At 69.1% G+C, this 43293-nt stretch carries 34 protein-coding genes and 1 tRNA gene (1 of these 35 running past the window's edge); 20 read left to right on the plus strand and 15 right to left on the minus strand.

The window, feature by feature from the left end; translation table 11 throughout:
• Nucleotides 1–474, plus strand: the 3' portion of a protein-coding gene (gene rlmN / locus MYF83_RS13280; protein WP_248960585.1) for a dual-specificity RNA methyltransferase RlmN. 630 nt of this gene lie to the left of the window's left edge; 474 of the gene's 1104 nt are visible here — the last part of the coding sequence; its start codon lies beyond the left edge, outside the window; its stop codon occupies nt 472–474.
• A gap of 4 nt (nt 475–478) precedes the next feature.
• Here the strand turns inward: rlmN and MYF83_RS13285 are convergent, their stop codons facing one another.
• On the minus strand, nt 479–733 hold the full coding sequence (locus MYF83_RS13285) for a hypothetical protein (protein WP_248960586.1): 255 nt from the start codon (nt 731–733) through the stop codon (nt 479–481).
• Between the two features lie 295 nt (nt 734–1028).
• Here MYF83_RS13285 and rnhA point away from each other — a divergent pair, with 295 nt between their 5' ends.
• Nucleotides 1029–1505, plus strand: coding sequence for a ribonuclease HI (gene rnhA / locus MYF83_RS13290; RefSeq protein ID WP_248960624.1), 477 nt, complete (start codon nt 1029–1031; stop codon nt 1503–1505).
• Nucleotides 1506–2136: 631 nt separating this feature from the next.
• On the plus strand, nt 2137–2523 hold the full coding sequence (locus MYF83_RS13295) for a hypothetical protein (protein ID WP_248960587.1): 387 nt from the start codon (nt 2137–2139) through the stop codon (nt 2521–2523).
• Between the two features lie 3 nt (nt 2524–2526).
• Here the strand turns inward: MYF83_RS13295 and MYF83_RS13300 are convergent, their stop codons facing one another.
• The 5 genes from MYF83_RS13300 to MYF83_RS13320 form a co-directional block, all read right to left on the minus strand.
• Complete coding sequence (locus MYF83_RS13300) at nt 2527–2820, minus strand: hypothetical protein (RefSeq protein WP_248960588.1); 294 nt, start codon at nt 2818–2820, stop codon at nt 2527–2529.
• Nucleotides 2821–2822: 2 nt separating this feature from the next.
• On the minus strand, nt 2823–4559 hold the full coding sequence (locus MYF83_RS13305; protein WP_248960589.1) for a hypothetical protein: 1737 nt from the start codon (nt 4557–4559) through the stop codon (nt 2823–2825).
• Between the two features lie 356 nt (nt 4560–4915).
• Nucleotides 4916–5725: a methyltransferase domain-containing protein gene (locus MYF83_RS13310; protein ID WP_248960590.1), complete on the minus strand. Its 810-nt coding sequence runs from the start codon at nt 5723–5725 to the stop codon at nt 4916–4918.
• A gap of 184 nt (nt 5726–5909) precedes the next feature.
• Nucleotides 5910–6593: a hypothetical protein gene (locus MYF83_RS13315; RefSeq protein WP_248960591.1), complete on the minus strand. Its 684-nt coding sequence runs from the start codon at nt 6591–6593 to the stop codon at nt 5910–5912.
• 22 nt (nt 6594–6615) lie between these two features.
• On the minus strand, nt 6616–7482 hold the full coding sequence (locus tag MYF83_RS13320) for an ABC transporter ATP-binding protein (protein WP_248960592.1): 867 nt from the start codon (nt 7480–7482) through the stop codon (nt 6616–6618).
• A 112-nt stretch (nt 7483–7594) separates the two neighbouring features.
• Here MYF83_RS13320 and MYF83_RS13325 point away from each other — a divergent pair, with 112 nt between their 5' ends.
• Nucleotides 7595–8818: a DivIVA domain-containing protein gene (locus tag MYF83_RS13325; RefSeq protein ID WP_248960593.1), complete on the plus strand. Its 1224-nt coding sequence runs from the start codon at nt 7595–7597 to the stop codon at nt 8816–8818.
• A gap of 629 nt (nt 8819–9447) precedes the next feature.
• Here MYF83_RS13325 and MYF83_RS13330 read toward each other — a convergent pair.
• Nucleotides 9448–9957: an Lrp/AsnC family transcriptional regulator gene (locus MYF83_RS13330; RefSeq protein ID WP_308201439.1), complete on the minus strand. Its 510-nt coding sequence runs from the start codon at nt 9955–9957 to the stop codon at nt 9448–9450.
• A gap of 214 nt (nt 9958–10171) precedes the next feature.
• Here MYF83_RS13330 and MYF83_RS13335 point away from each other — a divergent pair, with 214 nt between their 5' ends.
• The 6 genes from MYF83_RS13335 (at nt 10172) to MYF83_RS13360 (ending at nt 17287) form a co-directional block, all read left to right on the plus strand.
• Nucleotides 10172–11605, plus strand: a complete 1434-nt coding sequence (locus MYF83_RS13335; protein ID WP_248960594.1) for a gamma-aminobutyraldehyde dehydrogenase — start codon at nt 10172–10174, stop codon at nt 11603–11605.
• Nucleotides 11606–11665: 60 nt separating this feature from the next.
• Nucleotides 11666–12814 carry an ABC transporter ATP-binding protein gene (locus MYF83_RS13340; protein WP_248960595.1) on the plus strand — a complete coding sequence of 383 codons (1149 nt, stop codon included), beginning with the start codon at nt 11666–11668 and terminating at the stop codon, nt 12812–12814.
• A gap of 8 nt (nt 12815–12822) precedes the next feature.
• The gene (locus MYF83_RS13345; protein ID WP_248960596.1) at nt 12823–14085 is read left to right on the plus strand and encodes an ABC transporter substrate-binding protein; all 1263 of its coding nucleotides are present in this window, start codon (nt 12823–12825) and stop codon (nt 14083–14085) included.
• A gap of 4 nt (nt 14086–14089) precedes the next feature.
• Nucleotides 14090–14944, plus strand: a complete 855-nt coding sequence (locus tag MYF83_RS13350; protein WP_248960597.1) for an ABC transporter permease — start codon at nt 14090–14092, stop codon at nt 14942–14944.
• The gene (locus tag MYF83_RS13355) at nt 14941–15807 is read left to right on the plus strand and encodes an ABC transporter permease (RefSeq protein WP_248960598.1); all 867 of its coding nucleotides are present in this window, start codon (nt 14941–14943) and stop codon (nt 15805–15807) included. The genes MYF83_RS13350 and MYF83_RS13355 overlap by 4 nt, the downstream gene beginning before the upstream one ends.
• Nucleotides 15808–15892: 85 nt before the next feature.
• Nucleotides 15893–17287: an NAD(P)/FAD-dependent oxidoreductase gene (locus MYF83_RS13360; protein WP_248960599.1), complete on the plus strand. Its 1395-nt coding sequence runs from the start codon at nt 15893–15895 to the stop codon at nt 17285–17287.
• A gap of 177 nt (nt 17288–17464) precedes the next feature.
• Here the strand turns inward: MYF83_RS13360 and MYF83_RS13365 are convergent, their stop codons facing one another.
• Complete coding sequence (locus MYF83_RS13365) at nt 17465–19948, minus strand: N-acetylmuramoyl-L-alanine amidase (protein WP_248960600.1); 2484 nt, start codon at nt 19946–19948, stop codon at nt 17465–17467.
• Nucleotides 19949–20200: 252 nt separating this feature from the next.
• Here MYF83_RS13365 and MYF83_RS13370 point away from each other — a divergent pair, with 252 nt between their 5' ends.
• From MYF83_RS13370 to MYF83_RS13385, 4 genes are all read left to right on the plus strand, one after another.
• Nucleotides 20201–22759, plus strand: a complete 2559-nt coding sequence (locus tag MYF83_RS13370; RefSeq protein ID WP_248960601.1) for a carboxylate--amine ligase/circularly permuted type 2 ATP-grasp protein — start codon at nt 20201–20203, stop codon at nt 22757–22759.
• Complete coding sequence (locus MYF83_RS13375) at nt 22759–24591, plus strand: N-acetylglutaminylglutamine amidotransferase (protein WP_248960602.1); 1833 nt, start codon at nt 22759–22761, stop codon at nt 24589–24591. Before MYF83_RS13370 ends, MYF83_RS13375 begins: the two co-directional genes overlap by 1 nt.
• A 134-nt stretch (nt 24592–24725) precedes the next feature.
• Entirely contained in the window at nt 24726–26336 is a 1611-nt protein-coding gene (locus MYF83_RS13380; protein WP_248960603.1) for a S9 family peptidase, read from the plus strand.
• A 153-nt stretch (nt 26337–26489) separates the two neighbouring features.
• Nucleotides 26490–27437: a ribonuclease Z gene (locus MYF83_RS13385; protein WP_248960604.1), complete on the plus strand. Its 948-nt coding sequence runs from the start codon at nt 26490–26492 to the stop codon at nt 27435–27437.
• A 352-nt stretch (nt 27438–27789) separates the two neighbouring features.
• On the opposite strand, the gene MYF83_RS13390 is transcribed toward MYF83_RS13385, so the two are convergent.
• Together MYF83_RS13390 and MYF83_RS13400 are read right to left on the minus strand one after the other, a co-directional pair.
• Nucleotides 27790–27866, minus strand: a tRNA-Met gene (locus MYF83_RS13390).
• 291 nt (nt 27867–28157) lie between these two features.
• Nucleotides 28158–28595, minus strand: a complete 438-nt coding sequence (locus MYF83_RS13400; protein WP_248960605.1) for a hypothetical protein — start codon at nt 28593–28595, stop codon at nt 28158–28160.
• A gap of 105 nt (nt 28596–28700) precedes the next feature.
• Between MYF83_RS13400 and MYF83_RS13405 the strand changes: the two genes are divergently transcribed.
• Both MYF83_RS13405 and MYF83_RS13410 read left to right on the plus strand, forming a co-directional pair.
• Nucleotides 28701–29762 (plus strand): hypothetical protein, encoded by a 1062-nt coding sequence (locus tag MYF83_RS13405; protein ID WP_248960606.1) that lies wholly within the window; start codon nt 28701–28703, stop codon nt 29760–29762.
• A gap of 64 nt (nt 29763–29826) precedes the next feature.
• Nucleotides 29827–30735, plus strand: a complete 909-nt coding sequence (locus MYF83_RS13410) for a TIGR03564 family F420-dependent LLM class oxidoreductase (RefSeq protein ID WP_248960607.1) — start codon at nt 29827–29829, stop codon at nt 30733–30735.
• Here the strand turns inward: MYF83_RS13410 and MYF83_RS13415 are convergent.
• The 3 genes from MYF83_RS13415 to MYF83_RS13425 all read right to left on the minus strand — a co-directional run bounded on the left by MYF83_RS13415 (nt 30732) and on the right by MYF83_RS13425 (nt 35063).
• Nucleotides 30732–33401, minus strand: coding sequence for a PEP/pyruvate-binding domain-containing protein (locus tag MYF83_RS13415; RefSeq protein WP_248960608.1), 2670 nt, complete (start codon nt 33399–33401; stop codon nt 30732–30734). The two genes, MYF83_RS13410 and MYF83_RS13415, sit on opposite strands and share 4 nt — an antisense overlap.
• Before the next feature lie 118 nt (nt 33402–33519).
• Nucleotides 33520–34239 carry an SDR family oxidoreductase gene (locus MYF83_RS13420; RefSeq protein ID WP_248960609.1) on the minus strand — a complete coding sequence of 240 codons (720 nt, stop codon included), beginning with the start codon at nt 34237–34239 and terminating at the stop codon, nt 33520–33522.
• A 173-nt stretch (nt 34240–34412) separates the two neighbouring features.
• Nucleotides 34413–35063: a VC0807 family protein gene (locus tag MYF83_RS13425; protein ID WP_248960610.1), complete on the minus strand. Its 651-nt coding sequence runs from the start codon at nt 35061–35063 to the stop codon at nt 34413–34415.
• A gap of 277 nt (nt 35064–35340) precedes the next feature.
• Between MYF83_RS13425 and MYF83_RS13430 the strand changes: the two genes are divergently transcribed.
• Entirely contained in the window at nt 35341–35682 is a 342-nt protein-coding gene (locus MYF83_RS13430) for a luciferase domain-containing protein (protein WP_248960611.1), read from the plus strand.
• Nucleotides 35683–35702: 20 nt separating this feature from the next.
• Here the strand turns inward: MYF83_RS13430 and leuE are convergent, their stop codons facing one another.
• Nucleotides 35703–36365 carry a leucine efflux protein LeuE gene (gene leuE, locus MYF83_RS13435; RefSeq protein WP_248960612.1) on the minus strand — a complete coding sequence of 221 codons (663 nt, stop codon included), beginning with the start codon at nt 36363–36365 and terminating at the stop codon, nt 35703–35705.
• Nucleotides 36366–37021: 656 nt separating this feature from the next.
• On the opposite strand from leuE, the gene MYF83_RS13440 reads away from it, so the two are divergent.
• From MYF83_RS13440 to MYF83_RS13450, 3 genes are all read left to right on the plus strand, one after another.
• Complete coding sequence (locus MYF83_RS13440; protein ID WP_248960613.1) at nt 37022–38377, plus strand: cellulose binding domain-containing protein; 1356 nt, start codon at nt 37022–37024, stop codon at nt 38375–38377.
• Between the two features lie 75 nt (nt 38378–38452).
• Entirely contained in the window at nt 38453–40006 is a 1554-nt protein-coding gene (locus tag MYF83_RS13445) for a cellulose binding domain-containing protein (RefSeq protein ID WP_248960614.1), read from the plus strand.
• Between the two features lie 302 nt (nt 40007–40308).
• Nucleotides 40309–41556 (plus strand): glycosyltransferase family protein, encoded by a 1248-nt coding sequence (locus tag MYF83_RS13450; protein WP_248960615.1) that lies wholly within the window; start codon nt 40309–40311, stop codon nt 41554–41556.
• A 58-nt stretch (nt 41557–41614) separates the two neighbouring features.
• Here MYF83_RS13450 and MYF83_RS13455 read toward each other — a convergent pair whose 3' ends face one another.
• Entirely contained in the window at nt 41615–42652 is a 1038-nt protein-coding gene (locus tag MYF83_RS13455) for an AI-2E family transporter (RefSeq protein ID WP_248960616.1), read from the minus strand.
• Nucleotides 42653–43293 lie beyond the last annotated feature (641 nt).

A 43293-nucleotide genomic window follows, 5' to 3' on the forward strand; every position in this document is an offset into this window, starting at 1 on the left:
GGCGTCACGGTCTCCACCGTCGGCCTGGTCCCGTCGATCAACAAACTCGCGGCGGAAGGGCTGCCGGTGACGCTGGCCGTCTCCCTGCACGCCCCCGACGACGAACTGCGCGACACCCTCGTCCCGATCAACACCCGTTGGAAGGTCGGCGAGGTCCTGGACGCCGCCTGGAACTACGCGGCCGTCACCAAGCGCCGCGTGTCGATCGAGTACGCCCTGATCAAGGACATCAACGACCATGAGTGGCGGGCCGACCTGCTGGGCCGCCTGCTCAAGGGCAAACTGGTCCATGTCAACCTGATCCCGCTCAACCCGACCCCTGGCTCCAAATGGACGGCCTCCCGTCCCGAGGACGAACGAGCCTTCGTCCGCCGCCTGGAGTCGCACGGGGTGGCCGTCACGGTCCGCGACACCCGCGGCCGCGAAATCGACGGCGCCTGCGGCCAACTGGCCGCCGCCACCCCAGAGGCATAGAGGGTTACATATAACGGATCGCGTTCGCCATCAACGCGAGCAGCAGCAGCGTTCCCGCACCGATCATGATCATGCGCCAGAACGCCGCCCACGCCGCTGATTTGGCGCCGGGAATCTTTCCGGTGGCCTCCGCGGCGGCCTTCACCGCCTTGCCCCAACCCGACCACGTGTCGACCGAACGCTGGAAATTCCGTCCAACGATGAACAGGATCGTCGCGATCAGAATGACGATCAGGATGCGACCGTCCGAACTGTCCATGTAGCCCTCCTGCCGAGGGAAAGCGGGGTCAGGTTCCCCGAACTTATTCCAACCTTCGGGAACGCGCGAGGGGAAAGGCGTTCATGGGTGCCGGCTTGCCTGCGAAGGAAATGTGGATATTTGCCGATATATTCCGCAATATCAGAATAAAAAGCATCCGGCTTGCGGGCGGGGAGCCGCCGACAATCCGGCTTCCACGCCGGCGGTCGCGCGCGCATGGGCACGCGTCATGAGTGCGGCGGGCGGCGGGAGTGGTATGACTGATGCCGACCGCGAGACCGATGGGCAGGAGCGCATGCCGGCTGTGCAGGACCAGGAGAAGGCGGCCGGGCAGGCCGTGGACATCTACACCGACGGTGCGTGCAGCGGCAATCCGGGGCCCGGCGGCTGGGGCGCCGTGCTGCGGTACGGCCGGACGGAGAAGGAGATCTACGGCGGCGAGGCCGGGACGACCAACAACCGGATGGAGCTGATGGCCGCCATCATGGCGCTGGAGAGCCTCACCCGTCCGGTGACCGTACGCCTGCACACCGACAGCCAGTACGTCCGCAACGGCATCACCCAGTGGCTGCGCGGCTGGAAGCGTAACGGCTGGAAGACCGCAGGCAAGCAGCCGGTCAAGAACATGGACCTCTGGCAACGGCTGGACGCGGCGACCGCCAGACACACCGTGGAATGGCTCTGGGTCAAGGGCCACTCCGGACATCCCGAGAACGAACGCGCCGACGCCCTGGCCAGACGCGGCGTGGACAAGGTGCGCAGCGGCGAGTAGCTAGTACTCCCACGGCCATCGCGGCATCCCTCCGAAACGTGACCGCGGGCGTCCAAGAGAACAGGTCAACACATGCTCTGCGAGAGTAATTGAAGCGATACCCTCTGCAGTCAACGGCACCCGATCACGCCCGGCGGAGTGAGGGCCGGTGAACGGAGGAGCGCACGTCATGAGCGATGAGGGGCACCGCGTTCTGCTCGGGGCGCGACGGCGTGGTGATGTCCCACAGGCGAAGGGGCTGGCTCTCCTACGACCAGATCGCCGAGGTGCTGGCCAGGCCTAAGCCTGCTTCGTGAAGTCTGCTGTGGCGGCAGCGCGATCGGACCCGCCTCGTCAGGTCCCTTCTTTCAGATCGCAATATCACACAAGGACAGTGGGCAATGTTGCAATGCCGGCTAATGGCTCTTCGCTGCACGCGCTTATCCGAAACAGTACCGACGACGATCTCCGGGCTGGCTTCGCTCAGGTGAAGGCTTCGCCGCGACACTGGTCACTTTTTGGTCGCATGCCTCCCCCGCAGGGCCAACTGATCAGTAGAGTCGGGAGAGTGCGACGTGTCGCGAGGTGCGCTCTCCTCTTCTTGCTGGCCGCTGGGTGCAGCAAAGGCCCCACTCTCGACGACGCCACCAGAATGATGGTCGAGGATGGCGCTACGCTCGCGGCGTCTCAATATATGGAAAATAAAAGAGTCATTGATGAAGGCGGCAAGGGGGGCGATGATCCCGTCGGCTGCCCAGACCACACCTCCCGGCGCACGTATCAGGTAACTGGTGACTTCGGCAAAGTCGATGGGGTTACATCGACTGAACAGGCCGATCTCGCAGGTCCCCCATTGAGGGTCACACTCCGTGGGATGGGTTATGAGCCTGATGACAGCGCCAGTTCGGTGAACCAATCTGGCCGTAGTATCGGTGTGCTCCGAAAGAAGGTACCTGGTATCACCTTCACGGTGATCGTGCAATCCTCCTTGCCGAACATCGAGATCATCGGTAAGACCGACTGTCTTCCCGCGAACTGATGCCTAGATCGTCGTGGTCGCCTGTTCAGCCTGTTGCCGCAGTTGTAGGGCCATACGTCGTAAGTTTCTAGACGCCAGATAGCACTGCTCGATGAGCCGGTCCACATCTGACCGATGCCGACCGGTATCCTGCTCGAAGCGCTGTGCTGCTGGACCAGTCCAGACCGGACCACTCTCCACGGAACCAGTTTTGATGTGGTCGAAGTACGTGATCAGGTCCTTGGCGTAGTTGTCGAATCGTGCTGCGAGCAGTTCCTTCTCTTGGGCCTGACGCTGCAGTTCACCCCCATTCGCCATGGTCAGCCTCCCCGTTTCTTGAAAGCGTCGAGCACCACCGGCAGCAGCAATCCTCTGAATGTGTTCTCTAGATAAAGCATGTCTCCGTCGCTCAATGGAGGCAGACCGTGCTGTCGCCGAGAGGCTGTAAGAGCGTCTATCTGGGAGCCAAGCAGGGTGTTCGTCAGATCGGAGGCCTCCTCCGGTGGCGCTCCGTCCCAGAGTTGGCTGAAGATGTCCTGTCCGGGGTTCTTCACTATGAAGTCGGCTGCCTTGCCGATCGCGGTCTCTGCGATGAGACCGCCGCCCACTCCACCGCTGAACGCCCCGACGGCCATGTCCACAGGGAAGAACATGAGCTGGATCTGCACGTCACGGGCCTCCTCCGCGCTGAGGTCGGCTTCGTGTAGCCCGCCGATAAGGAGCGATGCCATTCCTGCAGCCTGAGACGATTTAGCGTAGAACGCGTTGCGTTGCAACTGTCTTGCAGCCTCGGTCGTAGCGTTGCCGAAGGGATGATCCTTGCCCAGGTCCAAGTTGTCGATGAAGGTTCGGTAATCCTCTTTGAGGACCGATAGTGCCGCTGGATCACGAAGGATGCTGCCGAAGAAGGCCACGATCTCGTTTGACTTGATAGCTCTCCATGTGTCGTTAGGAGTGGCCAGTCTTTCGTCGAGGTTCGCTGTGGTCCAGATGCCGGCGAGTTCGGGGAAGTACTGGTGGATGTGTCTGGCCAGGACTTGGCCGACGGGGGAAGGGACGGGGAGTCCGGTTGTCTCGGAGATGGAAGGGGCGAGGGAGGGCCAGGCGGAGTGGTTGCTGAAGAGTTTAATGGTGTTGATCCAGGCGGCTCGGCGGAGGTTGTCGTCGCCGGCGTTGGGGGCGAGGGCTTTGTCCAGGACGTCGGCCAGTAGCTTCTCGAAGCCGGGGGTGCCGGTGCTCTTGACGACCTCGGGACGTAGGAGAAGCTGCACGTTGTCACCGGTGGCGAGGAACTCCTGGGCGGCTCCGAGGTCCTGGGACAGCGCCTTGGCCAGCCAGTGCGTGTTCCAGTCGGGGTCGGGCGTTTTGTGGCCGCTCGACTCGGCGAGTTTGGTGCCGGCGTCCACGACGAAGCGGCGCGACTGGGGAGTGAGGGCGAGCAAGGCGGCGAGGTCGTCCATCGGGCTATGGTCGAGCAGTCGCGCGCGCAGATCGGCGGGAAGCTTGCCGGTCGAGTCGGCGGAGGCGAAGGCGTCCGCGAGGGGGCCCAGGTCGTTTCTCACCCTGGCGAGGTCGGCGGGGCTGTAGCCGGAGCGGCTGTTCTGGTACTTCTGGCGCTCTACGCGGAGGATCTCAGCGAATGTGGCGGCACCCATCTGGGTGAGCAGCCCCGCCGCGTACGCGACGTCAGATGTCTTTCCCTGCCGCTCACCCAACACCGACTGGAGCCTGCGCCAGTTCATCGAGCTGGGGTCGGACTGGTAGGCGGTCCAGGCCGCTTTGACTGCGTCGCCCGCGACGGCTCCGGCGGCGTGTGCTGACTCGGCGCTGGGGAATGCGAACTCGGCGCCTTTGACCCCGCGTCGAGCGGTGGCGTTCTCTGTTCGTTCGATGGTCTGTACGCGCCAGGTGAGATCGTGCTGGGCGGTCAGGAGGAACTGCCGGCATCGGTCCAGCACTTCGGCGCCCGGACCGGCCGGCCAGTCGGTTCCGGCTTCGGTAATGGACGCCGACAGATATGGCCTCAATGTCGCGGCCCGCTGAGCGGTTTCCCGCATAGCGGCAATCAGAATCCGCGCACCATGCGGATTTATGCCGACAAATTCCCCCATTTTGTCTGGTCCCCTCGCGGGTAGAGATTCCAGAGCAGAAGCCATTGCATCGTAACGGGCGAGGTAGGGCGAGAGACACCTTCGCAAAAGGCCGTACAGCACGGCAAAGCCGTACCAGGCAGGGGCCTCTGCTCGCGTTCCCGCGAAAGTTCGCAGAGCAGAGGCGCCGAGAGAACAATGGCGGAGAAGCGCGGACTCCTCAATCCCTCTTGCCGGCGGATGGATCACCTATGGTGCGCCGGCTCTGAGCTGGGATGTCGCATATCATGACTGCCCTTGTTCCCCGCCGATGCGGACCTCGTTCAGGCGCGGCAGATGATCTCGCCGTGCAGGACGCTGAACCAGCCGTCGTCGGCCGTGCCCCATTCGCGCCAGCCGTCGGCGATGCGCTCGAGATCGGCCCGCGTGGCGAAGCCGTAGGCGATCGCCTGGTCGGCGATGGTGGAGCCGGTGACGCGGTCGGCCCAAAGGCCGCTCCACCAGGCGCGGTCGTCGGGCGTGGCGAAGCACCACACCGAGGCGGTGGCGGTGACGTCGGTGAACCCGGCGCTGCGTGCCCAGGACAGCAGGCGGCGCCCTGCGTCCGGCTCCCCGCCGTTGGCGCGCGCCAGCCGGTGGTACAGCTCCAGCCACTCGGCGAGCGCGGGCACTTCGGGGTACCAGGTGAACGTGGCGTAGTCGGTGTCGCGGGCGGCGACCACCCCGCCGGGCTTGCAGGCCGCACGCATCGCGGCGAGCGCGCCCACCGGGTCGGCGACGTGCTGCAGCATCTGGTGGGCGTGCACTACGTCGAAGGATCGCTCGGGATAGGCCAGGTCGTAGACGTCGCCGACCTCGCAGGTGACGTTCGCCAGGCTCTGCGCCGCCACCGTCTCCTTGGCCTGCGCCACGATGCCCTCGGCGGTGTCGATGGCGGTGACCGGTCCCGGGGCGACCAGCGCGGCCAGGTCGGCGGTGATCGTGCCCGGGCCGCAGCCCACGTCGAGCAGCGACATCCCGGAGCGGAGGTGGGGCAGGAGGTAGGCGGCTGAGTTGGCCGCCGTCCGCCAGGCGTGCGAACGGATGACCGACTCGTGGTGACCGTGGGTGTAGACGGCGCGTGATACCGGCATGTCGTTTCAGGCTCCTCGCTCGGGTCGATGTGCCGACCTTAATGGATAGTCCATATCCCGAGAAGATTGGTCTTACATTATGAGACGGCCTTCAGGTGTGGTGATCGCGACATCCGGTGACGACGGATCTTCCTGCGGTGAAGCCCGGGGGGAGACCGCCCGGTGAAGCCGAGCCGTCAGAGCACTACGCGCGGGTGCGGCGGAGGCGGACGTAGGCGAACAGGCCCAGAGCGCACCAGAACAGGGTGATGGCGGCCAGGCTCGGTAGTGATCTGCTCAGGAAGGACGCCTGGCCCGCGGCGCGCATCCAACTGATGATGGGGACGGTCAGCAAGGTGAGCGGGACGAGGCTGACCAGCAGCATGGCCACATAGCCGCCCAGCAGGACCAGGGCCGAGGTCGCCGGATCGGGCAGGATCGGACGGCTGGTCAGGGCGCCGAGGGCGGTGCCGGTGAGCAGCGAGAGCACGTGCAGCGCGAGGCCTCCGACCACGACGCCCGGGCCGGGCGTCGCCCTGAAGCCGATGGCAAGGGGCACGGCGAGGGCGAGCACGGCCAGTCCTGCGTTGACGGCGATCGAGGCGAGAATGCCGCCCGCGACCTCGCGGCCAGGTCGCCCGGCCGCGGTGACGGACAGAAGCCGCTGCACGTCCGGCTCGGTGTCGAGCAGGCCCCGGGCCGCCCAGCCGAAGACGGGGACCAGCAGCGCCGCGGAGTCGGCGTACGAGGACAGCTCCTGTCCCGCGGCCACCCGGACCGAGTATAGAACGATCATGATGGCCAGGAGTCCGACGAACGGATGGATCACGCGGTGAGACCGTATGTACGCGGCGATCTTGAACCTGGTGAGGAACATCGTCGGCTTCATCGCGTCGCTCCCGCCCCGGAGGTCATGAGGTCTCTCCTTGAGCCACGGGTTGATAGTCCGCGGTGGCGGCCCGTCGTTCGGCGTGGACCGCGGCCTCGTAGCCCTCTGCCCGCGGTTCGATGCTGAGCGGGGCCTCGTGGGCGGCGGCCCGCTGTTCGGCGCGGATGGTGGCCTCGTAGCCCTCTGCCTGCAGCTTTCGCGCGATCGCCTCGGCATCGCTCGCGTCCACCACGATCTCGATGACCGCCGTGGAGGGGGCGTCGATGGGCGTGGACCCGCCCGCGAGCGGGTCGAAGTGGCGGACCGTGCCGTTCTCGACCTTCAGGGGGAGGACGCCCGGATGCCCGGCGAGGCCGTTCTGGTGGTCGCTCACGACCACGATGCCACCCGACGCGGAGACCTCCTCGATGACGCGGGGAAGCTCGGCGCGGGCCTGCGCGTCCAGGCCGGAGAACGGCTCGTCGAGGATCAGCAGGCCGGGCGGGATGAGCAGCGCCTGCGCGAGACCGACCTTGTGCGCGCTCCCCTTGGACAGGTCGCCGAGCGGCACGTCCAGGAGCGCGGTCATGCCGAGGCGCTCCACCCAGGGATCGATCGCGGCGGACCCGACCCCGCGAACGGCCGCCATGTGAGAGAGGTACGCGGTCACCGTGAACGGCTGCTCGACCGGGAAGATCTCGGGCGCGTACCCGACGATCGGGGGACGGCCGGAGATCCGCCCCCTGCTCGGGGGCGTGGTGCCCGCGAGCAGCCTCAGCAGCGTGGACTTGCCCGCGCCGTTGCGTCCCGTGACCTCGGCGACCGTGCCCGCCGGCAGGTCGAGGTCCACGTCATGCAGGACCCAGGGGGCGCGGCGGGTGTAACGGAAGGAGAGGTTCGCGAGCCGCATAGGTTCGGAAGCTTACCGGCCGGTCGCTAACTTCCTGGATTTCCCCATGTCATCCCCTCAGAATGGTAAAGAAGGGAAGCAAATGCGGGGGTGTGAACCGGGAGGCTACGGCGTGAACCGCTTTCCACGCGTGCTGGGCGTGCGGACCGGCTACGAGCCTGACCAGGTCGACGCGCTGATCCAGCGGATCGAGGCGACCCTTGGCCGGGGAGTGCTCGAAGGCGATCCTGTGACCGCCGACGAGATCCGCACGTCCCGGTTCAACACGAAGCTCGGCGGCTACAACGAACTGGCCGTCGACTACGCGCTCGATGCTTTCGTGATCGCCGTCGAGATCCACGCCCAGCAGACCTCGGAGCCGCCGAGACGCGACCACCAGGTCTTCGAGCCGCCGAGGCGTGATCAGCAGGCTTTCGAGCCGCCGAAAGCCGATCACCAGGTCTTCGAGCCACCCAGAGCCGATCAGCAGGTCTTCGAGCCGCCGAGAGCGTCGTCTGTCGTGGAGCCTCCCGGTATGCCACCGGTTCCGGAATCCCGTGGGACGGCGTCCGTCATGGAGGCCCCGGGAGCATCGGTCTTCCAGCCTTCCGAAACGCCAGCCGCGTCGGAGTTCGCCAGAGGACCGTCCGTCTTCGAGCCTTCCGGCACGCCGTCGGTAGCGGAGCCGCCCAAGAGGGCGTCCGGTTTCGAGCCGTCAGTGGAGGGGGCCGTTCCGGCCTCTCCGGAGGCGGCACCTGCCGTCGAGTCTCTGGAGGCGGCACCTGCCGTCGAGCCTCCGAAGGAGGTGTCGCTGTTCGAGCCGGTGCAGCCGGCGTCTGCCTTCTTCACTCCGCAGGCCGCGCCGGTCGCGGAGGCACCTCAGGACACGGCGGAACCGCCGGAGGAAGAGGAAGAGGAGGAGGACGACGCGCCGACGCTGCCAGGGATGGTCAAGGTGACGCAGGCCGCCGCCCCGGCATCGCGAGAGCCCGAGCACGAGGGGGATCCGCAGGAGGACGCGGGTGATCAGCAGCCCGTGACCGTGACCAGGGCCCTGACGACGGCCTGGCTGGAGGAGCAGGCGGCGCGGGTCGAGCGGGTGCTGTTCCGTCCGGGCCGGCTCGGAGCGGGGTACAACGAGGACGAAGTCGATATCTTCCTCGACCGGGTCGTGGCGACGCTGCGCGGTACCACCGACCATCCGCTGACCGCCGATCAGGTGAGAACGGCGCAGTTCTCGACCGTGGTCTTCAAGTCGGGCTACGCCGTCACCCAGGTCGACGCCTTCCTCGCGGAGATCGCCGAGGTCCTCGAACGTCGAGACGCCCTCATCGGCGAACAGGAACAGCCCGTCTAGCAGCGTTCTCTCCGACGCTGACCGGTTGCCCGCCGTCGGGGGCGCCGGTTTCTCCGTACCGCGTCTCGCCGTTGCGGCGCCGAGTGTGTGCAACGACACCGGGGCGAGGTGGGGGTGGGGAAGCGGTCGGAGGTGAGGAGGGTCGTGGTCGCGCCCGGGCGGGGTAGGTGGGGTTCGCCGGCCGGTTGGGGGTTCGCCGGCCGGTTGTTCGTCGTAGGGGGCGCCGGTTTCGCTGTGCTGCGTCTCGCCGTTGCGGCGCCGAGTGTGTGCAACGACACCGGGGCGAGGTGGGGGTGGGGAAGCGGTCGGAGGTGAGGAGGGTCGTGGTCGCGCCCGGGCGGGGTAGGTGGGGTTTGCCGGCCGGTTGGGGGTTGCCCGGCCGGTTGTTCGTCGTAGGGGGCGCCGGTTTCGCTGTGCTGCGTCTCGCCGTGGCGGCGCCCAGTCTGCGAAACGACGGGAGGCGGAGAGGTGGGGAAGCGGGCGGAGGCGAGGAAGGCAAGGGGAGACGGAGGAGGGGGCAGGAGCGGTGCCGAGCGGGGCGGTGCCGAGCGGGGCGGTGCCGAGCGGGGCGGTGCCGAGCGGGGCGGGGCGGGGGAGGAGAGAGGTTAGAGGAGGGTGCTGGGTGGGGGTTAGCGGGTGCCCCAGGAGTAGGTTTGTTTGCGGAGTTTGAGGTAGACGAAGGTCTCGGTGGCGCGGACGGTGGGGATGGCGCGGATCTTGCCGAGGATCTCCAGCAGGTGGGTGTCGCCCTCGCAGACGACCTCGACCATGATGTCGAGTGACCCCGCGGTGAGGACGACGTAGTCGATCTCGTCGATGGAGGCCAGCTTGTCGGCGACCGTCTCCAGGTCGCCTTCGCATTTGATGCCGATCATCGCCTGGCGGGGGAAGCCGAGAGTGAGCGGGTCGGTGACGGCGACGATCTGCATGACGCCGCCGTCGAGCAGGCGCTGGACGCGCTGGCGTACCGCGGCCTCCGACAGTCCGACGGCCTTTCCGATGGCGGCGTAGGGTTTGCGCCCGTCCGCCTGCAGTTCCTCGATGATCCGCTTGGAGATCTCGTCCAGCATCACGGCACCCGGTTTGGCGTCGTGGTTGTTGTGGTTGTTGTCCCGTCGCGCCTTGGGCGGCGTCGTCATCTCCGCGTCCTCTCTGGTACCCCGTTGGCTACCGCGAGGTGGTTACGGGGCCGTGCCCGCGATGTTGCGGTCCTGGTGCGACATGTTGTCAGTTCGTCGTGCTCTGTCAAGCGAATTCGTAGCAATTTGATATATTCGCGACGAAATCCCTTGTCGTAGCCCCTGGCCTCTGTCAGAGTCGCGACAACTCAGCCACCTCACGAGGAGGTCAACGTTGACCACCCGTCTGCAGAACTTCATCAATGGTGAGCTCGCGGACGCCAAGAGCGGCCAGTTCTCCGACGTGATCGATCCGAGCACCGGGCAGGTCTACCTCCAGGCGCCGATCTCCGGCCAGGAGGACGTCGACGCAGCCTACGCCGCGGCCCTGGCCGCGTTCGAGTCGTGGGGGCAGATGACGCCGGGTGACCGCGCCGGCCATCTGCTGAAGATCGCTGACGCCATCGAGGCGCGGGCAGAGGAGCTCGTCGAGGCGGAGTGCCTCAACACGGGCAAGCCCCGCGCGCGCATGGCCGAGGACGAGATCCCGCCCTCGGCCGACCACTTCCGCTTCTTCGCGGGCGCGGCGCGCACCCTGGAGGGACCGACCTCAGGGGAGTTCCTCGCCGACCACACCTCGGTGATCCGGCACGAGCCGATCGGCGTCGTTGGCCAGGTCACTCCGTGGAACTACCCGCTGATGATGGCCATCTGGAAGATCGCCCCGGCGCTGGCCGCCGGGAACACGGTGGTGCTCAAGCCGTCCGACACGACCCCGGTCTCCACGGTGAAGCTGGCCGAGATCATCGGCGAGATCCTTCCGGCGGGCGTCTTCAACGTCGTCGTCGGCGATCGGGAGACCGGTGCCAAGGTCGTGAGCCACCCGTCGGCGTCCATGGTCGCGATCACCGGCTCGGTCGGCGCGGGCATGCAGGTCGCGAAGTCCGCGGCCGACGACGTCAAGCGGGTCCACCTGGAGCTGGGCGGCAAGGCTCCGGTCGTCGTGTTCGAGGACGTCAAGGACATCGGCGCGGTGGCCGAGGCGATCGCCGGGGCCGGGCTGTACAACGCCGGGCAGGACTGCACCGCGGCCTGCCGGGTGCTGGTCCACGAGAGCATCCACGAGCCGTTCCTGGCGGCGCTCACCGAGGCGGCCGCTGCGACCAAGACCGGCGGTCTGGACGTCGAGGACGCCTACTACGGCCCGCTCAACAACGCGAACCAGCTCGCCAAGGTCGAGGGCTTCCTCTCGCGGGTGCCCGGCCACGCGAAGGTCGTCATCGGCGGCAGGCGCGTCGGCGAGCAGGGTTACCTCTTCGAGCCGACGGTCGTCGACGGTCTCCGGCAGGACGACGAGATGATCCAGGACGAGGTGTTCGGGCCGGTCATGACGGTCCAGACCTTCTCCGACGAGGCGGACGCGCTCACCAAGGCCAACGATGTGAGGTACGGCCTGTCGGCGTCGGTGTGGACCTCCGACCACGGCCGGGCGATGCGCATGTCGCGGCGGCTCGACTTCGGCGTGGTGTGGGTGAACACCCACATCCCGTTCGTCTCGGAGATGCCGCATGGCGGGTTCAAGCACTCGGGTTACGGCAAGGACCTGTCGGTCTTCGGCCTGCACGACTACACCCGGGTGAAGCACGTCATGCACTACATCGGTGAGTGATACCGCGACATATGCACGACATCGGCACCCAGCTGATGACATAGATGAGGATAGCCTGGAATGACCGAAACCCAGGCGGGCAAGGAGGCGGCCCCGGCCGCCTCCGACATCTCCCCGGTGCCCGCCATCGAGCTCGACGGGGTCGTCAAGGAATACCAAGCGCACGGTGAGGTCGTACAGGCGGTCAAGGGGGTCAGCCTGTCGATCGCCGAAGGAGAGTTCTTCTCCATGCTGGGGCCCTCCGGCTGCGGCAAGACCACCACGATGCGCATGATCGCCGGCTTCGAGGACCCCACGCGGGGCACCGTACGGCTGCAAGGTCAGGACGTCACCGATGTCGCGCCGAACAAGCGCGACGTGAACATGGTCTTCCAGTCCTACGCCCTTTTCCCGCACATGAACGTGTGGGAGAACGTCGCGTTCGGCCTGCGGCGCAAGCGCGTACCCGAGCAGGAGATCAAGCGGCGGGTCGGCGAGATGCTGGAGATCGTCGACCTCACCGGCCGCGAGAAGCGGCGCCCGCGCGAGATGTCGGGTGGCCAGCAGCAGCGGGTCGCCCTGGCGCGGGCCCTGGTGAACAACCCGAGGGCGTTGCTGCTGGACGAGCCTCTCGGCGCGCTTGACCTCAAGCTCCGCCAGGCGATGCAGATCGAGCTGAAGCGGATCCAGCGCGAGGTCGGCATCACGTTCGTCTACGTGACCCACGACCAGAACGAGGCGCTCACCATGAGCGACCGCATCGCCGTCATGAACGACGGACTGGTCGAGCAGCTCGCCGGGCCGAGGGAGATCTACGAGCGTCCGGCGACGAAGTTCGTCGCAGGGTTCATCGGCACCTCCAACCTGCTGAGCGGGACGGCGGAGGAGGTCGGCGGCGGCACGGCCGTGATCCGGATGGGCGACGGCGACCGGGTGCTGGTGCCGGTCGGGGACGCCACCGTCCAAGGCGGCGCGGTCGAGGTGACCGTTCGGCCCGAGAAGATCAGGATCTCGCGCGAGGAGCCGGCCGTCGGGGTCAGCGCCGTACGCGGCACGGTGTCCGAGGTGGTCTACCTCGGTACCTACAACAGCTATGCCGTGAACCTCGCCGGGGGGACCGAGTTCACGGTCTTCGAGCAGAACGCCCACGACAGCAGCATCACGGCGGAGCGCGGTGACTCCGTCTGGCTGTCCTGGCAGCCGCACCACTCGTACGCGATAGGAAGTTGAACCACCTCATGACGACCCCTCCTCGTGATCTCGCGTTCCTGCGCGGCCTGACCCAGAGCCGCAGCCGCGGTGGCGCCCCCATCACCCGCCGCGACGCCCTGCGGGTGGGCGGCCTGTCCGCCGCCGCCCTCGCCCTCGCCGCCTGCGGCGTCCAGGGCAAGAAGGTCGCGCCCCCGGCGCCGAGCGCGGCCGCCGGCTACTGGGCCGACAAGACCAAGCACGGCACGCTGCGGTTCGCCAACTGGCCGCTCTACATCGACAAGGACGGCAAGCGGTACCCGACCCTGGAGAAGTTCACCAAGGACACCGGGATCCAGGTGACCTACCAGGAGCCCATCCAGGAGATGAGCACCTGGTTCGGCAAGATCCAGCCGCAGCTCGCCGCGGGGCAGGACATCGGTTACGACCTGATGGTCATGACCAACGGGTTCCAGCTCGGGAAGGCCATCGCGCTCGACTACCTGGCCCCGCTCGATCTCGCCAAGTTGCCGAACTTCACCGCCAACGCGGGTGACAAGTACAAGAACCCGTCGTACGACCCCGGCAACGTCTACACGGTTCCCTGGCAGTCGGGCCTGACGGGCATCGCCTACAACCCGAAGTACATCGACGGGGAGATCACCAGCATTCAGGATCTCTGGAACCCGAAGTACAAGGGCAAGGTGGGCATGCTGGCCGACACCCAGGAGGTCGCGAACTTCGGGCTGTTCCTGCTGGGCATCGACCCCGACAAGTCGGTCCAGGCCGACTGGGAGAAGGCCGCGCAGAAGCTCCAGGAGCAGCGCGACGCCGGAATTGTCCGGAAATACTACGAGAACGATTATGTGGATGCCCTGGTCCGCGGGGATATCTGGATCTGCATGGCCTGGTCCGGCGACATCTACCAGCAACTCGCCGAGGGGAAGAACCTCAAGTTCGTCGTCCCCCAGGAGGGCGCCACCATCTGGACCGACAACCTCTGCATCCCGAAGACCTCGCAGAACCCGGTCGACGCGCTGGCACTGATGGACTACATCTACCAGCCGGAGATCGCGGCCAAGATCGCGGAGTACGTCACCTACATCACCCCCGTGCCCGCCGTCCAGGACGTGATCAAGGCCGACGCGGCCAAGGCCACCGGCGAGGACAAGAAGGCGCTGGAGCTGGCGGCGAACAGCCCGCTGATCTTCCCCAGTGACTCCGACCTGGCGAAGCTGCGCACCTACAAGGTCCTGACGCCCGCCGAGGAGAAGGTCTTCGAGGGCATCTTCCAGCCGATCACCCAGGGCTAGGACCATGAGACGCAAGATCGCGCCCTACCTCCTCATCCTGCCCGGCGGATTGTGGTTGGTGATCTTCCTGGTGGTGCCGCTGGTCTTCATGGCGTCGGTCTCCACGCAGGAGGGCGACATCGTGAACGGCTTCGTCCAGACCTTCCGCCTCGCCAACTACACCGACGCGCTGGTCGAGTTCAAGACGCAGTTCCTGCGGTCGGTCGGCTACGGTCTGGCAGGCACGGTCCTGACGATCGCGCTGGCTTATCCGGTGGCCTACTGGATCGCGTTCAAGGCCGGCGCGCGCAAGTCGACGTACCTGCTGCTGGTCCTGCTCCCGTTCTTCGTGTCGTTCGTGCTCCGTACCGTGTCGTGGAAGTTCCTGCTGGCGGACGACGGCATCCTGCTGCAGCCGCTGAAGGGCCTGGGCCTGCTCCCGGCCGATTTCCACGTACTGCAGACCACGGCCGCGGTCATCGGCGGGCTGGCCTACAACTACCTGCCGTTCATGATCCTGCCGATCTACGTCGCGCTGGAGCGGGTCGACCCCCGGGTGGTGGAGGCGTCGTACGACCTGTACGCCAGCCGCCGCGACTCGTTCACCAAGATCGTGCTTCCGCTCTCGCTCCCCGGCGTGTTCGCGGGGGTCCTGATGACCTTCGTGCCGATGACCTCGGACTACGTCAACGCGTCGATCCTCGGTGGTCCGGCCAACACGATGATCGGCAACATCATCCAGACGGAGTACCTGGTGAACAACGACTATCCGGTGGGCGGGGCGCTGTCGTTCACGTTGATGGCGGCGATGCTCATCGGCATCTTCGTCTACGCCAAGGCGCTCGGCACCGAGAACGTTCTGGAGGCGGCGGCGCGATGAGCGGACCGATCAGCCCAGCGCTTCCCGCCCGGTCCGAGGGGGCCGCCGGCCTGGCGCCTTCCGCCGGCCCGCCGCGCCGTAGGCGCGTCCGGTGGGGCGACCGGCTGCTGTTCGGCTACACCTGGCTCGTACTGGTGTGGCTGTTCGCCCCGATCGCCGTCATGATCGCGTTCGGCTTCAACGACACCAAGAGCAAGTCCAACGTCAACTGGCAGGGCTTCACCCTCAAGTGGTGGGGACGGCTCGGGGACTACCCGGAACTCACCAACGCCGTGGTCAACTCGATCACCATCGCCCTGCTCGCCACCGTGATCACCACGGTGCTCGGCACGCTGATGGGCATCGCCCTCGGCCGGTACCGCTTCCGCGGCCAGGCCGTCACCAACCTGGTCATGTTCGCGGCGATCTCCTCACCGGAGCTCGTCATGGGCGCCTCGCTGCTGTCGCTGTTCGTCAGCCTCGGCGTGCAGACCGGGTACGTGACCATCATGCTCGCGCACGTGCTGTTCTCGGTGTCGTTCGTCGCGGTCACCGTACGGGCGCGCGTGGTCGGCCTGGACGGCTCGATCGAGGAGGCGGCCCGCGACCTCGGCGCCTCGACGTGGATCACGTTCTGGCGGGTCACCTTCCCGATGATCCTGCCGGGCGTCGTGTCCGGCGCCCTGCTCGCCTTCGCGCTGTCGATCGACGACTTCGTCATCACGCAGTTCACCAGCGGCGCGACCGTCACCTTCCCCCTGTGGATCTACGGCGCCGTCCGCATCGGAGTGCCTCCGCAGGTCAACATCCTGGGCACGTTGATCTTCGCGGTCGGTGTGGTGATCGCCGTGGTCAACACCTTCACCTCCCGGCGCCGTACCTGACCCGCGAGATGCCTCCCCGGTACGGGGGAGGGGGCTCTCCGGCCCAGAGACAGACAACGACGCAGTTCGTTAGGACGTGAAATTCGTGGATCCGCTGAAAGCACTGGCTGACGCGGAGCGTAGGCCGTACTGGTTGGACAGTCCGGACAAACCCGAGCCGCTGCGGCGGCTCTTCGAGGAGACGGCCGCCGGCCTGGCCGTGGTCGGCGGCGGGTTCTCCGGCCTGTGGACCGCCCTCATGGCCAAGGAGCGCGACCCCTCGCTCGACGTCGTCCTGCTCGAGGGCAGGCGCATCGGCTGGGCCGCCTCCGGCCGCAACGGCGGCTTCTGCGTCGCGAGCCTCACCCACGGGCTCGGCAACGGCCTCGCGCGCTGGCCGCAGGAGATCTCCACGCTCGTGCGCCTGGGCAAGGAGAACCTCGACGAGATCGAGCGGACGGTCGGCAGGTACGGCATCCGCTGCTCGTTCGAGCGCACCGGGGAGCTGAACGTGGCCACCGAGCCATGGCAGCTCGACGGCATGGCCGAGGAGGCCGGCATCGCCCGGGAACTCGGCATTGAGCACCGGCTCCTGGACCAGGAGCAGGTGCGCGCCGAGGTGAACTCGCCCACCTACGTCGGCGGGCAGTGGGACCGCGACGGCTGCGCGATGATCGACCCGGCGCGGCTGGCGTGGGGCCTGCGCGAGGCCTGCCTGTCGCTCGGGGTGCGGATCTACGAGCACAGCCCGGTCCGCTCGCTCAAGGACGACGGGTCGGCCATCGAGCTGATGACCCCGCACGGCAAGGTGCGCGCGGACAAGGTCGCCCTCGGGACGGGGGTGTTCCCGCCGCTGCTCGGACGGCTGAAGAACTTCCTGGTGCCGGTGTACGACTACGCGCTGATGACCGAGCCGCTCTCCCCGGCCCAGCTCGCGTCCGTCGGCTGGCGCAACCGGCAGGGCATCGGGGACGGGGCCAACCAGTTCCACTACTACCGGCTCACCGAGGACGGCCGCATCCTGTGGGGCGGGTACGACGCCGTGTACTACAACGGCGGCCGGGTCAAGCAGGAGTACGAGCAGCGCGACGCGACGTTCGCCAAGCTCGCCGCGCACTTCTACACGACGTTCCCGCAGCTCGCCGGCGTGCGCTTCACCCACCGCTGGGGCGGGGTGATCGACACCTGCAGCCGGTTCAGCGCGTTCTTCGGCAGGGCCCACCGGGGACGGCTGGCGTACGCCGTCGGGTACACCGGGCTCGGCGTCGGGGCGACGCGGTTCGGCGCGAACGTGATGCTCGACCTGCTCTCCGGGGAGCCGACCGAGCGCACGGAGCTGAGGATGGTCCGCGAGAAGCCCGTTCCCTTCCCGCCGGAGCCGATCAGGTCGGGCGTGATCCAGCTCACCCGCTGGTCGATCGCCCAGGCCGACGCCCACCAGGGCCGCCGCAACCTCTGGCTGCGCACCCTCGACCGGTTCGGGCTGGGCTTCGACTCCTGAGGTGAGGCCCGAGGCTCCCGGGCCCGTACGCGGGCCGGCGCCGGGGATCGCTCGGACGCACCTCGGGCGCCGCGACGCGATCGGACACACCTCGGGGGACGTTTCGGACCGTGGTCCGGCGCGTCCCCCGAGGATGCTCATGCGGTCATCCCGCGCTGGTCGTCACCGTGTCCTGCGTCACTCGGCGTCGTCCGCCGACGGCGGGGCGGGGGCCACCTCGGCGGTGGGCTGCGACGTCCCGCTCGCGTCGTCGTACGCCGTGGCCGACACCGTCACACGGACCGAGATCCGTGCCCCGAGGTCGTGCCCCTTGAGGTGGTAGGTCGTGCCGGTGGCACCGGGAACCGGGACACCGTCGCGCAGCCACTGGTAGGAAACCGACTCCGGCTCCGGCGCCCAGGTGCCGGGCGACGCCTTCAACCACCAGCCGACCTTCGCGATGCCGGTCACCGCCGGTGCCTCGACGGATGCGATCGTCCCCGGGGCGACCGGCGCGGTGGGCTCCGACGTCGCCGACGCGTCGGCGAAGTAGGGGTCGTCCACGGTGACCTTGACGGTCACGCTCTTGCCGAGGTCGGCGCGAACCGGCCGGTACGTCGTCCCGGTCGCGCCATCGACCGCCGCGCCGTCGACGTACCACTGGTAGTCGAAGCCGGCCGGCTGCCGCGACCACGTGCCGGGCGAGGCCGTGAGCTCCTCGCCGACCTTGGCCACGCTGCTGATGGCCGGGACCGCGGTGTTGGCGATCGCCAGCTTCTGTGAGGCGTGCATGTCCACTTCGGCCGCGCGGACGAACACCTGACGGTGGGCGTACCACAGTTGGTAGTACTTGTCCTGGCCGACGACGTCGGTGCGGTCACCGGGCGCGGACCCGTCGAAGCTGACGGCCCGGTAGTAGTCGGTGACCGGGGCGTCGTCGCTGACGGCGTAGGTCTGCCCGACCGGGATCTTGTACTCCAGCGCCGAGAGCGCCTGCACGGGGATGCCGGTGCCCGCGTACGCGGAGGCCTCGGGGTAGGCGCGGCCGTAGATGTTCGCCGGTGTCGTCGTGGACTTGACCGTGACCGTCTTGGCCGTGGTGCGCACGACCACCGGCGCGGTGGCCGGGTTGTGCAGCCAGGCCAGGGAGCCGGCCCACCACACGCCGAGCCAGTCGCCCTGCACCTGGGCGACGACGAGCTTCTGGCCGGAGGTGACACGCGCGCTGATGTCGCTGGCGTATGTCGTGCCGTTCACGCCGGTCGGCTTCCATCCCGGGTCCTTGGCCAGCGGCGCGCCGGCGGACGGCGACTGGTGGAGCGGGACGAAGTTGGTGCCGGCGCCCGGGACGCAGTCCGGCGAGTTCGGGGACGCGGCCGCGCACCCGGTGACGGTCTGCGGGTTGTCGCCGTAGCCGGTGCGCACCTCGACGACGTCACCCGCCGCCACGTCGGCCGTGGTCTGCTGCGTGCCGCCGATGGGGGCGCCGAGGAGCTCGAAGTAGTGCTCCCAGTCCCAGTACGGTCCCGGGTCCCAGTGCACGCTCTTGGTGTTGCCGAGGACGGTTCCGGGCACCTGGTCGTGGCCGATGATGTGGGCGCGGTCCAGCGGGATGCCGTACTTGGCGGAGAGGTGCTTCACGAGCTTGGCGGAGGTCTGGTACATCGACTCGGTGAACCAGGTGGCGGTGCCGGCGAAGCCCTCGTGCTCGATGCCGATCGAGTGCATGTTCACGTACCAGTTGCCGGCGTGCCAGCCCAGGTCCTTGGCCTCGAGGTGCTGGGCGATGTGCCCGTCGGAGGAGCGGATCGTGTAGTTCCACGCGAGGTAGGTGGGGTCCTGCGCGAGCCGCACCGACGGCCCGTAGTAGCCCTCGGTGTCGTGGATGACGATGTACTGGAGCTTCGGACCACCCGGCCCGGTCCGGTCGGCGATGTCGTGGTTGCCATAGTTGACGGTGTTGTTCGGCTCGGTGGGCTTGTCCTTGGCGTACGGCGCCGGGAGCGACTCGCAGCCGAGGTCCGCCGGGCAGTCGAGGCCCGGGGTGGCGGCGGTACTGTCGCTCGGCACCGCGACCGACGCGTCGGCGTCGAGCGTCACCCGCTCGCCTTCCTCGGTGACGCTGGTCTCGCCCTTCTTGAGCGTCTGGTACACCTGCTCGACGAAGTCCTTCTCGCCGCCGAAGCGGGCGACCGCGCCGCGCCAGCCGGCCAGGCCGGCGCCGCCGTCGTGGTAGGAGGCCAGCAGCGCGGCGCCGCCGCAGATGTTGGCGTTCGGGTCCTGCTTGAGGGTGTCCACCGAGAGGCCGGCCAGGGCGGCGGCCGTCTCGATCTGGCTCCTGGCCTCGGCCGTGCGGCCCTTGCCCGACCCGTCCCACGCCTCGGGTGTCTCGGCGCTCAGGCCGAACACGCCGTAGCCGCCGTCACCGCTGGGCCGGCCCTGGTGGTCGTCCCAGCGGGACTCCATGTAGGAGACGGCCTTCAGCAGGGATTCGGGGACGCCGGCGGCTTTTGCCGCCTCGGAGAACGCCGCGTCGCGGGTGGGCGCGGACAGCGTCGCCGCGCAGGACACGAGAGGACCGGATGCGCCGGCGGCGCCCGTCGCGAGGGCGGCGGGCGCGGCCGGCAGCAGGAACGCCACGGCCACGCCCACTGTGGCCGCGCTCCGTAGTGGAGATATCACCTGTGTGACTCCTTCTCGACTGCCTGAGGGGGGCTTCAGGCCGAGCAATCACATCGCCGGGAGGACACCTCATGACACGGCATGCAGTAAAGAAATGGTTAAGATCCGAAGTTAAGCATCAAAAGGGTCGCTCGGCGTGATCAGCGGCGAAATCACCATGCGAAGAGTTCTGTTGTGACGTGCATTTGGCGGCGTTATGGGCAGGAGCTTCCCCAACGAACCCCGGCTAGTGGGCACATTGAGGATGGTGGAATGTCGGGTCTCGCGGAGTCCGCCGCCGTAGGCGTCGAAGAGGAGTTCCACGTAGTCGACCTGGAGACGCGCCACCTGGTCCCACGCGCCGCCCCCCTGCTCGAGCGGTTGCCACAGGACCGGTTCACCCACGAACTGCAACGCTCCGTGGTCGAGTCCAACAGCCGGCCCTACGTACGGCTGGAGGACCTCGGGCAGGACCTGACGGCGCTGCGCCGCACGGTCGTCGAGGCGGCGGACGACCTCGGTCTCGGCATCGTCGCCGCCGGATCGGTGCCACTGGTCGACCCCGCCGCGCTGAAGATCTCGCCGGACGCCAGGTACGAGCAGATGCTGGAGGACTATCAGCTCCTCACGCGTGAACAGCTGATCTGCGGCGCGCAGGTGCACGTGGACGTCGCCAACCGCGACCTCGCCGTCGAGGTCGCGCACCGCGTCGCCCGATGGCTGCCGCCACTGCTGGCGCTCAGCGCGAGCTCGCCGTACTGGTTAGGCGCCGACAGCGGATACGCGAGCTCCCGCACCCTGGTCTGGCAGCGCTGGCCTACCACGGGGCCGGTGCGCCGGTTCTCCTCGGCCGCCGAGTACGACCAGATGGTCGCCGACCTCGTACGGTCCGGGGTGATCAGCGACCCGGGGATGATCTACTTCGACGTCCGCCCCTCGGCGCACCTGCCCACGGTCGAGATGCGCATGTGCGACGCCTGCCCCCGGGTGGAGGACGTCGTGCTGCTGGCCGGCGTCTTCCGCGCCGTGGTCATGCGCGAGCTGCACGCCATCGAGAACGACGGGCCCGTCCAGCAGGAGATGCCCATGGAGCTGGTGCGGGCGGCGACCTGGCGGTCCGCGCGCTCGGGCCTGGAAGGGACGCTCGTCGACCCGGCGGACGGCACGCCGAGGCCCGCCGCCCAGGTGATCCGGCGGATGCTCGCCGGCCTGCGTCCCCAGCTGGAGGCGACCGGCGACTGGGAGGCCGTCGCCACCTTGGCCGAGTACGCGCTCGGCCGGGGAAGCTCGGCTGACCGCCAGCGGCAGATCATCGAGCGCGGCGGGACCTTCGCCGACGTGGTCGACCGGCTGGTGGCCGCGACCCGGTCCGACGGCTGGCAGGTGGAGTTCGGCGGCCCCCTCCCGCGCCTGACCACCGACCTGCTCGAGGACTACCAGGCGGTGCAGGACGAGGCCGTGATCGAGGGCATCGTGCGCGAGCCGTACCAGCCGGTCTTCAAGGTGCTCGACCGGCTCGGCTCCGCCGAGCTGCGGAAGCGGGAGGCCGTGCGCGAGGCCTACATGAAGGAGTCGGGCATGACCTTCACACTCGACGGCGCGGAAGCGGAAGTCCGGGAGAGTGACCTGGACCAGACCGGCGGCGACCGGAAGATGCCCGTGGACCTCGTGCCGAGGCTGATCGCGGCCGACGACTGGGCGAAGATCCAGGAAGGGATGCCGCAGCGGGTGCGGGCCCTTGAGGCCTTCCTGCGCGACGTGTACGGCCGGCGCGAGGTGATCAAGGACCGGGTGCTTCCCTCCTGGATCGTCGACGAGTCCCCCGGCTACCGGGCCGCAGGCTGGCGGGTGCACAGCGGCGCGATCAGATGCTCGGTCGCCGGGCTGGACGTCGCCCGCGACGGCGCCGGGCGCTGGGTCGTCCTGGAGGACAACCTCAGGGTGCCCTCCGGCATCGGCTACGCGGTCGGCAACCGCCGGATGGCCGCCCACGTGATCCCCGAACTCGACCGCTCGGCGATCCAGGACCCCGAGGGCGCCGCCGGCCTGCTCCGGGAGGCGCTGCTCGCGGCCTCCCCGGCGAGCGACCCCGTCATCGGCGTGGTGACCTCCGGCCCGACGGACGCGGCCTACTACGAGCACCGCGCCCTCGCCGAGGAGATGGGCGCCGTCCTCGCCCAGCCCGCCGACCTCTCGGTGCGCGACGGCGCCGTGTACGCCGCGGGCCGGCGGGTGGACGTGCTGTACCGCAGGATCGACGAGGACGAGCTGCTCGGCGGCCCGGCCGGCACGGCCCTCCTCGACTCGGTCGAGCGCGGCACGCTCACGCTGGCCAACGCGCCCGGCAACGGCGTCGCCGATGACAAGAGCCTGTACCGCTACGTGCCCCGCCTCATCGACTACTACCTAGGAGAACGTCCCCTGCTCGCCAACGTCACCACCTACCTGTGCCGCGATGCCGACGACCGGGAGCAGGTGCTCGACCGCCTCGCCGAGCTGGTGGTCAAACCGGTGGACGGCTACGGCGGCCAGGGGGTCAGCATCGGCAGGGACGCCTCGGCGGCCGAGCTCGAGACGGTGCGCGCGGAGATCACCGCCGCGCCCGAGCGGTGGGTCGCCCAGGAGACGATCTCCCTGTCCACCCACCCGACCTTCGACGGGGAGCGGATGCGCCCGCACGCGGTCGACCTGCGCGGATTCGTGTTCATGGGCAAGCAGCCGGTCGTCCCGCAGGCGGCGCTCACCCGCGTCGCCCCGCCCGGCACCATGATCGTGAACTCCTCCCAGGGCGGCGGAGCCAAGGACACCTGGCTGATGAGGGAGGCCGGCTGATGTGCGGCCTCAGCGGTGAGATCCGGTTCGGCGGCCGCCCTGCCGACGTCGCCTCCGTCGAGCGCATGACGGCGGCCATGGCGGCCAGGGGGCCCGACGGCGTGGGCCTGTGGTCGCTCGGTCCCGTGGCCCTCGGGCACCGGCGGCTGAGGATCATCGACCTGTCCGACCGGGGAGCCCAGCCCATGGTCGACGCCGAGGCCGGACTGGCCGGGGTGTTCAACGGCTGCCTCTACAACTACCGCGAGCTGCGCGAGGTGCTGCTGGCCGAGGGCTACCGGTTCTTCTCCACCTCGGACACCGAGGTGCTGCTCAAGGCCTACCGCCACTGGGGTCCCCGCTGCGTGGACCGCTTCAAGGGCATGTTCGCGTTCGCCGTCGCCGAGCGGGACACCGGCCGGCTCGTGCTCGGCCGTGACCGGCTCGGCATCAAGCCGCTCTACATCACCAGGGACGCGGCCCGGCTCCGCTTCGCCTCCACGCTTCCCGCGCTGCTCGCCGGCGGTGGAGTGCGCACCGACATCGACCGGATCGCGCTGCACCACTACATGACCTTCCACTCGGTGGTGCCCTCGCCCCGCACGATCCTGACCGGCGTGGAGAAGCTGCCGCCCGCCACGGTCCGCACCATCGAGCCCGACGGCACCACCCACGACGAGCACTACTGGAACCCGCCGTTCACCCGCCCGCCGCGGGACGGCGCCCCGGGCACGGGCACGGTACAGCTCGACGTGCTGCAGGCCGGCCGCGACGAGATGGGCCCCGGCGAATGGCGCGAGGCCGTCCTTTCAGCCGTCCGGGTCGCCGTACGGCGGCGCATGGTCGCCGACGTGCCGGTCGGCGTGCTGCTGTCCGGCGGCCTGGACTCCAGCCTGATCGTCGCGCTGCTGGCCGAGGAGGGGCAGCGGGACCTGGCGACGTTCAGCGTCGGGTTCCACGCGGCGGGCGGGGAGTCCGGCGACGAGTTCGCCTACTCCGACCTGGTCGCCCGGCGCTTCGGCACCGACCACCACCGCATCATGGTCGACGACCTGCGGCTCCTGCCGTCCCTTGAGAAGGCGGTCGCGGCGATGAGCGAGCCGATGGTCAGCCACGACTGCGTCGCCTTCCACCTGCTCGCCGAGGAGGTGTCCCGCCACGTCAAGGTCGTGCAGTCGGGGCAGGGCGCCGACGAGGTCTTCGCCGGCTACGACTGGTACCCGCCGCTGGACGGCGTGCCGCGCGACGGCGCCGCCGAGGTGTACGCGAAGGTCTTCTTCGACCGCCCGCACGAGGGGCTGGCCGAGATCCTCACCCGGGACTACCTGATCGGGGAGGACGTCAGCACGGAGTTCGTCCGCCGCCACCTCGCCATGCCCGGCGCCGACACCGCGCTGGACGCCGTGCTGCGCCTGGACACCGGAGTCATGCTCGTCGACGACCCGGTCAAGCGGGTCGACAACATGACGATGGCCTTCGGGCTGGAGGCCCGCACCCCGTTCCTGGACCACGAGCTGGTGGAACTGGCCGCCACCTGCCCGCCCGAGCTCAAACTGGCTTCCGGCGGCAAGGGCGTGCTCAAGGAAGCCGCCCGCGGGCTCGTCCCGGACGAGGTCATCGACCGCCCGAAGGGCTACTTCCCGGTCCCCGCCATCCGCCACATCCACGGGCCGTTCCTGGAACTGGTCCGCGACGCCCTCACCGGGCAGGCGGCGCGCGAGCGCGGCCTGTTCCGTCCCGCCATGGTGGACAAGCTGCTCGCCTCGCCGGACGACCACAGGACGACCCTGGGAGCCAACGCACTGTGGCAGCTTGGACTCCTGGAGTTGTGGCTGCAAGCACAAGGAGTCTGACCGTCGACATCTCATGGACCTGTAGGTCCCCCGCGCTTTCGCCCGACAACATGGCCGTCGCGTTCGTCAGCGACCGCGACGGCTCCCCCCGCCTCTGGGTCCAGCCCCTGACCGGGGGCCCGCAGGAGGCGCATGTGATCGACACCGGCCCCGAGCCCGTCGGTGACGTGCTCTGGTCGCCCGACGGGGAGTGGCTGGCCGTCACGGTGTCGCCGGGCGGCGGCGAGCACACCCAGGTGTGGGCGGTGCGCCCCGACGGCACCGACCGCCGCCTGCTCGCCGGACCGACCGAGACCCCGGCCAAGGGGTCCGCCGTGTTCGTCCGCTGGACCGGGCAGGGTTCGACGCTGCTCGTCGCCGAGCTGTTCCCGTCCGGCTCGACGGAGGCCGTGCTCATCGACGCGGCCCTCGGCCACCGCGACACCATCGCCACCGGCCCGCTGATGTGGCCGACCGCGGTGAGCCGGGACCACAAGCGCGCGCTGCTGCGCCACGGGCCGCGCGGGATGCGCGAGATGTCGGTCGCGGACCTGCCCTTCGGTGACGAGCGGCCGCTGCTGCCGCCGACGACCGACCTCGGCGCGCTGTCGCCGGACGGCGAGGTCGCCTACATCCGCTCCAACGCCGGGCGCGACCGCATGGCGCTGGTCGCCATGCCGGTGGGCGGGGCTCCCCAGGTCATCGCCGAACGGCACGACGCCGAGCTCGACCGGTTCTCCGTCAGCATGGACGGCAGCGTCGCCCTGCTGGTCTGGAACGTCGCCGGGCGCTCGGAGCTGGAGGTGGCCGACCTGATCGAGGGGAGCACGCGGCCGCTCCCGCCGCCGCCGGTCGACGTGGTCACCTCCGCGCGGCTGTCCCTCGACGGCTCGCTCGCCGCCATGGCGGGCGAGGCGCCGGACACGCCCTCGCAGGTGCTGCTGTGCGAGCTGGCGACCGGCGTCTACTACTGGGTGGCCGGTGACGTTCCCTTGCCGGACCCCATCGAGGCCGAACTGGTCCACTTCCCCGCCAGGGACGGCCTGGAGCTGACCGGCTGGCTCTACCGCGCCCGGCCGTCCCCCGGGCCGTGCGTCATCTACCTGCACGGTGGGCCCGAGAGCCAGGAACGGCCGACGTTCAACCCGCTCTTCCAGCGGCTGCTGGGCACGGGCGTCAGCGTGCTCGCGGCCAACGTGCGCGGCTCCTCGGGCTTCGGGCGCGCGTTCCTCGACGCCGACAACCACGCGCTGCGCTTCCACGCCATCGACGACGTGGCCGACTGTGTCGAGCATGTCGTGCGGACCGGGGTCGCCGACCCGGCCAGGGTGGCGTGCATGGGCCGCTCGTACGGGGGCTACCTCACCCTCGCGGCGCTGGTGACCTACCCGGAGCTGTTCCGCGCCGGGGTCGACGTGTGCGGCATGGCGGACTTCGCCACCTTCTACGCCCGCACCGAGCCGTGGATCGCCGCGGCGGCCGTCACCGAGTACGGCGATCCGGTGGCCGACCGCGAGCTGCTGCGGGCACTGTCGCCCCTGCACTCCTTCGACCGGCTGGCCGCGCCGCTGCTCGTCGTCCACGGGGCGCAGGACACCAACGTCCCGGTCTACGAGGCCGAGCAGGTCGTGGCCGCCGCCAGGGCGCGCGGCATCCCCTGCCGCTATCTGCTCTTCCAGGACGAGGGCCACGAGACGCTCAGGAAGGCCAACAAGATCGCCTTCATGGACGCCGTCGTCGACTGGCTCGGCCGGTGGGTGGACTGACCCGTCCGGCCGGGGGACGTGGCCGGGTCACGGCGGGTCGCGCGGGCTCCTCCAGGCCCCGGCAGGGGCGGTCGCGCGCTCCCCGGCATCGTCGTGCGGATCGCGCGCCCCCGGTACGGGCGGTCGCCCGCCCGCTGGCCTATCGTGGCGCAGGTGTCATCGCGTGAGCTCGTCGTCCTCGGCACCGGCAGCCAGACGCCGACCCGGCGTCGCAACCACAACGGGTACCTGCTGCGCTGGGACGGCGTGGGCCTGCTGTTCGACCCGGGGGAGGGCACCCAGCGGCAGATGATCATGGCCGGGGTCGCGGCCACCGACGTGAACCGCATCCTGATCACCCACTTCCACGGCGACCACTGCCTCGGCGTGCCCGGCGTGATCCAGCGGATCTCCCTGGACCGGGTGCCACACCCGGTGTACGCGCACTTCCCGGCCTCCGGCGCCGAGTACTTCGCCCGGCTGCGCCACGCCAGCTCCTACCACGAGACGGCCACCGTGATCGCCCAGCCGGTGGGCGCGGCCGGGGTGATCGCCGAGGGCCGTTTCGGCCGCATCGAGGCCCACCCGCTGGACCATCCCGTCCCCGCCTACGGGTACCGGCTGTGCGAGCCGGACGGGCGGCGGATGCTCCCCGACCGGCTCCGCGATCTCGGCGTCACCGGCCCGCGCGTCGGCGAACTCCAGCGCGAGGGCGTCATCCGGGCCGGCGGGCGCACGGTCACGCTGGAGGAGGTCAGCGAGCCCCGGCGCGGCCAGCGGTTCGCCTTCGTCATGGACACCCGGCTCTGCGACGGCGTCTTCACCCTGGCCGACGGCGCCGACCTGCTGGTGATCGAGTCGACCTTCCTGGACGAGGACGCCCGGCTCGCCCGCGACTTCGGCCACCTGACGGCCGGGGAGGCCGGGCGGGTGGCCCACGAGTGCGGGGTCCGCCGCCTGGTCCTCACCCACTTCTCCCAGCGCTACACCGACCCCGCCGCCTTCGGCGCCCAGGCGGCCCGCCACTTCGCGGGCGACATCACCGTCGCCGAGGACCTCACCCGAGTCCCGGTGCCTCCCCGCCACCGCCGGGCCACCACGGCCTCGCACGCCCGGCCCTAGGCGCGCGGCCAGGACCGCTCGATGTCCCTGGAGGAGCGACCTTGCCGGGAACCCCGGCAGGATCAAGGATGGGTACCCGGTGACCTGATCTTGACCGGAGGGCCGCACGCCGTGACAGCTCCGTCCACTGAGACCACCGTCCGGCCCGGACGCGGCCCGGGCAGGTCATCATCGAGTACTTCGCCTCGGACGACGCCGGCTGGGATCTGCGCTGCCACTGATCCCGAGGAGGCTCAGGCCCGGACCCGGCGAGCGTCAGGAGAAGGGGGCGGTCCCGGTCGGTCATGACCGCCGGGCGGCGACGAACGACGAAGGCCCTGATCTCCGGGTATCCGGTGATCAGGGCCTTCCTTGGTAGCGGGGGCAGGATTTGAACCTGCGACCTCTGGGTTATGAGCCCAGCGAGCTACCGAGCTGCTCCACCCCGCGTCGGTAGGACCAACCATACCGCCGATCTCGGAACGCGCAAACCGGATTCGCGCCCGCGGGCGTCTGAGCTGCTCGGCGCGGGCGCCCCCGCCGACTAGCGAGGGGCGACGCGGGACCGATCGAGGTGGAGATCTTCAACGCGGACGTCTGGGCCGCGGACGGCCACGAGGTGCTCGCCACCCTGATCCGCCGCTACGTCACCGAGGTGCTCTGGCCGGCGTCAGAGACGCGGTCGCGCCGATCCGACGCTCTCGGCGGGGAACTCCTGCTCGGCGGCAGGGGCGGGCCGCGTCATCCGGCCAGGCAACCGGTGCTTCCGGAGATCTCCACGTTGGGCCGCCGGTCGCGGACGGTGACCGTGAAGACGATGCCGAGGGACTCCTTGCGCAACACGCTGACGTTCACGCCGAACTGCGCGTGGGGTCCCTCGGAGTCCTGGTAGCCCATGGTGTGCAGCTCCATGGCCAGGGTGCTGGTGAAGGCGGCCGCCGCCTGGGCCGGGTCGGCGCCCTGCGGGAAGTCGCCCGTGATGGTGTACAGGCCGCGCCTGGTGCCCTCGGCGCAACCGGAGCGGTCGTCGGTGACGGCGATGTTCTTGCCCGCCAGGCCGAGCCGTCCAAGGACGTCGCCGTCCTGCTTCAGCAGCCCTGCGGTCTCTTCGAAGCCCGGCTCGGCGGCACACCCGCACGCCAGGGCGAGCACCAGACCCCACACGCCGAGACTTCGCATCCCGGTCACTCTACCGATCACCGGCGACGTACGGCATGACGGTTACCTGGTGACATGTAAACAAAGGTGACGATGTGTCGTCCGGTGTCGCAGTAGCATCGGGCCGTGCTGCTCACGCGTGGTGTGGTTCTCGCCGTCTCGCTGGTGTCGGTCATCGGTACCCCCGCGTGGGGAGCGGCGGGCAACCCGGGCAATCCGAACGGCCGCGCGTTCGTGCCGGTCGAGGCGCGGGCGGTCGACACCTCCCGCCCGACGCGGGTCATCGGCGACGGCACGCCGGCGAGCTGCACATCGCGGGCCGTGGTGGCGGCGGTCGCCGCGGGCGGCGTGATCACCTTCTCCTGCGGGCCGCGTCCGGTGACCATCACGATGAAGGAGACCGCCAAGGTCGTCAACCGCAGCGCGCGGGTCGTGCTGGACGGCGGCGGCAAGGTCACGTTGAGCGGCGGCGGCAAGCGGCGCATCCTCTATATGAACACCTGCGACAAGGCCCAGGGATGGACCACGTCCCACTGCGACGACCAGGCCAGGCCCGAGCTGACCGTGCAGAACCTCACCTTCGCCGACGGCAACGCCACGGGGCAGCGGGCCGACGGCGGAGGCGGCGGCGCGATCTTCGCCCGTGGCGGGCGGATCAAGGTGGTCAACTCCCGTTTCGTCCGCAACAGGTGCGACCCCACCGGCCCGGATGTCGGAGGCGCGGCCATCCGGGTGCTGGACCAGTCACGCGACCTGCCGGTCTATGTCGTCGGCAGCACGTTCGGGGGAGCTCCCGGGCTGGGCGGCGCGTGCTCCAACGGCGGCGCGCTGAGCGGCATCGGGGTGTCCTGGGTGGTGCTCAACAGCGTCATGACCCACAACAAGGCGATCGGACGGGGCGCCAACCCGGCACGCGGCCGAACGCCGGGTGGCGGCAGCGGAGGCGCGATCTACACCGACGGGAACAGGTTCACCGTGCGCGTCGCCGGTTCGGTCATCGAGAACAACCACGCGCGGGAGGGCGGCGGAGCGGTCTTCTTCGTCAGCAACGACCGCACCGGCACCCTCCGCATCGAGCACTCGACACTCCGGCGCAACGTCAGCGCCGGGTTCGAGACGCGCGGCTACCCGGGCATCTTCTTCCTCGGAGCGGGAAGACCGCAGGTGATCGCCTCTACCCTCCGGTGAACGACCGGGACGCGTACGATGGCCGCACAGGACTAGAACTACATTCGGTACGGAGTGGTGGACGATGCGCATCGGGCTGTATCTGAACGAGCCCTCGGGGCCGGACGCGATCGCCAAGCTGGAGGAGAAGATCGCCGGCGCGGCCGGTGACGGCTTCGCCTCGGCCTGGGTCTCCAACATCTTCGGACTCGACGCGCTGACCGCCCTCGCGGTCGCCGGCAGCCGGGTTCCCGGCATCGAGCTCGGCACCGCCGTCGTGCCGACCTACCCCCGGCACCCGGCCGTCCTCGCCCAGCAGGCCCTCACCACCAGCACGGCTCTCGGCGGACGGCTCACGCTGGGCATCGGCCTGTCCCACCAGGTAGTCATCGAGCAGATGTACGGGTACGACTTCGGCAAGCCGGCCCGGCACATGCGCGAGTACCTCTCGGTGCTGCTTCCCCTGCTGCACGGCGAGCGGGCGGACTTCGAAGGCGAGACCGTCAAGGCGCACATCGCCCTCAACACCCCGCGCGTCGGCGACGTGCCCGTGGTGATCGCCGCGCTCGCGCCCCGGATGCTGCGCCTGGCGGGAGAGAGGGCGGACGGCACGGTGCTGTGGATGACCGGGCCCAAGACCATCGCCGAGCATGTCGTCCCGTCCATCACCGAGGCCGCGCGGGCCGCGGGACGTCCCGATCCGCGAGTGGTGTGCGCGCTTCCGGTGGCCGTCACCGACGACAAGGACGCGGCCAAGGCACGCGCGGCCGAGGTCTTCGCCATCTACGGGCAGCTGCCGTCCTACCGCGCGATGCTCGACCGTGAGGGCGCGCAGGGCCCCGCGGACGTCGCGATCGTGGGCGGCGAGGACGAGGTCGCCGCCCAGATCCAGGGCCTGGCCAAGATCGGCGTGACCGACTTCGCCGCCGCCACCTTCTCCTCCGGCCAGGAAGCGGCCCGCACGCGCAAGCTGCTCAAGGCCCTCGTCTCCTAGCCCTGCCCGGAGGCGGGCGGGGTGGCGAGAATGACGGCGCCGGTGGTGCCCTCGACGGTGATCTCGTCTCCGGTGCTGACGCGCGTGGTCGCGTCCGGGACGCCGACGACGGCCGGGATGCCGTACTCGCGGGCCACCACCGCGCCGTGGGAGTTCGCCCCGCCCATCTCCATGACCAGGCCTCCCGCGGTGAGGAACAGTGGCGTCCAGCCAGGATCGGTGGAGGGGGCGACGAGGATCTCGCCAGGCGACAGGTGCGCGCCGACCGGGTCCAGGATGACGCGCGCCTTCCCGGTGACGGTGCCGGGCGACGCGGGGGTGCCGGTCAGAGCCCCCTCGACGGGCGGCGCGGCCGACACGGCCTCTGGCTCGGTGCCGTCGGAGAGCAGCACCCTGGGGATGTGCCTGCGCCGCAGCTCCCGCTCGTAGGTGGCACGCCGCCGCTCGACGAGGTCGCGCTGGTCGGCGCCGCCGAGCGCGGCCCGCGCCTCCGCGATGCTCAGCATGAACACGTCGCCGGCCTGGTCGAGCAGCCCGCGGCCGGCCAGTTCCCGGCCGACGGCCGCGAGGTGCCGGCGCATCTCGCCGAGGGCCACAATGAAGTAGTACTTGGGCATCTCCCGGGCGCCCGCCAGCTGCCGGGTGCGTCCCAGGGCGAACCGGACGATCCGTCCCCGCAGGCCGCCGACGCGGCGGGCCAGCGTGCCGATCATCTCCTCCGCCTCGCGCGCGCCCCGGGCGAACTGCGCGTGCGGCGCGAGGGCCGGATCGTCCAGCCGCAGGTAGTTGGCGAGCACGCCGAGCACGTGGGAGGGGTCGTCCGACCAGCGCGGCATGCCGAGGTCGATCTCGGCGACCGCCCGGTGGCCGTAGCGGTCGAGGAAACCGGCCAGTTCCTCGCGCAGCACCGGCGGCAGGTCCCCCTGGGGGAGCGTGGGACCGCTCAGGGCGCGGGCCGCGGCCTCGTCCGCGCGGATGCGCGTCGCGGCGCTCCACAGGGCGAGGTCCATCTCCGTGGTGACGTTGTGCGGCAGGCCGCGCAGTATGGTCGGCAGCTCGCCCGGCTTGGACCGGCCCCGCAGGAGACGGGCGGCCAGACCGAGCATCAGGAATCCGGCGAACGGTCCCGGGACGATGTTCGGGATCAACGGGACGACCTGGGAGCCCAGGCAGCGCTCGACGTGGTCCAGCCGCTGTAGGGGAGTCGGGTCGCCGGGCAGCGCGAGCCGGTCGCGCAGCCGGTCGAGGCCCCAGGAGATCCGCCGGTGGGAGGTCTCCGGCCTCCAGAGCGCCTGGACCATCCGCGCCGGAACGCGGTACCTGACCGCGATCCGCAGGATCCGGCGCAGGGCCGGCAGAAGGGACCGCTGGGTGAGGCTCAGCCGCGGGTCATCGAACAGGCCGCGCAGCACGACCGCCGACCGCGCCTCCATGACGTCCAGCACCCGGGGGACGATGGCGCGTCCCACCCGGCTGCGCACGAGGCCGGTCATGTCGCCGAAGATGCGCATGCCGGGGTCGCTGATCGGGACGGTGCCGCCGGGCCAGTTACCGGTGGGCAGGGCGGCGAGGGCGGCCACCGAGCCGGCCAGCGCGCGGAACGCCGAGAAGCCCATCGGGGTGATCGGCCGGTGCAGGCCCTGGGCCAGGCTGAAGCAGAAGTACACCCGCAGGCCGTCCGCGCCCTCGGGGAGCGGATAGAGGGTGGTGATGGGCCGCGCCTGGGTGAGCCACAGCGTGCCGGAGGAGTCGATAGCCCACTCGGTGTCCTGCGGAGAGCCGTAGTGCGCCTCGACCCGCGCACCCAGCTTCGCCAGCGCGATGACCTGCCGGTCGGTCAGGCACGCCCCTTCCTGCGCCTCCTGCCGCACCTGCTCGGTGCCGCCGCCCGGGATGGAGCGGACGACGGTCAGCTTGTCGCCGAGAATGCGTTTGGTGATCTTCTTGGATGGGCTCACCACGAAGTGGTCGGGGTTGACCGCGCCGGAGACCACGGCCTCGCCGAGCCCGGGACTGGCGTCGATCACCACCTCGTGGCGGCGGCCGGTGACCGGGTTGGCGGTGAACATCACCCCGGCGACCTCGGCCTGCACCATCCGCTGGATCACGACGGCCAGGTGGACGGCGCCGTGGTCGATGCCGTTCGCGGCGCGGTAGGCGACGGCGCGGTCGGTCCACAGCGAGGCCCAGCACCGGTGCACGGCGTCGAGCACCGGGTCCGCGCCGACCACGTTCAAATAGGTGTCCTGCTGGCCGGCGAAGCTCGCGTCGGGCAGGTCCTCGGCGGTGGCCGACGACCGGACCGCGACCGGGCCCTCCGCGCGCTCCTGTACGGCTCGCGCGATGTCCTCCGGCACCGGGGCGGCGAGGACGAGGGCCCGGGCGCGGCCGGCGAGTTCGGCCAGGGCGGCGGTGTCGCCGGGGGCGGTGTGCGCCAGGGCGTCGAGCACGTCCGTGAGGCCCGCGCTCTCGGCGACGCGGCGGTAGGCCTCGGTCGTCAGGCAGAAGCCCTCGGGCACGGGCAGGCCGGCTTGGGTGAGGACTCCGAGATTGGCCGCCTTGCCGCCGACCAGTGGCAGCATGCCGGCCGTGATGTCCTGGAAGCCGAGGATGAGGGGGTGGTGCTCGGAGCCGGTGAGCCGGCGGTCACCGTCGGAGGTGAGCATGGGCGGTCTCCCTGCGGCGCCGCCGCGGCGTTGACTCTCCCAAGGCGGCGCATCGGATGTCTATGACCTCACCATAAACTCATCGCCTGTTGAAATCAACAAACGATGAACTCCCTCGTTAGCTCATGGTGTTGCCGCCGTTGACGGCCAGTCGCTGGCCGGTGATGAACTTCGCACCCGGTGAGGCCAGGAAGGCGACGGCCTCGGCGACGTCGACGGGAACGCCCATGTGGCCGAGCGGCACCTTCGTGACGTAGTCGCTCACATCATCGCCCGCATGGCGTTCCACCGGGATCCACCCCGGCTCGACGGTGTTGACCGTGATGCCGAGCGGCCCGAGCTCCCGCGCCCACGACCGCGTGAGACCGTGCATGGCGGCCTTGGCCGACACGTAGTGCCCGAAGTCGACATTGCCCAGATCGGCGACCTCGCTGCCGATGTTGATGACCCTGCCCTCGCCCGCGGCCCGGAAGTCCAGGAGCACGGCGTGCAGGAGCAGCAGCGGCGCCTTGACGAAGAACCTTAGCTGGTCGAGATGGTCGTCCCAGGTCTGCTTCTCGATCGGCATCATCGGCTGCGGGCCGGTCGCGTTGTTCACCACGACACTGATCGGGCCGGCCTTCTCGCGGATCTCCGCGACGCCGCGCCGCACCGCCTCCTCGTCGGTCACGTCGAAGCGCACCACGTGGGCCGCCCGGCCGATACGGTCCGCCACGGCGGTCGCGCCCGCCGTGTCGTTGGCGTAGTTGACGACGACCGTCCATCCGTCGGCCGCCAGACGCTCGGCGATGACCGCGCCGAGTCCCCGCGACGCTCCGGTCACGAGTGCGCATCCCATATTTCTGTCCTCTCCACGCTAGAAACCCCCCCATCTTTACCCATCCATGGACATCTCGTACACGCGGAGGGGGATCGCGGACAGGCGAAGGAGAAGGCGGAGACGGAGGCCGTCAGAGCGCGGGTGATCGGAATGAGAGCCGGGAGCCCGGAGGCGATCGCGGGAGCCGGCGGCTAACCGGCGGTGACGGCGGGGGTGGGGGCGTCGGCGTGCAGGCGGCGCAGCACCCTGCGGAACGCGTAGATCGAGACGCCGACCGCCACGCCGCTGATGGCCGCGACCACCGACGTCCGCACCAGCAGGTACGTGCCGATCGACTGGTGCAGCAGCAGCCAGATGCTGACCGCCGAGTTGGCCAGCAGCACGAACGCCCACAGCAGCGTGATGCGGGCGAAGAACCGCCTGACCCGTTCGTGCCGCAGTACGGCCGAGGGCAGGTGGATGTAGTCGAGGGTCAGCTTCTGCACCAGGGGACGGTTCAGCCGCACGGAGGCCAGGAAGGCCATGCTGATGCAGATCGTGCCGAGCTCAGGCTGCAGGAAGTAGACGACGGCACTGCCCGTCCACCAGCCCAGCGCCGCCCGCGCGGTGATGGCGATCGCCGCGAGCATCATCGTGCCGGGCACCGGACGGCGGCGGACGACCCGCCAGAGGACACCTGCGTACACCCAGGTCACCGCGGCCACCAGTGCCCCGTCCAGGCCGAGTACGGCGAGGGCGGTGTAGAACACGGCGAGCGGGGCGACGACGCCTTCGAGGAGCTTGGGCACTGCCTGACGGAGGAGCGCGGTGATCCTCGGCAGGGTGAAGGACGGAGCGTTCATGCTTCTCCCAGGGAGGACGGTGGATGACCGACGCTAAAGCTTCGGCACCTACCCTGGGATGGGATTGCCGAAACTCCACTGAAACGCCGAATTATGGTCATTGGTGGCCCACCGTACACAATGTCTGAGTAAGGCGTACATATGCGGAATAAGATCCTTTAAAGGGATCATTGGGCGGACTGCGGATATGCCTGCCCCTCTTGAAGTGGTTGAACATCGGATAACGGTTCGGGAACAGAGGGTTTCCGGATGGCGCACCGACCGGGAGCATGAAGGCATGGCAGTGCTCTCACGCACGCATGTCCCCCTGTCGGCCGGATGCGTGGCCGATGTCGCCGTCCAGCTCACACGCTGGCCCGATCTCGCGGTCAGCCACACCCGCAAGGCGATACGCTTCCGTGCCCGGGGCCGCGAGATCATCCGCATGTCGGGTGACCACACCGCCGAACTGCTGCTGACCGCCCCCCTCATCGACCGATGGGCCCGGGTGCTCGCCAACTCCCATCGTGTCACACCAGGTCACAACACAGACTGGGTCCGTATCGAGATCGAGGACCGTGCCGACGCCGAGATGTTCCTCTCGCTGGTCAGCGTCGCGCTGAAGGTCAACGACGGCTGATCGGGGCCGGCCGGCGGCGGTCAGCCCAGGCTGGAGGTGGCGAGCTTGGCGCCGAAGGCCAGGAAGAGTGCGCCCACGCCTGAGGTCAGTCCGGCCGAGAGCCTGCGCCGGCGCCGGAACTGGTTCGCGAGATACACGCCGCCGAAAATGAGCGTGGACAGGTACATCGCGCTGAAAAGCTGGCAGATCGCGCCCAGGATCAAGAAGGACAATGCCGGAGCCCCGTAGTGCGGGTCGACGAACTGCACGAAGAACGAGATGAAGAACAAGATCGCCTTCGGGTTGAGCAGGCTGATCGTCAGAGCCTTCCTGAACGGATCGGCCAGGTCGGCCACCGGCTCGGCCGGCTTCTCGGCCTCCTGCACGCCCTGCCTCTCACCACGCCAGGACCTGATCGCCGCGCGGATCATGTTGAAGCCGAGCCATGCCAGGTACGCCGCGCCGGCGTACTTAACCGCGTTGAACAGCAGCGGGGTGGACTGCAGCAGCGACGCCACGCCGGCGGCCGACAGCACCATGAGGACCGTGTCCCCGGCGAATACCCCGCACGCCGCCCGGTAACCGGTCCGGACGCCGCGCTGGGCGCCGACCGTCAGCACGTACAGCGAGTTGGGGCCGGGGAGAAGGATGATCAGAAAGGCCCCGACCACGTAGGCCCAGATATTGGTGATGCCGAAGAACATGCCGCTGAACTCCAGGTATCCGAGGGATTCATCACGTTATACCGGCACAGACTTCCCTGCGCTCACGCGCCCTCCCGGCGGGAGCCAGGGCAGGATGTCGGATGTGCGGGTATCCATCCTCGGGCCGATGGAGGTCCAGAGCGACGACGGCGTGGTCCTGCCCCTGGGCGTACGCCACCGCTCCGCCCGGTCCCCCGACGCGGCTCCGCCGAACAGGTAGCCGAACACGACGACGCTGACGGTCTCCTGGCATCTCGCCGGCAGGCGTCCCGGCGCCGCGCGGGCGGTGCTCGGCGGTCCTCGGTGAACCGGTGCTGATCCCGTGTGATGAACGCATTTCGGGCGTGGACCGTATGTCTCCAGGCAGGCGGGTAGACCAGCTCCTCCGCGTTGTCAGATCGCGCCTGCCTGGGGGAAAACCTCGCCGTTTGGGTCTTGTGGGCATGCTGCGGCGGGGCTACGATCACGGCAACTCTTAGGAAACTTTCCTAAAAGTAGCGCCCAACGGAGCCGTCGGTGCCTCGCCCCCCTCCTACGCTGACACCCTGCTTGAGCTGCGGAGATCCACCGGGATGAGCCGCCCTTCCCCTCCCTACTCCCGACGTCCCCGTCCGTGGGACGCGTACGCCCCGCCTTCCGCCAGCATGGGAGCGATCATGCGACGCACCTTGCCCCTGCTTCTCCTCACGGCCGTGGCGAGCCTCCTCGTCGTGGTGCTCGTGCCTCCGGGCGCGCAGGCCGCCTCGGTGAGCGCCACCTTCGTCAAGACGTCCGACTGGGGGTCGGGGTTCGAGGCGAAGTACACCATCGCCAACGGCACGTCGAGCACGGTGAACGGCTGGACCGTCGAGTTCGACCTGCCGTCCGGCACGACCGCCGGCACGTACTGGGACGCGCTCCTCACCCAGTCGGGCACCCACTACACGTTCAAGAACCGCGAGTACAACGGATCCATCCCGCCCGGCGCCTCGGCCTCCTTCGGATTCGTCGGCTCGGGCCCGGGCTCGCCCCTGAACTGCAAGATCAACGGCGCGTCCTGCGGCGGGGGCGGCACGCCGAGCCCGACGCCCACCCCGACCCCGACGGGGCCCACCCCGACGCCGACGCCCACGCCCACTCCCACGGTGACGCCGCCGCCCACGGGCGGCATCCTCGTCGCCCCCTACATCGACATCACGATGGCCACGCCGTCGCTGGTCGCCGCCGCCGGTGCGACCGGGGTGAAGAACTACACCCTCGCCTTCGCGCTCGGCGACAGCACCGGATGCAACCCCGCCTGGGGCGGCACGATCCCGCTGAACGACTCCCGGATCATCAACGACGTCCGCGGGCTCCAGGCCCAGGGCGGCCAGGTGATCGTCGCGACCGGCGGCGCCATCGGGCCGTACCTGGAGCACAGCTGCGGCACCTCGGCGGAGCTGCTCGCGGCCTACAAGAAGGTGCTCGACACCGTCGGCACCAACTACCTGGACGTCGACGTCGAGGCCTCCATCGACATCGCCAAGGTCAACTCCGCGCTCAAGCAGTTGCAGACGGAGCGCGGCACCGTGATCAGCTACACGATGCGCATCCAGGGCCAGGACTACGGGATGGATCCGTTCTCGGTCCAGATCCTGCAGGACGCGGCCGCCAGGGGACTGAACGTCCTGGTCAACCCGATGCTGATGGACTTCGGCTACTCCGGCAACTGGGGCGACGCGATGGTGTCGGCCGCCAACGCGACGGTCGCCCAGATGAAGGCCATCTGGCCGTCGAAGACCGATGCCCAGATCAAGCGCCTTCTCGGCCTCACCCCCATGATCGGCAAGAACGACACCGGTCAGACCACCACGCAGGCGGACGCGCGCATGCTGCTCGCCTACGCCCAGTCCAACCACGTCGGCCGGATCGGCTTCTGGTCGGTCGGCCGTGACAACGGCGGCTGCCCCGGCGGCACGCTCTCGCCCACCTGCAGCGGTGTCAGCCAGTCGGCGTACGAATTCACCTTGATCTTCAAGGCCTTCACCGGCTGACGAGGCCCGCACCGGCCCCACATCCGTCCGCCGGTACGCCTCGCGCTCCGCCGTACCGGCTGAAAGGGAGATTTAATGCGCTTTATCCGTCTATGCGTTGCGGCGCTGCTCGCCGCGGCGGCCGTACTGGTCGTGACGACCGGGTCCGCCCTCGCGGCCTCGGCCACCGCGACCTTCACCAAGCCCCAGGACTGGGGCAGCGGGTTCGAGGGCAAGTACACGATCACCAACGGCACCTCCAGCACGCTGAACGGCTGGACCGTCGCCTTCGACCTCCCCGCCGGCTACTCCGTCACCACCGCGTGGGACGCGGTCATGACCAAGAGCGGGCAGCACTACACCTTCACCAACCCGAGCTGGGCGCCGACCCTGGGCGCCGGCGCGAGCACCAGCTTCGGCTTCAACGGCAGCCCCGGCAACTTCGGCACGCCGCTGAACTGCACGCTGAACGGCGCCTCGTGCTCGGGCGGCACCACCAACCCCGGCGCTCCCGGGGCACCGGGCACGCCCACCGTCACGGCGACCACGAACACGTCGATCTCCCTGTCCTGGCCGGCGTCCAGCGGCACCGTGACCGGTTACCGGGTGTACGAGGGGTCGACCGTCCGGGCCACGGTCACCGGCACCTCGGCCACCATCGGCTCGCTCAGTGCCTGCACCACGCACACCTACACCGTGAAGGCGTACAACTCGGTCGGAGAGTCCGCCGCCAGCGGCTCGGTCACCGGTACGACCACCGGCTGCACCCAGCCCACCGGCGGAAAGGGCGCACCATACCTCTACATGGGCTGGGGCGACCCGCCGAACCCGACGACCGTCATGAACGCGACCGGGGTCAAGTGGTTCACCATGGCGTTCATCCTGTCGAGCGGCGGCTGCAACGCGGCGTGGGACGGCCAGCGCCCGCTGCAGGGCAGCGCGGACGCGACCGCCATCTCCCAGATCCGCGCGGCCGGCGGTGACATCGTGCCGTCGTTCGGCGGCTGGAGCGGCAACAAGCTCGGCCCGAACTGCTCCACCCCGCAGGCCCTCGCCGACGCCTATCAGCAGGTCATCAACGCCTACAGCCTCAAGGCCATCGACATCGACATCGAGAACAGCGACGAGTTCGAGAACGAGGCAGTGCAGGACCGCATCCTGAACGCGCTGAAGATCGTCAAGCAGAACAACCCGGGCATCACGACGATCGTCACGTTCGGCACCAGCACCACCGGCCCGACGTACTACGGCACCCGCCTCATCAACCAGGCCGCGGCGCTCGGCGCGAACATCGACGTGTTCACGATCATGCCGTTCGACTTCGGCGGCGGCGCCGACATGTACCAGAGCACCGTCAACGCCTCCGAAGGCCTGAAGAACGCGCTGAAGACCGCCTTCGGCTGGTCGGACGCCACCGCCTACGCCCACATGGGCATCTCCGGCATGAACGGCCTGTCCGACCAGCAGGAGACCACCACCCCGGCGACCTGGACCCAGATCCGCGACTGGGCCAAGTCCAAGGGTCTGGCGCGGCTGGCCTTCTGGTCCGTCAACCGGGACCGGCCCTGCCCGGGTGGCGGCGTGAACGCGTCGTGCAGCGGCATCGCCCAGACCGACTGGCAGTTCACCTCGATCACCGCGGGTTTCTGATGTGAGCGCGGCCGCCCCCTGATCCCTGGACGGCCGCTCTCGCCCCGCAGCCGCTCTCGCCCCCCGGCCGGCGAGCGGCCGGAGGCCCGATGACCGTGCGGCCCGCGCGGCTCCGACCCCCCACGGAGCGCGCGGGCCGCACGCTTGCCCGAAGGACGGACCACCCTAATGCACACTGACCACGTGATCGTCACCCATAGGAGTCAAAACACTTCTTTGTGTGAGCAATTCTGGATAGATGATGGCAATTTTCCCGCCCGAGTGGTCGGTTTGGCCTGCGTTCCGGCAGGCTAGAGAGCGTCATGGACTACGCAATTCTCACGGGGTTCGTCCTCGTCTCAGGTGTCGTGCTCGCGGTCGTCGCACAGTGGAAGGGCTGGAGGCCCTCTCTGGCCGTCGCGCTCGCCGTCGGTATCGGGGTCCGCGTCCTGATCATGATCCTGTCCGCGGCCGACACCTGGCAGCCGGTCGACTTCATGAACAGCTTCAAACCGGCGGGCGAGGCGATCCTCGCGCACCGCGACCCCGTGCTGGGAAGCGACGGCGGGTGGCACTTCCTCCCGACGATCCCGTACGTCTACGGGTTACTCCTCTGGATGCACATCCCGTGGGAGATCGCCGGCCGCCTGGTCACCGTGGTCTCCGACATCATCCTCATCCCCCTGGTCGGCAAGCTCGCGGGCGGCAAGGACGCCGGCCTGCGCGCCTTCCAGTACGCCTGCAACCCGCTCGCGGTGCTCGTCGCGGCGGTGCACGGCCAGGTGGAGCCGGTCTCCCTGATGTTCGGCGTCGCCGCCTTCATCGTGGCGAGGAACGCCAGGACGTCCCGGCCCGTGCGCAACGCGATCATCGCAGGACTGCTCATGGGCCTCGCGCTCTGCGCCAAGAGCTGGCCGATCTGGCTGGTTCCCGGCATGCTGCTGTTCCTGCCCGACCTGCGGTCCCGCGCCTACGCGTTCTTCACGACCGGCGTCGCGCCCATCTTCTTCCTGATCACCCTGCCCATCGGGGCCGGCACGTCACTCGCGGAGCTTCCCAAGGTCATCCAGACCATCGGCGACGTGCGCCCGATCATCGGCGAATGGGGGTGGACCGCGCTCGTGGTGGGCGGCGACTGGACGCTGAACGCCGACCTCGCCCGGTACGGCCAGTGGATGATCTACGGCACGCTGCTGGTCGTCGGCTTCCTATGGCGCCGCGCGGACCCCGTCGACCTGACGACTGCGCTGCTACTGGCCTTCATGGTCGTCACTCCGCGTCTCGGCGCCCAGTACCTCATGTGGTTCATGCCGTTCCTCGTGGCACGGCCCACCCGCTTCGCCTGGCCCGCCATCATCGGCACCTCCACTTGGGCGGCCGTCGGATACCTGTACCTGACGCAGTTCGACGACGTGCGCTGGTGGTTCCTGCACTCGCCGTGGGCGATGAGCTCGGCGTTGCTGCTGCCGGTCCTCGTCGCCGCCATGCCGTGGGGCACGCGCCGGTCCGAGAGCCTCACTCCGGCCTCCAGATCCGAGACCCCCCGCTCGCCGGTGGGCGCGTCGGCCTGACCTTCGCGAGCCCTGGCGCGGGGCCGCGATGCCGAGGTGACCTGGCCCTACGGGCTCGTCAATCCTTCGGGATCTCACCGGAGACCAGCGCGCCCGACCACCTGGCAGCGGGGTCGCTGTCGATGAACAGAGCACGGGTCAGCAGGGTGAGCGGGATGGCGAGCAGAGCTCCGAGCGGCCCCAGCACCGTCGCCCAGATGATCAGGGAAAGGAAGGTCACCGTCGTGCTCAGCCCGACCGCGTCGCCGAGGAACTTCGGCTGGATGAAGGACTGCACCACGACGTTGATCACCATGTAGGCCACGATCACGAAGATCATGCTCCGGAGGCCGCCGGTGAGCAGCGCCAGGAGGGCGGGAGGCACCAGCCCGATGACGAATCCGATGTTCGGAATGTAGTTGGTGATCAGGGCCAGCACTCCCCACAGCAGCGGGAGCGGCACGTGGAGCAGATACAGCGCGACCACGTCCAGGGCCGCGCAGATCAGGCCGAAGAACGTGGACACCAGCAGGTAGCGGCGGGTCTTGTAGGCGAAGGCCGTGAGTGCATCGGCGATGGCCGGGCGCTCGGCCGCCGCGGCCGACATGATCCGCGAGGTGATCGGCGCGTCCAGGCTCATCGCCAGCAGGAGGATCACGATGAGGAAGAGGCTGGAGACCACGCCGAGCAGGCTCGACACGAGCCCCTGGGCGAACTCGAAGATCTTCCCCGGATCCAGCGACCGGAGCGCTTCGTTCACCTGAGGGGCGATGCCGCGGGCCGCCGCCCATTTCTGGGCGTCGGCCACGAGCTTGTTGAACTGGGCGGAGTAGGTCGGCACCAGCACCGCCATCTGGACGACGGCGGTGGTGAGGATCGCCACCATGCCGAGCAGGACGACGATGACCACCGACAGGGGCACCGCGACGACCAGCCAGCTCGGTGCCCGCTTGCGCACGAGCCAGTCCCGGATCGGGGAGACGGCGATGGTGAGGACGAGCGCCAGCACGACGGGCCCCGCGATGGAGTCGATCGCCTTGATGCCGGCCAGCACGACCACCGCCGCGGCCGCGACCAGCAGTATCACCAGCGCTCGGGGGGCAGTTCGATCGCTCACGGTCTGCCTCGATCCGGTCGGGAATTCTTCCTTGCTACCGCCTGTTGTACTGGTCTTGCCCCGTGAGCCGAAAGGTTCTACTCGATCGTTGCCTGTAATGGATCGAGGGCCGCGCGGGGCCTGCTAATCTTTTGTCGTCGGCATCGCCCGGCCACCATCCCTAGATCGCATCAAGTGGTTCTGGGCTGCGTGGACGCGATGACGACGACCCCTCGAAAAAATCTTCGTAGTTCACTTGCGTGACTGCGACAGAGTGTGTAAGTTAGAGGGGTTGCCCTGGAGACGGGGTGGCTCGAATGCTAGTGGGTTCGGGTGGCTGGAAGTCAAGTGCTGGTAACGGCGCGGTTTGCTTCTGGTCAAGCGGGTTCGGTAGGATGAGGGCATACGAGATGGAAGCCCCGGAGTTCGGGCCTTAGGGTCTGGGTGATGGTGTACGCGTCCGTTTCTTGAGAACTCAACAGTGTGTTAAAAGCCAGTGCATGATTATGCATTAACCTCCGTCTTTCGTGCCTCTTTTTGTGGGTGCGGGGATGGTTCCTTTGGTTGGCATCGCACATGTGTGTGTGGTGTCCGCCGGGATTTCTTCAGACATTGTTTGGAGAGTTTGATCCTGGCTCAGGACGAACGCTGGCGGCGTGCTT

It is taken from the genome of Sphaerisporangium perillae (genome assembly GCF_023276435.1).
GTDB classification, from domain to species: Bacteria; Actinomycetota; Actinomycetes; order Streptosporangiales; family Streptosporangiaceae; genus Sphaerisporangium; species Sphaerisporangium perillae.

What these genes read in the sequence shown, in the direction of transcription:
- MYF83_RS13285 (WP_248960586.1), bottom strand. Translation starts at nt 733, where the DNA reads ATGGACAGTTCGGACGGTCGCATCCTGATCGTCATTCTGATCGCGACG.
- rnhA (WP_248960624.1), top strand. Translation starts at nt 1,029, where the DNA reads ATGCCGGCTGTGCAGGACCAGGAGAAGGCGGCCGGGCAGGCCGTGGAC.
- MYF83_RS13295 (WP_248960587.1), top strand. Translation starts at nt 2,137, where the DNA reads ATGATGGTCGAGGATGGCGCTACGCTCGCGGCGTCTCAATATATGGAA.
- MYF83_RS13300 (WP_248960588.1), bottom strand. Translation starts at nt 2,820, where the DNA reads ATGGCGAATGGGGGTGAACTGCAGCGTCAGGCCCAAGAGAAGGAACTG.
- MYF83_RS13305 (WP_248960589.1), bottom strand. Translation starts at nt 4,559, where the DNA reads ATGCGGGAAACCGCTCAGCGGGCCGCGACATTGAGGCCATATCTGTCG.
- MYF83_RS13310 (WP_248960590.1), bottom strand. Translation starts at nt 5,725, where the DNA reads ATGCCGGTATCACGCGCCGTCTACACCCACGGTCACCACGAGTCGGTC.
- MYF83_RS13315 (WP_248960591.1), bottom strand. Translation starts at nt 6,593, where the DNA reads ATGAAGCCGACGATGTTCCTCACCAGGTTCAAGATCGCCGCGTACATA.
- MYF83_RS13320 (WP_248960592.1), bottom strand. Translation starts at nt 7,482, where the DNA reads ATGCGGCTCGCGAACCTCTCCTTCCGTTACACCCGCCGCGCCCCCTGG.
- MYF83_RS13330 (WP_308201439.1), bottom strand. Translation starts at nt 9,957, where the DNA reads ATGACGACGCCGCCCAAGGCGCGACGGGACAACAACCACAACAACCAC.
- MYF83_RS13340 (WP_248960595.1), top strand. Translation starts at nt 11,666, where the DNA reads ATGACCGAAACCCAGGCGGGCAAGGAGGCGGCCCCGGCCGCCTCCGAC.
- MYF83_RS13345 (WP_248960596.1), top strand. Translation starts at nt 12,823, where the DNA reads ATGACGACCCCTCCTCGTGATCTCGCGTTCCTGCGCGGCCTGACCCAG.
- MYF83_RS13350 (WP_248960597.1), top strand. Translation starts at nt 14,090, where the DNA reads ATGAGACGCAAGATCGCGCCCTACCTCCTCATCCTGCCCGGCGGATTG.
- MYF83_RS13355 (WP_248960598.1), top strand. Translation starts at nt 14,941, where the DNA reads ATGAGCGGACCGATCAGCCCAGCGCTTCCCGCCCGGTCCGAGGGGGCC.
- MYF83_RS13370 (WP_248960601.1), top strand. Translation starts at nt 20,201, where the DNA reads ATGTCGGGTCTCGCGGAGTCCGCCGCCGTAGGCGTCGAAGAGGAGTTC.
- MYF83_RS13375 (WP_248960602.1), top strand. Translation starts at nt 22,759, where the DNA reads ATGTGCGGCCTCAGCGGTGAGATCCGGTTCGGCGGCCGCCCTGCCGAC.
- MYF83_RS13400 (WP_248960605.1), bottom strand. Translation starts at nt 28,595, where the DNA reads ATGCGAAGTCTCGGCGTGTGGGGTCTGGTGCTCGCCCTGGCGTGCGGG.
- MYF83_RS13410 (WP_248960607.1), top strand. Translation starts at nt 29,827, where the DNA reads ATGCGCATCGGGCTGTATCTGAACGAGCCCTCGGGGCCGGACGCGATC.
- MYF83_RS13415 (WP_248960608.1), bottom strand. Translation starts at nt 33,401, where the DNA reads ATGCTCACCTCCGACGGTGACCGCCGGCTCACCGGCTCCGAGCACCAC.
- MYF83_RS13420 (WP_248960609.1), bottom strand. Translation starts at nt 34,239, where the DNA reads ATGGGATGCGCACTCGTGACCGGAGCGTCGCGGGGACTCGGCGCGGTC.
- MYF83_RS13425 (WP_248960610.1), bottom strand. Translation starts at nt 35,063, where the DNA reads ATGAACGCTCCGTCCTTCACCCTGCCGAGGATCACCGCGCTCCTCCGT.
- MYF83_RS13430 (WP_248960611.1), top strand. Translation starts at nt 35,341, where the DNA reads ATGGCAGTGCTCTCACGCACGCATGTCCCCCTGTCGGCCGGATGCGTG.
- leuE (WP_248960612.1), bottom strand. Translation starts at nt 36,365, where the DNA reads ATGTTCTTCGGCATCACCAATATCTGGGCCTACGTGGTCGGGGCCTTT.
- MYF83_RS13440 (WP_248960613.1), top strand. Translation starts at nt 37,022, where the DNA reads ATGCGACGCACCTTGCCCCTGCTTCTCCTCACGGCCGTGGCGAGCCTC.
- MYF83_RS13445 (WP_248960614.1), top strand. Translation starts at nt 38,453, where the DNA reads ATGCGCTTTATCCGTCTATGCGTTGCGGCGCTGCTCGCCGCGGCGGCC.
- MYF83_RS13450 (WP_248960615.1), top strand. Translation starts at nt 40,309, where the DNA reads ATGGACTACGCAATTCTCACGGGGTTCGTCCTCGTCTCAGGTGTCGTG.